Source organism: Rahnella sp. RcJ3, assembly GCF_009498575.1.
Classification (GTDB): domain Bacteria; phylum Pseudomonadota; class Gammaproteobacteria; order Enterobacterales; family Enterobacteriaceae; genus Rahnella; species Rahnella aceris.
The window spans coordinates 288,106-345,776 of sequence record NZ_QSNX01000001.1 but is presented as its reverse complement, the minus strand read 5'-3'; the positions used below and the strand labels follow the sequence as shown (position 1 = coordinate 345,776).

Annotated in this window: 51 protein-coding genes (2 of these 51 only partly in view); 14 read left to right on the top strand and 37 right to left on the bottom strand. The window is 52.8% G+C overall.

What is annotated here, in order from left to right; all coding sequences use genetic code 11:
- The 19 genes from cpoB to sdhC all read right to left on the bottom strand — a co-directional run.
- On the bottom strand, window positions 1-282 hold the beginning of the coding sequence (gene cpoB / locus DXU84_RS01595; RefSeq protein WP_013576425.1) for a cell division protein CpoB. 510 nt of this gene lie to the left of the window's left edge; only the first 282 of its 792 coding nucleotides appear in the window; it begins with the start codon at window positions 280-282; the stop codon falls past the left edge of the window.
- Window positions 283-291: 9 nt separating this feature from the next.
- Window positions 292-804: a peptidoglycan-associated lipoprotein Pal gene (gene pal, locus DXU84_RS01590; RefSeq protein WP_013576426.1), complete on the bottom strand. Its 513-nt coding sequence runs from the start codon at window positions 802-804 to the stop codon at window positions 292-294.
- 48 nt (window positions 805-852) lie between these two features.
- Window positions 853-2,145, bottom strand: a complete 1,293-nt coding sequence (gene tolB, locus DXU84_RS01585; protein ID WP_013576427.1) for a Tol-Pal system beta propeller repeat protein TolB — start codon at window positions 2,143-2,145, stop codon at window positions 853-855.
- A gap of 129 nt (window positions 2,146-2,274) precedes the next feature.
- On the bottom strand, window positions 2,275-3,486 hold the full coding sequence (tolA, locus tag DXU84_RS01580; protein WP_013576428.1) for a cell envelope integrity protein TolA: 1,212 nt from the start codon (window positions 3,484-3,486) through the stop codon (window positions 2,275-2,277).
- A gap of 113 nt (window positions 3,487-3,599) precedes the next feature.
- Window positions 3,600-4,031 carry a colicin uptake protein TolR gene (tolR, locus tag DXU84_RS01575; RefSeq protein ID WP_013576429.1) on the bottom strand — a complete coding sequence of 144 codons (432 nt, stop codon included), beginning with the start codon at window positions 4,029-4,031 and terminating at the stop codon, window positions 3,600-3,602.
- Window positions 4,032-4,042: 11 nt separating this feature from the next.
- A complete protein-coding gene (gene tolQ / locus DXU84_RS01570) occupies window positions 4,043-4,732 on the bottom strand; it encodes a Tol-Pal system protein TolQ (RefSeq protein WP_013576430.1) in 690 nt (229 codons plus the stop codon).
- Window positions 4,729-5,133, bottom strand: a complete 405-nt coding sequence (gene ybgC, locus DXU84_RS01565) for a tol-pal system-associated acyl-CoA thioesterase (RefSeq protein ID WP_013576431.1) — start codon at window positions 5,131-5,133, stop codon at window positions 4,729-4,731. The genes tolQ and ybgC overlap by 4 nt, the downstream gene beginning before the upstream one ends.
- Before the next feature lie 149 nt (window positions 5,134-5,282).
- Window positions 5,283-5,576 (bottom strand): cyd operon protein YbgE, encoded by a 294-nt coding sequence (gene ybgE, locus DXU84_RS01560; protein WP_013576432.1) that lies wholly within the window; start codon window positions 5,574-5,576, stop codon window positions 5,283-5,285.
- A 2-nt stretch (window positions 5,577-5,578) separates the two neighbouring features.
- The gene (gene cydX / locus DXU84_RS01555) at window positions 5,579-5,692 is read right to left on the bottom strand and encodes a cytochrome bd-I oxidase subunit CydX (protein WP_013576433.1); all 114 of its coding nucleotides are present in this window, start codon (window positions 5,690-5,692) and stop codon (window positions 5,579-5,581) included.
- A 10-nt stretch (window positions 5,693-5,702) separates the two neighbouring features.
- Window positions 5,703-6,842, bottom strand: coding sequence for a cytochrome d ubiquinol oxidase subunit II (gene cydB, locus DXU84_RS01550; protein WP_013576434.1), 1,140 nt, complete (start codon window positions 6,840-6,842; stop codon window positions 5,703-5,705).
- Between the two features lie 14 nt (window positions 6,843-6,856).
- Window positions 6,857-8,425 carry a cytochrome ubiquinol oxidase subunit I gene (gene cydA / locus DXU84_RS01545; protein ID WP_013576435.1) on the bottom strand — a complete coding sequence of 523 codons (1,569 nt, stop codon included), beginning with the start codon at window positions 8,423-8,425 and terminating at the stop codon, window positions 6,857-6,859.
- 723 nt (window positions 8,426-9,148) lie between these two features.
- Window positions 9,149-10,021, bottom strand: coding sequence for a succinate--CoA ligase subunit alpha (gene sucD, locus DXU84_RS01540; protein ID WP_013576436.1), 873 nt, complete (start codon window positions 10,019-10,021; stop codon window positions 9,149-9,151).
- Window positions 10,021-11,187 carry an ADP-forming succinate--CoA ligase subunit beta gene (gene sucC, locus DXU84_RS01535; RefSeq protein ID WP_013576437.1) on the bottom strand — a complete coding sequence of 389 codons (1,167 nt, stop codon included), beginning with the start codon at window positions 11,185-11,187 and terminating at the stop codon, window positions 10,021-10,023. The genes sucD and sucC overlap by 1 nt, the downstream gene beginning before the upstream one ends.
- Before the next feature lie 92 nt (window positions 11,188-11,279).
- Window positions 11,280-12,509 carry a 2-oxoglutarate dehydrogenase complex dihydrolipoyllysine-residue succinyltransferase gene (gene odhB, locus DXU84_RS01530; RefSeq protein WP_013576438.1) on the bottom strand — a complete coding sequence of 410 codons (1,230 nt, stop codon included), beginning with the start codon at window positions 12,507-12,509 and terminating at the stop codon, window positions 11,280-11,282.
- 46 nt (window positions 12,510-12,555) lie between these two features.
- Window positions 12,556-15,363: a 2-oxoglutarate dehydrogenase E1 component gene (gene sucA / locus DXU84_RS01525; RefSeq protein ID WP_013576439.1), complete on the bottom strand. Its 2,808-nt coding sequence runs from the start codon at window positions 15,361-15,363 to the stop codon at window positions 12,556-12,558.
- Window positions 15,364-15,763: 400 nt separating this feature from the next.
- Window positions 15,764-16,480, bottom strand: a complete 717-nt coding sequence (locus DXU84_RS01520) for a succinate dehydrogenase iron-sulfur subunit (protein WP_013576440.1) — start codon at window positions 16,478-16,480, stop codon at window positions 15,764-15,766.
- A gap of 19 nt (window positions 16,481-16,499) precedes the next feature.
- Window positions 16,500-18,266 (bottom strand): succinate dehydrogenase flavoprotein subunit, encoded by a 1,767-nt coding sequence (gene sdhA, locus DXU84_RS01515; protein WP_013576441.1) that lies wholly within the window; start codon window positions 18,264-18,266, stop codon window positions 16,500-16,502.
- Between the two features lie 3 nt (window positions 18,267-18,269).
- Window positions 18,270-18,617: a succinate dehydrogenase membrane anchor subunit gene (sdhD, locus tag DXU84_RS01510; RefSeq protein WP_013576442.1), complete on the bottom strand. Its 348-nt coding sequence runs from the start codon at window positions 18,615-18,617 to the stop codon at window positions 18,270-18,272.
- Window positions 18,611-19,000: a succinate dehydrogenase cytochrome b556 subunit gene (gene sdhC, locus DXU84_RS01505; RefSeq protein WP_013576443.1), complete on the bottom strand. Its 390-nt coding sequence runs from the start codon at window positions 18,998-19,000 to the stop codon at window positions 18,611-18,613. The genes sdhD and sdhC overlap by 7 nt, the downstream gene beginning before the upstream one ends.
- 827 nt (window positions 19,001-19,827) lie before the next feature.
- Here sdhC and DXU84_RS01500 point away from each other — a divergent pair.
- Window positions 19,828-21,111: a citrate synthase gene (locus DXU84_RS01500; RefSeq protein ID WP_013576444.1), complete on the top strand. Its 1,284-nt coding sequence runs from the start codon at window positions 19,828-19,830 to the stop codon at window positions 21,109-21,111.
- 420 nt (window positions 21,112-21,531) lie between these two features.
- Window positions 21,532-24,300 carry an autotransporter outer membrane beta-barrel domain-containing protein gene (locus tag DXU84_RS01495; RefSeq protein ID WP_228388926.1) on the top strand — a complete coding sequence of 923 codons (2,769 nt, stop codon included), beginning with the start codon at window positions 21,532-21,534 and terminating at the stop codon, window positions 24,298-24,300.
- Window positions 24,301-24,351: 51 nt separating this feature from the next.
- On the opposite strand, the gene nei is transcribed toward DXU84_RS01495, so the two are convergent.
- The 5 genes from nei to pxpB are packed head-to-tail and all read right to left on the bottom strand — an operon-like array spanning window position 24,352 to window position 28,139.
- Complete coding sequence (gene nei / locus DXU84_RS01490; RefSeq protein WP_153374627.1) at window positions 24,352-25,146, bottom strand: endonuclease VIII; 795 nt, start codon at window positions 25,144-25,146, stop codon at window positions 24,352-24,354.
- Window positions 25,146-25,796, bottom strand: coding sequence for a pyroglutamyl-peptidase I (gene pcp, locus DXU84_RS01485; protein WP_121019802.1), 651 nt, complete (start codon window positions 25,794-25,796; stop codon window positions 25,146-25,148). Before pcp ends, nei begins: the two co-directional genes overlap by 1 nt.
- Window positions 25,797-25,823: 27 nt before the next feature.
- Window positions 25,824-26,561 carry a 5-oxoprolinase subunit PxpA gene (pxpA, locus tag DXU84_RS01480; RefSeq protein WP_112198160.1) on the bottom strand — a complete coding sequence of 246 codons (738 nt, stop codon included), beginning with the start codon at window positions 26,559-26,561 and terminating at the stop codon, window positions 25,824-25,826.
- Window positions 26,551-27,480 (bottom strand): 5-oxoprolinase subunit PxpC, encoded by a 930-nt coding sequence (pxpC, locus tag DXU84_RS01475; RefSeq protein WP_112198161.1) that lies wholly within the window; start codon window positions 27,478-27,480, stop codon window positions 26,551-26,553. Before pxpC ends, pxpA begins: the two co-directional genes overlap by 11 nt.
- Window positions 27,474-28,139, bottom strand: coding sequence for a 5-oxoprolinase subunit PxpB (gene pxpB / locus DXU84_RS01470; RefSeq protein ID WP_013576450.1), 666 nt, complete (start codon window positions 28,137-28,139; stop codon window positions 27,474-27,476). The genes pxpC and pxpB overlap by 7 nt, the downstream gene beginning before the upstream one ends.
- A gap of 275 nt (window positions 28,140-28,414) precedes the next feature.
- On the opposite strand from pxpB, the gene DXU84_RS01465 reads away from it, so the two are divergent.
- Window positions 28,415-29,797 (top strand): MFS transporter, encoded by a 1,383-nt coding sequence (locus tag DXU84_RS01465; protein WP_153374733.1) that lies wholly within the window; start codon window positions 28,415-28,417, stop codon window positions 29,795-29,797.
- On the opposite strand, the gene DXU84_RS01460 is transcribed toward DXU84_RS01465, so the two are convergent.
- The 5 genes from DXU84_RS01460 to DXU84_RS01440 form a co-directional block, all read right to left on the bottom strand.
- Window positions 29,794-30,537: a type 2 GTP cyclohydrolase I gene (locus DXU84_RS01460; protein WP_013576452.1), complete on the bottom strand. Its 744-nt coding sequence runs from the start codon at window positions 30,535-30,537 to the stop codon at window positions 29,794-29,796. The two genes, DXU84_RS01465 and DXU84_RS01460, sit on opposite strands and share 4 nt — an antisense overlap.
- 26 nt (window positions 30,538-30,563) lie before the next feature.
- On the bottom strand, window positions 30,564-31,547 hold the full coding sequence (locus DXU84_RS01455) for an MBL fold metallo-hydrolase (protein ID WP_153374625.1): 984 nt from the start codon (window positions 31,545-31,547) through the stop codon (window positions 30,564-30,566).
- Between the two features lie 33 nt (window positions 31,548-31,580).
- Window positions 31,581-33,011: a deoxyribodipyrimidine photo-lyase gene (phrB, locus tag DXU84_RS01450; RefSeq protein WP_153374623.1), complete on the bottom strand. Its 1,431-nt coding sequence runs from the start codon at window positions 33,009-33,011 to the stop codon at window positions 31,581-31,583.
- Window positions 33,012-33,032: 21 nt separating this feature from the next.
- Window positions 33,033-33,986 carry a DUF523 and DUF1722 domain-containing protein gene (locus DXU84_RS01445; protein WP_112151674.1) on the bottom strand — a complete coding sequence of 318 codons (954 nt, stop codon included), beginning with the start codon at window positions 33,984-33,986 and terminating at the stop codon, window positions 33,033-33,035.
- Window positions 33,987-34,169: 183 nt separating this feature from the next.
- Window positions 34,170-34,376, bottom strand: coding sequence for a YbfA family protein (locus DXU84_RS01440; RefSeq protein WP_013576456.1), 207 nt, complete (start codon window positions 34,374-34,376; stop codon window positions 34,170-34,172).
- A 409-nt stretch (window positions 34,377-34,785) separates the two neighbouring features.
- Here DXU84_RS01440 and DXU84_RS01435 point away from each other — a divergent pair, with 409 nt between their 5' ends.
- From DXU84_RS01435 to kdpE, 6 genes are read left to right on the top strand one after another with little or no spacing between them, the layout of a single operon-like run.
- A complete protein-coding gene (locus tag DXU84_RS01435) occupies window positions 34,786-34,875 on the top strand; it encodes a K(+)-transporting ATPase subunit F (RefSeq protein WP_071823630.1) in 90 nt (29 codons plus the stop codon).
- Window positions 34,876-36,564 carry a potassium-transporting ATPase subunit KdpA gene (gene kdpA / locus DXU84_RS01430; RefSeq protein WP_134705804.1) on the top strand — a complete coding sequence of 563 codons (1,689 nt, stop codon included), beginning with the start codon at window positions 34,876-34,878 and terminating at the stop codon, window positions 36,562-36,564. It abuts the gene before it with no gap.
- Window positions 36,565-36,607: 43 nt separating this feature from the next.
- Window positions 36,608-38,674: a potassium-transporting ATPase subunit KdpB gene (gene kdpB, locus DXU84_RS01425; protein WP_013576458.1), complete on the top strand. Its 2,067-nt coding sequence runs from the start codon at window positions 36,608-36,610 to the stop codon at window positions 38,672-38,674.
- A gap of 33 nt (window positions 38,675-38,707) precedes the next feature.
- Window positions 38,708-39,286, top strand: a complete 579-nt coding sequence (kdpC, locus tag DXU84_RS01420; protein WP_173362110.1) for a potassium-transporting ATPase subunit KdpC — start codon at window positions 38,708-38,710, stop codon at window positions 39,284-39,286.
- 18 nt (window positions 39,287-39,304) lie between these two features.
- Complete coding sequence (gene kdpD, locus DXU84_RS01415; protein ID WP_037037073.1) at window positions 39,305-42,001, top strand: two-component system sensor histidine kinase KdpD; 2,697 nt, start codon at window positions 39,305-39,307, stop codon at window positions 41,999-42,001.
- Window positions 41,998-42,687: a two-component system response regulator KdpE gene (kdpE, locus tag DXU84_RS01410; protein WP_013576461.1), complete on the top strand. Its 690-nt coding sequence runs from the start codon at window positions 41,998-42,000 to the stop codon at window positions 42,685-42,687. Before kdpD ends, kdpE begins: the two co-directional genes overlap by 4 nt.
- Here kdpE and DXU84_RS01405 read toward each other — a convergent pair.
- The 3 genes from DXU84_RS01405 to seqA all read right to left on the bottom strand — a co-directional run bounded on the left by DXU84_RS01405 (window position 42,677) and on the right by seqA (window position 45,796).
- The gene (locus tag DXU84_RS01405) at window positions 42,677-43,393 is read right to left on the bottom strand and encodes a PadR family transcriptional regulator (protein ID WP_013576462.1); all 717 of its coding nucleotides are present in this window, start codon (window positions 43,391-43,393) and stop codon (window positions 42,677-42,679) included. The two genes, kdpE and DXU84_RS01405, sit on opposite strands and share 11 nt — an antisense overlap.
- A gap of 183 nt (window positions 43,394-43,576) precedes the next feature.
- A complete protein-coding gene (gene pgm / locus DXU84_RS01400; RefSeq protein ID WP_013576463.1) occupies window positions 43,577-45,220 on the bottom strand; it encodes a phosphoglucomutase (alpha-D-glucose-1,6-bisphosphate-dependent) in 1,644 nt (547 codons plus the stop codon).
- 24 nt (window positions 45,221-45,244) lie between these two features.
- Entirely contained in the window at window positions 45,245-45,796 is a 552-nt protein-coding gene (gene seqA / locus DXU84_RS01395; RefSeq protein WP_013576464.1) for a replication initiation negative regulator SeqA, read from the bottom strand.
- 241 nt (window positions 45,797-46,037) lie between these two features.
- Between seqA and ybfF the strand changes: the two genes are divergently transcribed.
- A complete protein-coding gene (gene ybfF / locus DXU84_RS01390) occupies window positions 46,038-46,820 on the top strand; it encodes an esterase (RefSeq protein ID WP_126125305.1) in 783 nt (260 codons plus the stop codon).
- 261 nt (window positions 46,821-47,081) lie between these two features.
- A complete protein-coding gene (ybfE, locus tag DXU84_RS01385) occupies window positions 47,082-47,363 on the top strand; it encodes a LexA regulated protein (RefSeq protein ID WP_015690259.1) in 282 nt (93 codons plus the stop codon).
- A 76-nt stretch (window positions 47,364-47,439) separates the two neighbouring features.
- Here the strand turns inward: ybfE and DXU84_RS01380 are convergent, their stop codons facing one another.
- Window positions 47,440-49,104, bottom strand: a complete 1,665-nt coding sequence (locus DXU84_RS01380) for a methyl-accepting chemotaxis protein (RefSeq protein WP_015690260.1) — start codon at window positions 49,102-49,104, stop codon at window positions 47,440-47,442.
- Between the two features lie 421 nt (window positions 49,105-49,525).
- Here DXU84_RS01380 and fldA point away from each other — a divergent pair, with 421 nt between their 5' ends.
- A complete protein-coding gene (gene fldA, locus DXU84_RS01375; RefSeq protein WP_013576468.1) occupies window positions 49,526-50,053 on the top strand; it encodes a flavodoxin FldA in 528 nt (175 codons plus the stop codon).
- Between the two features lie 312 nt (window positions 50,054-50,365).
- Window positions 50,366-50,821: a ferric iron uptake transcriptional regulator gene (gene fur, locus DXU84_RS01370; RefSeq protein ID WP_013576469.1), complete on the top strand. Its 456-nt coding sequence runs from the start codon at window positions 50,366-50,368 to the stop codon at window positions 50,819-50,821.
- A gap of 128 nt (window positions 50,822-50,949) precedes the next feature.
- On the opposite strand, the gene chiQ is transcribed toward fur, so the two are convergent.
- The 4 genes from chiQ to nagE form a co-directional block, all read right to left on the bottom strand.
- Window positions 50,950-51,285 carry a ChiQ/YbfN family lipoprotein gene (gene chiQ, locus DXU84_RS01365; protein ID WP_015690261.1) on the bottom strand — a complete coding sequence of 112 codons (336 nt, stop codon included), beginning with the start codon at window positions 51,283-51,285 and terminating at the stop codon, window positions 50,950-50,952.
- Window positions 51,286-51,298: 13 nt separating this feature from the next.
- Window positions 51,299-52,669 carry an OprD family outer membrane porin gene (locus tag DXU84_RS01360; protein WP_223509244.1) on the bottom strand — a complete coding sequence of 457 codons (1,371 nt, stop codon included), beginning with the start codon at window positions 52,667-52,669 and terminating at the stop codon, window positions 51,299-51,301.
- Between the two features lie 478 nt (window positions 52,670-53,147).
- Window positions 53,148-54,818 (bottom strand): glutamine--tRNA ligase, encoded by a 1,671-nt coding sequence (gene glnS, locus DXU84_RS01355; protein ID WP_015690263.1) that lies wholly within the window; start codon window positions 54,816-54,818, stop codon window positions 53,148-53,150.
- Between the two features lie 192 nt (window positions 54,819-55,010).
- Window positions 55,011-57,047, bottom strand: a complete 2,037-nt coding sequence (gene nagE / locus DXU84_RS01350) for an N-acetylglucosamine-specific PTS transporter subunit IIBC (RefSeq protein WP_015690264.1) — start codon at window positions 57,045-57,047, stop codon at window positions 55,011-55,013.
- A gap of 385 nt (window positions 57,048-57,432) precedes the next feature.
- Here nagE and nagB point away from each other — a divergent pair, with 385 nt between their 5' ends.
- A protein-coding gene (gene nagB / locus DXU84_RS01345; protein WP_013576474.1) for a glucosamine-6-phosphate deaminase crosses the window boundary here: on the top strand, window positions 57,433-57,671 show its 5' portion. It continues 562 nt past the right edge of the window; the window shows 239 of its 801 coding nt (coding positions 1-239); it begins with the start codon at window positions 57,433-57,435; the stop codon falls past the right edge of the window.

Here is a 57,671-nt window from a genome sequence, read left to right as displayed (position 1 = left end):
AATCTGCTTCTGGCGATCACCAAGCTGACTCAACTGATATTGGTTCTCCTGGATTTGACCACGAAGAGTATCCATATCACGTTGGGTATCAGAAAGTTGTTGCTGGAGTTGAGTTAATAGCTGGCTGTGAGCGTTAGAAATACGCTCCAGAGAGGTGACCCGATCTTCAATCGAGCCTGAGCCGACATTACTGATTGGCGCTTGGGCAGTAGCGGCCCATGGGACCGCTACGCCAACCAGTAACGACAGACTCAACAAGTGAGTTCTGAAGTTACTGCTCATACTACTCTCTTAGTATACCAGTACGGCACGACGGTTTTTAGCGTATGCCGCTTCGTCATGGCCCAGTACAGCTGGTTTTTCTTTACCGTAAGAAACGATAGAGATTTGGTCAGCAGAAACGCCTTTGCCTTGCAGGTACATTTTAACAGCAGTAGCACGACGTTCGCCCAGGGCGATGTTGTACTCTGGAGTACCACGTTCGTCAGCATGACCTTCTACAGTCACTTTGTAAGACGGGTTGCTACGCAGGAAAGCAGCGTGCGCGTCCAACATCTGAGCGAATTCAGAAGACACATCGTATTTGTCCAGGCCAAAGTAAACGATGTTGTTTTTCTGCAGTTCTTGCATCTGCAGACGAGCTTGCTCTTCTGAAGACATGTTTGCGTTTTCAGTGCCTGCGCCAGAGTTCAGACCCATACCGTTGGATTGGTCGTTGTCTGCGTTCTTGTGAGAACTACAAGCAGCTACTGCCAGTACAGGCAACGCCAGCATCAGCCCTTTCAGCACTTTATTCAGTTGCATCTATTCGATCCTTTTATAATTTTTTGCCATACATAGTTTTTCTATGCATTACAGATACGGCGACCAGGCAGGAAATTTGACCTGTCCATCAGTTGCCGGAAGACGCGCTTTGAAGCGCCCATCAGTCGATACCAACTGCAATACGGAACCCAGTCCTTGAGAGGAACTGTAAATTACCATGGTGCCATTTGGTGCGAGGCTAGGCGTTTCATCCAGGAACGTGTCCGTCAATGTTTGAACGGCTCCCGTTGCCAGATCTAGTTTAGCGATGTGCTGTGTACCGCTGGCGCTGCTCACCATAACCAGGAACTTGCCATCTGTACTTACATCAGAGTCCTGATTCTGCGAGCCTTCCCAGGTCAGACGCTGAGGCGCACCGCCATTAATGTTGACTTTATAAACCTGCGGACGACCGCCCTGATCCGACGTGAATGCCAGATTCTGGCTGTCCGGGAACCAGGTTGGTTCCGTATTGTTGCTACGTCCGTTAGTCACCTGACTAATCTGGCCAGAAGACAGATTCATCACATACAGGTTCAGGCTACCGTCTTTAGACAGTGCGAAAGCCAGTTTGCTGCCATCCGGAGAGAAAGCAGGTGCACCGTTGTGACGAGGGAATGAAGCAATCTGCTTGATTGCACCGTTTGCCAGCGTCTGAACCACCAATGCTGAACGACCGCTCTCAAAGGTGACGTAAGCCAGTTTGCTGCCGTCCGGAGACCAGGCCGGAGACATCAGAGGCTCAGGTGAACGGTGAACGACAAACTGATTGTATCCATCGTAATCCGCTACACGCAGTTCATACGGGAATTTCCCGCCGTTAGTCTGCACGATATAAGCGATACGGGTACGGAATGCGCCTTTAATACCGGTCAGCTTTTCAAACACTTCATCGCTGGCGGTATGGGCGGAATAACGCAACCATTGTTTGGTCACTTTGTACTGGTTTTGCGCCAGCACGGTACCTGGTGCGCCAGAGGTATCCACCAGTTGGTAAGACACCACATAGCTGCCATCGGCTGCAGGCTGAACCTGACCGATAACAACAGCATCAATACCCAGCGCGGTCCAGGCTGCAGGGGTCACTTCTGCGGCGGAGGTTGGCTGCTGAGGCATACGTGATGCATCAATAGGATTGAATTTGCCACTGTTACGTAAGTCAGCAGCAACGATACCACCCACATCTTCAGGTGGTGTACCCGGGCCAGCCCATTTGAATGGCACAACGCCAATCGGACGAGCTGTATCTACCCCTTGGGTAATTTCAATGCGAACTTCTGCATGAACCACAGATGCCCACATCATCAAAAGGCCGAACGCTACTCGAAATGCCTGCTTCATTGTATCTCCCTTATCTGGACGTATCTGCCCGCGATAATTTAGCAGAATTTTAACAAACCAACGCACACAAAACTAGAATTACACCCTGCAAACCATCGTAAAAATCTGAAAAGTTATCATTTTCATCTTTTATTGAGGTTTGAAATCTATCGGAGCATTTTTAAATACTTCATAGACGGCTTCAGAAGGCGGTTTCGGGAACTTCGCCTGTCGGGCTGCGGCAAGCGCCGCCTGACACAGTGCAGGATCCCCACCTTCTGCCGACACACTGATTAATGAGCCATCAGGGTTCATTTTAACGCGCAACGCACAGGTTTTGCCTGTATAAGATGACGCGTCATAGAATCTGCTCTCGATGGCAGCCTTAATCTGGCTACCATAGTTCGCAATATCAGCCCCGGATGCCCCCGCCTTTTTCTGAGTCCCCTTCCCTGAAGGAGCAGAAGCGCCGCCACCTGTTGCGCCTTTCGGTGCATTTTTGGAGTCGGCAAGGCCATCAAATAAGTTATTCGCATCAGCGGCTTCTTTGGCTGCTGCGGCGGCGGCAGCTTTTTTATCCGCTGCAGCTTTCTTGGCAGCAGCGGCAGCTTCCGCTTTTTTCTCTGCGGCAGCGGCAGCTTTTGCATCGGCGGCGGCTTTGGCATCGGCGTCAGCTTGTGCCTTCGCATCAGCCGCGGCCTGAGCTTTTGCCTCAGCAGCAGCCTGTTTTTTGGCTTCTGCGGCCGCTTCTTTCTTAGCGTCCGCTTCGGCTTGTTTCTTCGCTGCGGCAGCGGCGGCGGCAGCTTCAGCCTCTGCTTGTTTTTTAGCATCAGCTTGTGCTTTAGCCGCTTCTTTCGCAGCATCTGCTTTCGCCTGAGCGGCCGCTTTGGCCGCTTCAGCCTTCGCTTGTGCGGCAGCAGCTTCTGCCTGTTTCTGCTGTTCTTTCGCCTGCTCAGCGGCTTGTTCAGCCTGCTTCTGCTGCTGAGCCTGTTCCTGAGCCTGCTGCTTGGCATTTTCCTGCGCTTGCAGACGCTCTTTCTCAAGTTCTTTCAGGCGTTGCTGTTCTGCGGCCTGTTTCTGTTGCAGCTCTTCAGCCTGTTGTTCTGATTTTTTCTGACGCGCTGCGGCAGCACGTTGGGAATCAGCCTGTTGCTGCTGCTGACGGTTGTACTGATCGACCACGGCACTTGGATCAACCATTACGGCAGAGATATCGCTACCGCCACCGCCGCCACTCATGCTGGTATCTTCGTCCAGCGATCCCCAAATCAACAGGGCTATAATGATGATATGCAGAACGACCGAAACAATAACGGCGCGTTTGAGCTTATCGTTTTGTTCAGTTGCAGTTGCCTTTACCAAAATAGATTTCCCAAGACAGGATTACTAAAAACCCGGTTTCCTGTATTGCCTGTCATACTTTTAACAAGCCAGAGAATGCCGGGTTTCAAATAAGTGTTACAAATTACCTATCCTCAGATAGGTTGTGTCATCAATCCGACAGACTTCACGCCAGCCTGATGCAGCATGTTCAGCGCCTTAATAATTTCATCATAAGGCACATCTTTCGCACCACCGATCAGAAATACCGTCTTCGGATTGGCCTGAATACGGCTGGTCGCTTCCGCGATCACCTGCTGTTCAGGCAATTGTTCCATACGCTGATGGTCAACCACGATGGTGTATTGACCCACGCCAGACACTTCAACAATCACTGGCGGATTATCATCGCTGGACACCGTTTTAGAATCCGTTGCGTCAGGCAAATCAACTTCCACACTCTGGGTAATGATGGGCGCTGTTGCCATAAAAATCAGTAACAGAACCAGCAGTACGTCCAGCAGCGGAACGATATTGATCTCCGACTTACCTTCGCGACGGTTACGACGACCTCGTGAACGAGCCATACTCTCCCCCTTTAGTTACTGCTGGTTTCGCGAGAGAAAGCCTGACGGTGCAGGATAGCCGTGAATTCTTCCATGAAGTTATCGTAGTTTTGCTCAAGCTTGTTCACACGCTGGTTCAGGCGGTTATACGCCATAACAGCAGGAATGGCGGCAAACAGACCAATCGCGGTGGCGATCAGTGCTTCTGCGATACCCGGAGCAACCATTTGCAACGTTGCCTGTTTCACAGAACCTAAACCGATAAAGGCGTGCATGATCCCCCAGACTGTACCGAACAGACCGATATAAGGGCTGATAGAACCGACAGTACCAAGGAACGGAATGTGAGTTTCAAGTGATTCGAGTTCACGGTTAAAAGAAATACGCATCGCACGTGAAGAACCTTCAATCACGGCTTCTGGCGCGTGGCTGTTGGCACGATGAAGACGGGCGAACTCTTTAAAACCGGAATGGAAGATCTGCTCTGCCCCGCTCAGGGTTTCGCGGCGGCCCTGACTTTCCTGATACAGACGGGAAAGTTCGATACCGGACCAGAATTTATCTTCGAACGCTTCTGCCTCGCGGGTGGCGGCATTCAGCACTTTGGTGCGTTGAATGATGATCGCCCAGGACGCGATAGAGAAGCACACCAGGACAAGCATAATCAGCTTGACCAGGATGCTGGCCTTCAAAAATAAATCAAGAATGTTCATGTCAGTCACTGCTTAAACTCCGCGACAATAGACTTAGGAAGCGCTCGGGGCTTCATTTGGTTTGGATCAATGCATGCGATCAACACTTCTGCAGAACTCAGAAGGTTTCCATGCGAATCAAGAATTCGTTGTGCAAAAGTAAGAGAAGCTCCGCGAATGGACGTAATCTCACTCTGAACATCCAGCAGGTCATCTAAGCGAGCTGGTGCAAAGTATTCGACCGTCATGCGGCGGACAGCAAAAGCGACGTGTTCACTCAGCAACTGCTGCTGGTGAAAATTGCGTTGGCGCAACATCTCTGTGCGAGCCCTTTCATAAAAGGCGACGTATCGGGCATGGTAGACCACACCTCCCGCGTCTGTGTCCTCAAAATAGACACGAACCGGCCATCGGAACAACGAATTACTCACTGTACATCCCGTAATGCAATTTGACGGCACTACTATACGCAAGAGAATTGGGGTTGGGAATGGGTAGGATTGCTGGAATGAAAATAATTATGGGCCAGCACGGCCCATAAGAAAATTACTGTAAATTTGTCTTTTTTTTATGCAAAAAATCAGCTGAAAAAGTAATAAAGTCCTGCAGCTAGCGCAATCATCGCCAGCAATGGCGAGAAGAAAGCCTTCCAGACTGATTTATTCGGGCGAAAACCCAGGCCGTGGATCACGCCACTGCACACAGCCCATATCAAAATGAGCCCATGCCAGACTTCAAGCTGACTGGTCGACGAGGCAAACATGCCCGGTTTCCAGAAAACGCAACCGGCCAGTGCCAGTGACATCACAAGCGAAAGGGCCCGCAAGGGGCCCTTGTCTGTGATGGCGTAGAGTTTATCCACGATCACACTCATTATTACTTCTCTTCTTTAGCCGCTTTATTGGCTTCGCTGTGTTCAAACGCCAGCGCGGTAATGATACCGAATGAGCAAGCCAGTAAGGTGCCGAGGATCCAGGCAAAATACCACATGGTGTTCTCCTTAATACAACGAATGCTTGTTGTTCTCGATGTAGTGTTTATCGAGGCGCCCGAACATCTTGTAATACGCCCATGAGGTGTAAATCAGGATGATTGGCACAAAGATACAAGCGACAACGGTCATCACTCTCAGCGTCAACAGCGTAGATGTTGCATCCCACATTGTCAGGCTGGCATTCGGTTCAGTGATAGAAGGCATCACGAACGGGAACATAGTGATACCGGCAGTCAGGATCACACAGGCGATAGTCAGTGAGTTACTGATGAACGCCAGCGCGGCTTTATTCATGCGCGAGAACAAAATGGTCAGCAGCGGCAAAATCACACCTAACGCAGGAATTGCCCACAGGCCCGGCGTCTTGTTGAAGTTCGCCAGCCATGCACCCGCTTCATGAGACACAGTTTTGCGCAGCGGGTTAGACGGACCAGCGTGATCCATAACGGATGTCACGGTGAAGCCATCAATCCCTTTCACTAACCAGATACCCGCCAGCAGGAAGCACACCATCATCACCAGCGCAGAAATCTGCGACGCGGTACGGGTACGCAGGTGCAGTTCACCCACAGTACGCATTTGCAGGTAGGTAGCGCCCTGGGTGATCAGCATAGTCAGGCTCACCAGACCGGCCAGAATGCCGTACGGGTTCAGCAAGCCCAGCAGATTACCGGTGTAGAACAGACGCAGGTCGCTGTCGATATGGAACGGCACCCCTAACAGAAGGTTACCGAAGGCCACACCGAACACCAGAGCGGGCACGAAGCTGCCGATAAAGATGCCCCAGTCCCACATGCCACGCCAGCGAGCGCTCTCGAGTTTTGAACGGTAATCAAAGCCCAGCGGACGGAAGAACAAGGCGCACAACACCAGCACCATCGCGGCATAGAAGCCGGAGAAAGCCGCTGCGTAGACCATCGGCCAGGCAGCGAACAATGCGCCACCGGCCGTAATCAGCCAGACCTGGTTGCCGTCCCAGTGCGGGGCGATGGCGTTAATCATCACGCGGCGGTCAGTATCGGTTTTACCGATAATGCGCACCAGGATGCCTACGCCCATATCAAATCCATCGGTGACGGCGAAGCCGATAAACAGCACGCCAATCAGCACCCACCAGATGAACCGTAAAACTTCATAATCAAACATAAGTGGACTCCCTATTACCGAGCTTGCTCAAGTGGCGCTGAAGTTTGTTCATAATGATAACGGCCAGTTTTCAGGCTGCTTGGGCCCAGGCGCGCATATTTGAACATCAGGAACATTTCAGCGACCAGGAACAGGGTGTACAGACCGCAGATGAGGATCATCGAGGACAGTACATCACCCACAGTCAGTGAAGAGTGTGCAACCGCAGTCGGTAACACTTCACCAATCGCCCAAGGCTGACGGCCATATTCAGCCACGAACCAGCCCGCTTCGACAGCAATCCACGGTAATGGCAGGCCGATGAATACCGCGCGGTGTAACCAGCGTTTCTGACCAATCTTGCCGCGCAGGACAGTATAGAAGGACAGCGCAATCAGGACGAACATCAGGATGCCGCAGGCAACCATGATACGGAATGCGAAGTACAGAGGCAGAACGCGTGGAATAGAATCTTTGGTCGCTTTCTGAATCTGTGCGTCAGTCGCTCCCGCCGGGTTGTCGGTATAGCGTTTGAGCAACATACCGTAGCCCAGATCCTGCTTAGCATTTTCGAAATCGCTGCGGACTTTCGGGTCAGTATTGCCCGAACGCAGTTCTTCCAGCAGGGTGTACGCTTTCATACCGTTGCGGATACGCACTTCATGTTGCGCCATCAGGTCTTTCAGACCAGTAACCGGCGTATCCACGGAACGCGTAGCAATCAGGCCGAGCAGGTAAGGAATTTGAATGGAATATTCATTTTCCATTTTGTCCTGATTAGGCATGCCGAACAGCGTGAAACTTGCCGGTGCAGGTTGGGTATCCCACTCTGCTTCGATAGCCGCCAGTTTGGTTTTCTGTACGTCACCCATTTCATAACCGGATTCATCACCCAGTACGATAACGGAGAGCACTGCGGCCAGACCGAAGCTTGCAGCGATAGCAAATGAACGCTTCGCAAAACCTACGTCGCGGCCTTTTAACAGGTAGTAAGAGCTGATAGCCAGAATGAACATCGCGCCAGTCACATAACCAGACGCTACGGTATGAACGAATTTAACCTGTGCGACCGGGTTCAGAACCAGCTCAGAGAAGCTGACCATTTCCATACGCATGGTTTCGTAGTTGAAGGTCGATGCAATCGGGTTTTGCATCCAGCCGTTCGCCACCAGGATCCACAGTGCTGACAAGTTTGAGCCAAGGGCAACAAACCAGGTCACTGTCATATGCTGAACTTTAGAAAGACGGTCCCATCCGAAGAAGAACAGGCCCACTAAAGTGGATTCCAGGAAGAACGCCATTAAACCTTCAATCGCCAGAGGCGCACCGAAGATATCACCGACGTAATGTGAGAAATATGACCAGTTAGTCCCGAACTGGAATTCCATGGTTAAACCGGTTGCAACGCCCAATGCAAAGTTAATTGCAAAAAGTTTGCCCCAGAATTTGGTCATATCTTTATAGATTTGTTTGCCGGAAAGCACATAAACCGTTTCCATAATTGCCAGTAAAAACGCCATACCCAGCGTTAATGGGACAAATAGGAAATGGTACATGGCTGTTAAAGCAAACTGTAAACGCGACAGTTCAACGATATCAAACATCTTGACCCCTTGCTCCTCGGAGGAAGACCCCAAATTGCGATCTCTGACGAACCGGTTGCCGGAACGCCTCATGACTACCAGTATTCAAATGTGTGCAGAACAGAGAGCCAGCATTCAGTGCGAGTAACGCTGTCAGCGGGACACTCTGAACCCGGAAAAAGCGCGATCAGCGGGCCTGTAACAGGCTGATGAACGGGCAAAATCACGGGAAAAATAATCATACAAAAAACGGATGGTTACAGGAGCATTATGTTACGCCAGTAATCCCACACATTAAATAGGTTTTTTAGTGACCCAAAGCGGATTTCCGTGTACAGGTCAATTTAAGAACAAAACAGTGATAATCGCTGTAATTGATCTGACGCAATTTAAGCCTATCTCATTGTTTATTTCTATAATGTCTTCATCAATTTCGAAAAAAATATTTCAGGATGTTAACTGTTGGTTTCATTGAGCTTTAAGGGTGGCTTTTATGTTAATTAATTGTGTTTATATGGTTATCGTTAATATTTATTTTGCTACCTATTTAAACCTAATTATTAACCTTTTATTTCCAATGAACCTATCGTGCTGTGTTAATAAATATAGCTCAATTCAGCGAATGTTAACTATTTCGCTTAAAATAAAAAAGGCCACCCTAAGGTGGCCAACATGTCGAATCTTTTTCTTAAATAAAATGGCTTCACCCGCACCGTAATTTCACCGGTGCGGGTGGGGTAATACTTATTGCGGAAGCAATGATTTCACGGCTTCGCCGATATCGGCCAGGCTGCGAACGGTTTTCACGCCTGCCGCTTCCAGCGCTGCAAATTTCTCATCAGCAGTGCCTTTACCACCGGCAATGATGGCGCCTGCATGGCCCATACGTTTGCCTTTAGGCGCAGTCACACCCGCGATATAGCCCACAACCGGTTTAGTCACGTGTGCTTTGATGTACGCGGCAGCTTCTTCTTCCGCGTTACCACCGATTTCACCGATCATCACGATCACTTCAGTCTGTGGATCTTCCTGGAACAGCTTCAGGATATCGATGAAGTTAGAGCCCGGGATCGGGTCACCGCCGATACCGACGCAGGTAGACTGGCCGTAACCGTAATCAGTTGTCTGTTTAACGGCTTCATACGTCAGCGTACCGGAACGGGAAACGATGCCCACTTTGCCTGGCAGATGAATGTGGCCCGGCATGATGCCGATTTTGCATTCGCCCGGCGTGATAACACCCGGACAGTTTGGCCCGATCATCACTGCATCGCTCTGATCCAGTTTCACTTTAACCACCAACATATCCAGCGTCGGAATGCCTTCAGTGATACAGATGATCAGTTTAATACCTGCATCCAGCGCTTCCAGAATAGAGTCTTTACAGAACGGTGCCGGCACATAAATCACAGACGCCGTTGCACCGGTAGTTTCTACCGCTTCACGCACGGTATTGAACACTGGCAAGCCCAGATGCTCGGTGCCGCCTTTGCCTGGCGTAACGCCGCCAACCATTTTGGTGCCGTAAGCGATGGCTTGTTCGGAGTGGAAAGTCCCCTGGCTACCGGTGAAACCCTGGCAGATAACTTTGGTGTTCTTGTTGATTAAAATCGACATTATTTCCCCTCCACTGCCGCGACAACTTGTTGAGCCGCATTCGTCAGGCTGGTCGCTGCAATGATGTTCAAACCGCTGTCTGCCAGTTTTTTGGCACCCAGCTCGGCATTGTTACCTTCAAGACGCACCACAACCGGTACGCTGACGCCCACTTCTTCCACCGCGCCGATGATACCGTCGGCGATCAGGTCGCAACGAACGATACCGCCGAAGATGTTAACGAAGACAGCTTTGACTTTTTCATCGGACAGGATGATTTTGAAGGCTTCGGTCACGCGTTCTTTGGTTGCGCCACCGCCAACATCCAGGAAGTTAGCCGGTTCGCCACCGTGCAGTTTCACGATATCCATGGTACCCATTGCCAGACCGGCACCGTTCACCATGCAACCGATGTTGCCGTCGAGTGCAACGTAGTTCAGTTCCCACTGCGCTGCCTGAGATTCACGGGCATCTTCCTGGCTGTAATCGCGCATTTCGCGCAATTCTGGCTGACGGAACAAGGCGTTGCCGTCTGCACCCAGTTTGCCGTCGAGGCAGATCAGGTCGCCAGCGGTAGTCACCACCAGCGGGTTGATTTCGATCAGCGCCAGATCGCGCTCAAGGAAGATGTTCGCCAGACCCATGAAGATCTTGGTGAACTGCTGAACCTGCTTACCGGTCAGGCCCAGTTTGAAAGCCAGTTCGCGTCCCTGATAAGGCTGCGGACCTGCCAGCGGATCCAGTGCCACTTTATGGATCAGGTGTGGCGTCTCTTCTGCCACTTTCTCAATTTCCACGCCGCCTTCTGTAGATGCCATGAACACCACGCGACGGGAGCTGCGATCCACTACCGCACCGAGGTACAGTTCCTGATCGATATCCGTTGCCGCTTCAACCAGGATCTGGTTAACCGGCTGACCGCTGGCGTCTGTCTGGTAAGTGACCAGACGTTTACCCAGCCAGTGCTCAGCAAAAGCGCGGATCTCTTCTTTGCTTTTGACCACTTTCACGCCGCCCGCTTTACCGCGGCCACCGGCATGAACCTGACATTTCACCACCCACGGACCGGCACCGATTTTCGATGCAGCCTCTTCCGCTTCACGCGGGGTGGAACAGGCGAAGCCCGTCGGTGCTGGCAGGCCGTAGCGCAGGAACAGCTGTTTCGCCTGATACTCGTGTAAATTCATGATGTTCTATCCATTCTTAGTAGGAAGGCTTATCAGGGCACAGCGAACTGTGCCGCAGATTTTTCGATCTCTAATCTTTCGCAGTGCCGGGACTAGACGTCCAGCAGCAGACGAGCCGGATCTTCCAGCATCTCTTTAATGGTCACCAGGAAGCCGACCGATTCACGGCCATCAACCAGACGGTGATCGTAGGACAGCGCCAGATACATCATTGGCAAAATCACTACCTGACCATTGACCGCCATAGGACGATCTTTAATGGCATGCATGCCGAGGATCGCACTCTGTGGTGGGTTGATGATTGGCGTGGACATCAGGGAGCCGAAGACGCCGCCGTTGGTCACAGTAAAGTTACCGCCGGTCAGTTCTTCCACTTTCAGTTTGCCGTCACGACCTTTGATCGCCAGCTCTTTGATTTGCTTCTCGATATCTGCCATGCCCAGCGTATCGACATCACGCAGAACCGGGGTCACCAGGCCGCGTGGCGTGGATACCGCGATGCTGACATCGAAATAGTTGTGGTAAACCACATCCTCGCCGTCAATAGAGGCATTCACTTCCGGGTAGCGTTTCAGTGCTTCAACCACGGCTTTCAGATAGAAAGACATGAAGCCCAGACGCACGCCGTGACGTTTTTCGAAACCATCACCGTACTGCTTACGCAGATCCATGATTGGCTTCATGTTGATTTCGTTGAAGGTCGTCAGCATCGCAGTGCTGTTCTTCGCTTCAAGCAGACGCTCAGCAACACGCTTACGCAGACGGGTCATAGGCACACGTTTTTCGCTACGTGAACCCAGAGCCGGAGCGGCGCTGGTCGCTGCCGGAGCGGCGGCTGGCGCGGCTGCCGGTTTCGCGTCTTTGGCTTTCGCCAGATGCTGTTCGATATCTTCACGGGTCAGACGACCACCAACACCGCTGCCTTTAATCGCGCTGGCATCCAGAGAATGTTCTGCAATCAGGCGGCGGATAGCCGGGCTGAGTGCGTCGTTGTTCTCTTCTTCCAGTGCTGCTGTGTGGCGTGCCGCAGGAGTCGCTTCTTTATCGGAGCTTTTCTCAGTGCTTGGCTTACCGCTGCTGTTACCCGGACGAATACGCGCCAGGATCTGACGGGAAATGACCGTCGCACCTTCGTCTTCGATAATGCTGTCCAGGATACCGGCTTCACTCGCCGGGACTTCCAGAACCACTTTGTCGGTTTCAATTTCTACCAGTACATCGTCACGCTCAACACTGTCGCCCGGCTTTTTGTGCCAGGTGGCAACCGTCGCATCCGCAACGGATTCAGGAAGGTCAGGGACCAGAATATCTACGCTACTCATTATCAATCCTTCTTATGTTCCATATAGTTAACTGACACCGACGCGGTTATTTAACGTTCAGCGCATCGTTAACCAGATCTTGCTGTTGCTTCTGGTGAACGGACATGTAGCCCACTGCCGGAGAGGCAGAGGCCGGGCGTCCTGCGTAACGTAAAGAAGCCCCGAAAGGAATCACTTCACGGAAATTGTGCTGGCTGCAATACCACGCGCCCTGGTTCAGTGGCTCTTCCTGACACCAGACGAAATCATGAACGTGTGAGAATTTCTCAAGCACTTCCTGAATTGCCTTGTGCGGGAACGGGTAAAGCTGTTCGATGCGGACAATCGCCACATCGGTTTGCTCGTTTTTGCGACGTTGTTCCAGCAGGTCGTAATAAACCTTACCGGAGCACATCACCACGCGCTTAACCTGTTTCGGATCCAGTTCGTCGACTTCACCAATCGCTGGCAGGAAGCTGCCGTCAGCCAACTCCTCAAGCGTAGAAACCGCCAGAGGATGACGCAACAGAGACTTCGGTGACATCACGATCAGCGGACGGCGCATACCGCGCAGTGCCTGACGGCGGATCATGTGGTAAACCTGCGCCGGGGTAGACGGGATACACACCTGCATATTTTGCTCAGCGCAAAGTTGCAGATAACGTTCCAGACGCGCGGAGGAGTGCTCCGGCCCCTGCCCTTCGTAGCCGTGCGGCAGCAGCATCACCAGACCACACATGCGGCCCCATTTCTGTTCGCCGGAACTGATGAACTGGTCGATAACCACCTGTGCACCGTTGGCGAAGTCACCGAACTGCGCTTCCCAGATGGTCAGGGTGCGCGGTTCAGCGGTCGCGTAACCGTATTCAAAGGCCAGCACCGCTTCTTCGGAAAGCACGGAATCCCAGACATTGAATTCGCCCTGGCTGTTATGAATATTGGCCAGCGGCACGTACACGGAACCGTTTTTCTGGTTATGGATCACCGCATGACGATGGAAGAAGGTGCCGCGGCCGGTATCTTCACCGGACAGACGAATCGGAATACCTTCATCTACCAGCGTCGCGTAGGCCAGATTTTCCGCGCCACCCCAGTCGAACTTCTTATTGCCTTCGGCCATCTCGTTACGGTCGCCGTAAATCTTGGCAACGCGGGATTGCATTTCGATCGCATCAGGCACATGGCTGACACGGCGCGCCAGTTCCTGCAGGCGTTTCAGCTCGACCTTGTTCGGATAAGCCTCATCCCACTCATGATTCAGATACGGTGACCAGGTGAAAGTGTGCATGTCATTCTGACGCCACTCTTCCACCACGCATTCACCGGCATCCAGCGCATCGCGGTACAGGTTGACCATTTCCGTGGCATCTTCGAGGCTGGCTACGTTTTGCTCAGTCAGGACATCAGCGTAAATCTTGCGTGGCGTCGGGTGTTTCTTGATCTTGTTGTACATCAGCGGCTGGGTTGCGCTAGGTTCGTCGGCCTCGTTATGGCCGTGGCGACGGTAGCAAACCAGGTCGATCATGACGTCACGTTTAAAGGTGTTACGGAAATCCAATGCCAGGCGGGTCACGAAAGCCACCGCTTCAGGGTCATCGGCATTGACGTGGAAAATCGGTGCCTGCACCATTTTCGCGATATCGGTACAGTAATCGGTAGAACGCGCATCTTTCGGATTCGAGGTGGTGAAGCCCACCTGGTTATTGATGACGATACGCACGGTACCGCCCACTTCATAACCGCGTGCCAGCGACATGTTCAGGGTTTCCTGAACCACACCCTGACCGGTAATGGCCGCGTCACCGTGAATGGTGATTGGCAGAACCATGTTGCTGCGCGCTTCGTCCAGACGATCACGACGGGCACGAACAGAACCGATGACGACCGGGCTGACGATTTCCAGGTGCGACGGGTTAAACGCCAGCGCCAGGTGAACCATACCGCCTTCGGTTTCCACATCAGACGAATAACCCATGTGGTATTTCACATCACCGGTGCCCAGGTGTTCTTTATGCTTACCGGAGAATTCGTCGAACAGGTCCTGAGGTTTTTTGCCCAGCACGTTGATCAGTACGTTCAGACGACCGCGGTGCGCCATACCCAGCACGACTTCGCGGGTTCCGTTTTTGCCGGCATGACGGATCATTTCTTTCAGCATCGGAACCAGCGCATCGCCACCTTCGAGTGAGAAGCGTTTTGCACCCGGGAATTTCGCCCCCAGATAACGCTCCAGACCTTCTGCTGCGGTCAGCTCTTTAAGAAACGTTTTCTTCTCATCATTGGTGAAACTCGCACGACCTGCCACGGATTCGATTCGCTGTTGGATCCAGCGTTTCTCTTCAGTGTTGGTAATGTGCATGTATTCCGCACCAATGGAACCGCAATAGGTTTGCTTCAGGGCTTTATACAGCTCGCCGAGCTGCATGGTTTCCTTGCCAATGGCAAATGAACCGACGTTGAAGGTTTCCTGGAAATCAGCTTCAGTCAGATGGTGGAACGCCGGGTCCAGATCAGGCACGGCGTCCAGCTTCCACAGGCCGAGGGGATCAAGGTTTGCATTCTGATGACCACGGAAGCGGAAGGCGTTGATTAACTGCAGCACCTTGACTTGCTTGGCATCCGTTTCCGGATCGCTGATGGAGGAGTTATAACGTGACGCGTCTTTCGCCAGGCGGCGGAAGTAGTCCCGAGTTTGAGAATGGAGTTGCTCTGGTTTCACACCCACTGTTGGTAGCTGTTTAAAAATCGAACGCCAGCTATCGTCAACGGAACCAGGATCGGTTAAGTAGTCTTCATAGAGTTGCTCTATGTAAGACTGGTTTGCACCCGCCAGATAGGAGGAATCCAGCCAGGCCTTCATTGCGCCGTTCTGCATCGTGATCCCTTAAGCTTTGAAGCTTTAGTTTTCGCCGTGGTTAATAATAATGACCGTGATACACCGCGGTAAAACGGTTTTCCATACTAAAACAGTTCGTTGGTTGAGCGGTTGGCTCTTCAAGGAACCTTCAGAAATCCGCCATGCGCGTGACTGATTTTTGAAGTTACCCTGCTTATTTCTGCTGCCTTTCGGGGGATTTTTATCTCCCGGTTTTTGACCCGGCTATCTTACTCCAGTCAGGCGCAACTTTGTTGCACTTGTTGCTACTTTGTTATTAAAAAATTAATTATTTGCTATCCCCACCTCAGTTACCACATTTGTAACTAAAGAAAGCGAAAAACCGGTGGTAACTAAATAACAGCGGGAACCTGAGTTCCCGCTGTGCGTGGCTTATCAATCAGGCACCGCGTTGTAGCAGCATCGATTTAATATGGCCGATAGCCTTGGTCGGGTTCAGCCCCTTTGGACATACACTCACACAGTTCATGATGCTGTGGCAGCGGAATACGCTGAAAGCATCATTCAGATCGTCAAGGCGCGATTGAGTCTCGGTATCGCGGCTGTCGATCAGGAAACGGTAAGCGGCCAGAAGGCCTGCCGGACCGACAAACTTGTCGGGATTCCACCAGAAAGACGGGCAGGACGTTGAACAGCAGGCGCAGAGAATACATTCGTACAATCCGTCCAGCTTTTCGCGGTCATCCGGCATTTGCAAATGTTCACGCGCCGGAGGATTTTTCCCATCATTCAACAAGTAAGGCTTAATCTTCTCATACTGCTTATAGAATTGTCCCATGTCTACTACAAGGTCACGGACAACCGGTAACCCCGGCAACGGACGGATTACAATTTTCTTGCTGCCGTTACGCAACGTCGAGACGGGTGTGATACACGCCAGGCCGTTTTTGCCGTTCATGTTGACGCCATCTGACCCGCAAACACCTTCACGGCATGAGCGGCGGAAAGCCAGCGTCGGATCCTGTTCTTTCAGCAAAATCAGCGCGTCGAGCAACATCATATCGCGCCCTTCTTTAGCTTCCAGCACGTAATCTTTCATGTACGGCACGTCATCAACGTCCGGGTTGTAGCGATAAATCGAAAATTCAATTTTCATAATCTGTCTCCGCTCCGCCCTAGTAAGTACGCGCTTTCGGCGGGAACGCCGCGCGAAGCTTAGGCTGCATGTTCACCTCACGGCGGGTCATGCTTTCTGTTTCTGGCTGATACAACGTGTGGCACAACCAGTTCGCATCATCACGCTCAGGGAAGTCGAAACGGCTGTGAGCACCACGGCTTTCAGTGCGGTAGTTTGCAGAGACAGCGGTGGAGAACGCAGTTTCCATCAGATTATCCAGTTCCAGACACTCAACGCGCTGGGTATTGAACTCTGAGGACGTATCATCCAGACGGGCAGATTTCAGACGCTCGCGGATCACTTTCAGTTCTTCCAGACCTTTCGCCATCGCATCACCTTCACGGAATACCGAGAAGTTGTTCTGCATGCACGATTGCAGGTCTTTACGGATAGCCACCGGATCTTCACCTGAACGGGTGTTGTTCCAGCGGTTCAGACGCTCCAGAGATACATCAATGTCGTCCTGAGAAGCATCACGGCTTTCGCCCTGCTCAGTGATAGATTCCTGCAGATGCATACCCGCTGCACGACCAAACACCACCAGATCCAGCAGTGAGTTACCACCAAGGCGGTTAGCGCCGTGAACCGATACGCAGGCGATTTCGCCGACCGCGAACAGCCCAGGGATCACTTCATCCTGACCCTGCGCGTTCACACGCAGCGCCTGACCGGTCACTTTGGTCGGAATACCGCCCATCATGTAGTGGCAGGTTGGGATAACAGGGATCGGTTCTTTCACCGGATCGACGTGTGCGAAGGTACGCGACAGTTCAAGGATGCCCGGCAGGCGGGATTCCAGAACGTCTTTACCCAGATGATCGAGTTTCAGTTTAGCGTGCGGGCCCCACGGACCTTCGCAGCCACGGCCTTCACGGATTTCGATCATGATGGAACGCGCCACCACGTCACGACCCGCCAGGTCTTTGGCATTCGGCGCATAACGTTCCATGAAACGTTCGCCGTCTTTATTGAGCAGATAACCGCCTTCACCACGGCAGCCTTCTGTCACCAGAACGCCTGCGCCGGCGATACCGGTCGGGTGGAACTGCCACATTTCCATGTCCTGCACCGGAACACCTGCACGTAACGCCATGCCAACACCGTCGCCGGTATTAATGTGGGCGTTGGTGGTGGACTGGTAAATACGGCCTGCGCCGCCGGTCGCCAGTACGGTGGCTTTGGCTTTGAAATACACCACTTCGCCGGTTTCAATGCAGATTGCGGTACAGCCGACGATCGCGCCGTCCTGGTTTTTCACTAAATCCAGTGAATACCATTCAGAGAAAATCGTGGTGCCTTTTTTCAGGTTTTGCTGATACAGCGTGTGCAGCAAGGCGTGACCGGTACGGTCAGCGGCGGCCGCAGTACGTGCCGCCTGCTCGCCACCGAAGTTTTTCGACTGGCCGCCAAACGGACGCTGATAAATGCGGCCGTCTTCAAGACGGGAGAAAGGCAGCCCCATGTGTTCGAGTTCCAGAATCGCTTCCGGCCCGGTTTTACACATATATTCAATGGCGTCCTGGTCACCAATATAGTCGGAACCTTTTACGGTGTCGTACATGTGCCATTCCCAGTCATCCTCATGGGTGTTACCCAGCGCGACGGTGATACCGCCCTGCGCGGACACCGTATGGGAGCGGGTCGGGAAGACTTTTGAAATCAGGGCGCAAGACAGCCCCATTTGTGAAATCTGTAACGCGGCACGCATACCGGCGCCACCTGCACCGATGACGACAGCATCAAACTCTCTGACTGGCAGATTCATTTACTACGCTCCCCAAACAACAATTGTTCCGTAAAGTAGGTAAACCACTAACACCACGACGATAGCCAGTTGCAGCATCAGCCGGACAGCCAGCGGTTTCACATAGTCCGTTAACACCTGCCACATGCCGATCCACGCGTGTATCAGAATTGAGAGCAGCGCCAGCAGTGTGAATACTTTGGTGATGGAGGAAGAGAAGAAGCCATGCCAGACATCAAATGTCAGTTCCTGAGCCAGAACCACGAAGCCCAGAATATAGAGGATATACAGGGTGAGGATAATTGCGGAAGCACGCAGTAACAGCCAGTCGTGCACACCATTACGCCCTAACGCAGAAACGTTGCTTACCATACGAGAACTCCAGCCAGAATTGACAGCACGACGGTCAGCCCGATTGCCACCTGGGCAGAACGGGTACCGGCAGCCAAACTCTCTTCGATATAGCCAAAATCCATCAGCAAATGGCGTACGCCACCGCAAACGTGATAGGCCAGCGCAGTGAGTATTCCCCAAAAGATGAATTTGACGAAGAAGCTATTCATGATGGCGGCAGCATGCGCAAACCCTTCAGGAGAAGAGAGAGACAGGCCTAACAGCCAGAGGAGGATACCGACGGCGACGAAGGTAATTACGCCAGAGACTCGGTGTAAGATGGACGCTATCGCAGTAACAGGAAACCGGATCGTTTGCAGATCCAGATTGACAGGTCTTTGTTTTTTCACGGTTTTGCCCACACAGCTCTTATTATTTTTCCTCCGGTCCGGAGCAGTATGTCAGACAGCACCCTTTCCTTCGTTCTTGTCGTTGTGGATGCGTTGACTTACCGCCTCCCCACAGAACCAATAACGTTGGAAAGCTGAGCTAAAAGCCCAACATTTCACGCGCTCAAACAACGACATCCGATGTGCTTAAACGGCGCAGAAATGTGTTTTCCTTTAAGTCCATTTTCATAAAATCTGAGACAAAAAAGAGAGTGCTGGGTGCTCCTACTTCGGATTGCCCGGAGACCTTGTAGGAGTATAGGTTGATCACATTCCTATTACAATTGCCCTACAAATGCTTTATTCACATTTCTCCGAAACAGTGAGTTAGCTCCCATTTTTCACAAAAGACACGAAATAAATTATCCAGTTTGACATTTGATCAACATTTCCATTACAAATGAACTATCCCTATAGGACTGTGATTCTGCGCACATACCGGCTTCGCCTTCACGCACCAAAATGGTGAAAGTTTCTGAAGAATCAGTGGATCACACAATCGCAATGCAGGGTCTTCCCTGACGGCTCAAGTTATGCAAAAGTGGTGATTGTGTAAATCCTCATACTCTTCACAGGTACTGAGCGACAGAACAGTAATGATTTACCGAATCGTTAACAACGATGAAACGCCGCTTGTTTGTCACAGAGCAGTCTGAGACTGCACTTCGACTCAGCTCTACGTTCCCTTCCCATTCGATCGCAGAGCTAAGGCTGACAATAATAATGACCTTACAAGGCGTCGCTTCCAGGCATTTCTGTTGTTACTGATTTTTAAAAATAAGGCGCTAAGGAGACTGTAAATGGCTGATAAGAAAGCGACACTTACCCTACAAGGTCACGACCCGATTGAACTAAACGTGCTGTCCGGCACACTGGGCCAGGATGAAGTGGATATCCGCACCCTCGGTTCTAAAGGTCTTTTCACTTATGACCCCGGTTTCACCTCTACTGCATCCTGCGAGTCCAAAATCACCTATATCGACGGTGACGAAGGCGTTCTGCTGCACCGTGGTTTCCCGATTGACCAGCTGGCACAGGAGTCCACTTTCCTTGAAGTGAGCTATTTGCTGCTGAACGGCGAAGTGCCGACTCAGAAACAGTACGATGAATTCAAAACCAATGTCACCCGTCACACCATGGTGCATGAGCAAATCACCCGTCTGTTCCACGGCTTCCGTCGCGACTCTCACCCGATGGCGGTCCTGTGTGGCGTCACCGGCGCGCTGGCCGCGTTTTATCACGACTCCATCGACGTAGAAAACGAACGTCACCGTGAAATCGCGGCTTACCGTCTGCTGTCTAAAATGCCGACCGTCGCTGCCATGTGTTACAAATATTCTATCGGCCAGCCGTTTGTATATCCGCGCAACGACCTGTCTTATGCCGGTAACTTCCTGCACATGATGTTCGCCACCCCATGTGAAGAATACAAAGTGAATCCGATTCTGGAACGCGCGATGGATCGTATTCTGATCCTGCACGCTGACCATGAGCAAAACGCCTCCACGTCCACCGTGCGTACCGCCGGTTCTTCTGGCGCTAACCCGTTCGCCTGTATTGCTGCAGGTATCGCGTCCTTGTGGGGACCGGCTCACGGCGGCGCGAACGAAGCTGCACTGAAAATGCTGGAAGAAATCAGCAGCGTTGATCACATCCCTGAATTTGTGAAACGTGCAAAAGACAAGAATGATTCTTTCCGCCTGATGGGCTTTGGTCACCGTGTTTACAAAAACTACGACCCGCGCGCAACCGTGATGCGTGAAACCTGTCATGAAGTGCTGAAAGAGTTGGATCTGAAAGACAACCTGCTGGAAGTAGCGATGGAGCTTGAACATATCGCGCTGAACGACCCGTACTTCATCGAGAAGAAACTGTACCCGAACGTCGATTTCTACTCCGGCATCATCCTGAAAGCCATGGGTATTCCCTCTTCCATGTTCACCGTGATCTTCGCGATGGCGCGTACTGTTGGCTGGATTGCTCACTGGAGCGAAATGCATCAGGAAGGTATCAAAATTGCCCGTCCTCGCCAGCTTTATACCGGCTATGACAAACGCGATTTCCATTCTCAGCTGAAAAAATAATTCCCTCCTGTCCTAATATACAAGGCCGATGAATAATTCATTGGCCTTTTTATTTATTCAACCCAAAGAGACCTTAATTATATATTAAGCATAAATTAACTATTCAATATATCAGTACCAATATTTGACGCTTATCCTTCCGTGATATACCATCCCCCGAAATTCATCTGACAATAAACTCATAGTCATCAACAATATGATTCATTGCAATCCGCTAATTAAAAAAGCGTATTAATGAAACATGTAAGATAAACACGCCATTATTAAAACAAAGGACACTTTGACATGGAAGAATATCGGGAACACCCGCATTCATTTAAAAAAACATTATTATCGAGCGCCATCTTTAGTCTTTTATTACCGTCATCTATTGCACTTGCAACAACCACATTTTCAACGGGCATAACCCCTGCTGATGCCTTGAGTTTCGCTACGACGGGTACGGGCGATCACGCTTACACCATCACCGGCGCGGGTACAGAAGTTATTGTTGATGGTGAAATCACTATTCCCGGAATACCTTCGCCAGTGCCCGTTCAATCCGTGGTTTCCACGACCGGCAGCGAAGCTTATGCATTCAATATTATTAGCGGAGGTAAGTTAATCCTTAATTATGCTGATGTCAGCACAACAGATTCCAGCAAAACATTTAACATTATTACTGGCGCATCAGCCGAAATTAATAATACCGACATCCGTACGGGTAAAGATGACAGCAGTGCTATTTATGTCTCAGATGTCGGTTCAACATTAACAGGTAATGATATACGTATCACCAGTGATGCCGCTCAGGCACAGGGAATTAATATCCAGTCGGGTGCATCGGTGAACCTGAGTAATGTAAACATAGAATTAACTAACGCAAAACATGCGCTCACCGTTTCTGACGCCTCATTGAGCATTGAAAATCTCACGGTTAAACAAAACTCTGCAGGTTCCCAAAATGTCATTTATGCGTCAGGTTCCAGCGATGCCAAAAGAACTACCGTTGACATAATAAACGGCAACGTCGAAATGACCGGCACTGACGATATCATGGTGAATAGCAACGCCTATAGCGATGTGACGTTGACAGGCGGGACCTACACCACGACAGGCAATAATAACATCGGTTTTTTTGCCAGTCAGGGCGCAACGCTAACGGCCAAAAATATAGTGCTCAAGACCGAAGGTACCCGTTCAGCCGCTGCTTTAGCCACAGGCTCCGGGGCTATGGCACTTGATACCGCTGAGATCACCACAACCGGTACGGGAAGTAATCTGCTGGTTGCGATGAATGATTCTACCCTTGATGCCAATGCGGTTACGGGGATTTCTACCGGCGAAGGGGCTTCCGCTGTCCGTTCCTACGCCAACAGCCAGATGACCATCAGCAACAGCGAGTTATCGGCCTCCGGTGCATTCGCAAATGGCATCTATACGCAGGGTTTTGATGCAGATCATCAGGCTATCGTGACGCTGGATAACAGCCTTGTCAGCAGCGCCACCAGCGAGGGAATACTGGCTGCAGGTGCCAATACCCGGATTAACGTGAACAACCGGTCAACCGTGCAAAGCGGAAACGGCATTCTGCTGAGAGCCGGAAGTTTCACAGATACTGATACGGGTGTTACCGCGCAAAGTCAGGTGAATTTATCTGCCAGTAACTCGTATATGGAAGGCGACATCATTGCCGATACCGGCAGTGTTGTGGATGTCTATCTTAACAGCGGCTCTGAATGGCAAGGCATCACCGCCAGTACCAACAGCATTAATATCGACGATTCCAGCCGGTGGACGCTGACCGGTGATTCCACGATTTCGCAGATGAACTCCGGTGGCACCACGTTCTTCACACATAACGGTAATGAATACTCTGAACTTACCGTGAACAGCAATATGACCGGCGACGGCACATACCGTATCAATACCTATCTGGATGACAGCAACTCGCCGACAGACAAGATCCACGTAACGGGCGACATTACCGGTCAAAATACCTTGTTTGTCACCAGCACAGGCGGCAACGGTAACTATACACAGGGCAACGGGATTGAAGTGGTTACCGTGGATGGAACCAATACACAGGGAACCAATGCCTTCACGCTGGGGAATTCTGTCTCAGCGGGTGCGTTCAACTACGGGCTGCGTAAAGGTGATATCACCACCGGTGAGGGTGAAAACTGGTATCTGAGCACCTGCGCTAATTATGATTGTTCAACGCCGATCCCTGCCCCTGCGCCTGACGCCAATCCGGATGTGAACCCAACTCCGACGCCATCCGACGACATCCAGCCGTGGCGTGAGGAAGTGCCGGGATATATCGCGGCACCGGCGCTGAATATGCAGTATGGCTTTGATGCGATTGGCACTTATCACCAGCGTACCGGCGGTGATGTGCTGCATAAAGACGGCGCATGGGGTCGGATTGTCGGTACTCACACCGAGAATGACGCAGGCCGTTACAGCTATGATACCGATACCTGGTATGCGCAGTTAGGGATGGATCTGATGTGGGATAAAAACGAAGAAAACACCGAACGCAGTGCCGGTATTCTCGTGACACTCGGACGTCAGAATACCGACGCGGAAGACAGCCTTCGCAGCAATAACCCGATATATTCCGTACAAGCTGGCAGTGTAGACAGCGACATCTACAGCCTCGGCGGTTACTACACGCTAAAAGCGCAGGATGGCGGCTACATTGACGCGGTGGGTATGGGCAGCTGGTATAAAAACAGCTATGACAGCACGCATGATGCCGATCAGGACGGTTATGGCGTCGCGTTATCAGTGGAAGCCGGCAAACCCTTTACACTGCATGAAAATCTGAAAATTGAACCTCAGGCGCAGGTGATTTATCAGTATCTGAATCTGGAAGATTTCAACGATGGCATCAGCAATGTCTCCGGCATATCAACCAGTAATGCGCAGGCACGCGGCGGTGTGCGGTTGTTCATGGATAATCCAACCTGGACGCCTTATCTGACGCTGGATGCCGTCACGACTATTGGCGATGAACCCGAAGTACAATTCGCGACTCAACGGCTTAAAGCGGAATTCAGCGACAGCTGGTGGCAGACTGGAGCAGGGCTGGCGGGCAAACTCAGTGAAAATACCACGATTTATACAGACGTCCGCTACCAGAAAGGATTCGATTCAGATCTGGAAGGTTACAGCGGTAATCTGGGTATCAAAGTGAATTTCTGATTCTGAAAACACTGAGCAAGGGCACTCCGGTGCCCTTTTCTTTTTTATCTTTCAGACCTGGCACACCGGACACCAGAAGAATGGTCGCGATGACACACTGGTTTTCATGATCGGATCGCCGCAACGTTCACATGGCTGGCCTGTGCGGCCAAATACCTTAAAACGGAACAGCGCGCCGTGATGCACATTTTCATCCATCGTACCTCGCGTGGCGTACGACAACCGCGCAACAGACAAACAGGCATCGGCCAGCACATCCCGTTCCGTGTCATTCAGCTCTTTCGGTTTATGATCCGGCAGCAGTTTCGCCAGCCAGAGAATTTCCGCCCGCAGATAATTCCCCAACCCGGCCAGAAAAGCCTGATCCAGCAACATTCCGCCTAACTGCCGGTTGCAGAATTTAGGTGAAAGTAACCGTTCACGTACCTGTGCGACCGTCAGTCGCTCATCCAGCACATCCGGGCCGATACGTTGCAGGAACGGATGCTTTTCGATTTCCGCCGTATCGTAAATACTGATTTCGGACGCGCTGTAGAGCAAAATCGCCGCTTCGGTGGTTTCCAGCTTTACCCGCAGCGAGCGTTTGGTTTCTTTCGCCACTTCACCGGCATTGACCACCCGCCAGACGCCGTAAAGCTGATTGTGGCTGTACAACGTCAGTCCGTTGGAAAAGTGCGTCAGCAGGGCTTTCCCCCGCGTTTCAATCGACGTGATTCTGGTTCCACGCAGCGCTGACTGATAAGGTTTCAGGGCCGGAAACGCAAACCAGACATCCGTCAGAGGCTTATTCACTACCGCCGTAGCCAGCACATCGGCCGCACGGCGAATTTCAGGACCTTCAGGCATCAGTGAGTCGCACCCCCGGCAATTTTCAAATCTTGTTCCGTGTGCAGCGCGATGGCGATCGTCAGCTCAAGGGCGTTCAGAACAGTATGTACTGACATACTTGGCGCCCCCGGATGATGCGCGGCCTGTTCAGGCAGGTAAGGAATATGGATAAAACCGCCCTTCACCACCTTACAGGCAGGCTGCGCCAGACGATGCATCAGGCCGTACATCACGTGGTTACAGACATAGGTACCGGCGGTTTGCGACACCGATGCAGGGATCCCCGACTCGCGTAATCCGTTGACAATTGTCTTGAGCGGCAGAGTAGAAAAATACGCCGCCGGGCCGTCGCTGACAATCACCTCATCCACCGGCTGATTGCCGTCGTTATCGGCAATACGCGCGTCATCGACGTTGATCGCCACGCGTTCGATGCTGAAATCATTGCGGCCACCGGCCTGTCCGACGCAGATCACCATTTCCGGCAGCACTTCATCGATCGCCGCATTCAGCGCATCAATGGCTTTGCCGAACACGCACGGCAACTGACGAACCACAATCTGCGCGCCCGACAATTCCAGGTCGCCCAGTTGCTTTACTACTTCCCATGATGGATTAACGCGCTCGCCGCCAAAAGGCTCAAAACCGGTGACTAAAACTTTACGCATAGAGGTACTCCTCAGATTCTGCAAAAATCAGCCTGCGCTGATCTGAATATCCTGTTCAGCAAACGCGTGCCTCAACCGGCGGGCAAACGTCAGCGCGTGCTCACCATCACCATGCAGACAGACAGTTTCCGCATTAACGGGCACCCAGACACCTTCGCGGCTGAGCACTTTTTGTTGCTGTATCATCGACAATGTCTGATCCAACGCCAGTTCGTCGCTTTCGATCATCGCATCCGGCTGAGTGCGCGGCACCAGTGATCCGTTGTTCTGATAACGCCGGTCAGCGAACACTTCCTGACGGGTTTGCAGGCCAAGGCGTTCGCCAGCACGAATTAATTCGCTGCCCGCCAGCCCGACCAGACGCAATGCCGGATCCACCGCATGTACCGCTCGGGCGATGGCATCCGCCAGCACGGCGTCGGTTGCTGCCTGGTTGTACAACATGCCGTGCGGCTTTACATGCACCATGTGTCCGCCTTCCGCACGGGTGATGGCAGCCAGCGCACCCAGCTGATACACCACCTGCGCATACACGGTTTCGGCAGGGAGTTGCATGGCGGTGCGGCCAAAATTTTCCCGATCAGGGAAACTCGGGTGCGCGCCAATCGCCACACCGTATTTCAGCGCCCGGCGCACGGATTGCTGCATGGTCTGCGCGTCACCGGCATGAAATCCGCAGGCGATATTGGCTGAACTGACGAGCTGCAACAGCGCCTCGTCATTCCCACAGCCTTCGCCTAAATCGGCGTTAAGATCAATAACCATGCAGCCCCCGTTTAATCTGTTCGATAAAGAGTGATTGCTCACGTAAGGCCTTCTGCGCGTCTTCCGGTGTGCATTTGACGAAATGAATCGGTTCGCCCAGGCGGATTTGCGCCAGATTATACAAATCCGCCTCAATAACACAGGCAATACGCGGATAGCCGCCAGTGGTCTGAGCATCGGCCATCAGAACAATCGGCTGGCCACCATGTGGCACCTGCACCACGCCCGGCAATAAGCCGTGCGACAGCATTTCACGGTCAGTTTCGCGTTTCAGGGTATGCCCGTGCAGACGGTATCCCATACGGTTACTTTGCGGGCTGAGCTGCCAGGCGGCGCGCCAGAATTCATCGCGCGACTTCTCGCTGAATTCCTGATACTCCGGCCCCGGCAATGCACGAATGCGGTTGCCAAACAGCAGTTGTTTAATGCCACCGGTTTTTTGCGGTTGCCGGAACGAATCACCGATGGGCAACATATCGCCATCCTGCAACGGACGCCCGTGGAAACCGCCGAATTTGGCTTTCAGATCGGTACTGCGTGATCCCATAACTTCCGGCACATCGATGCCGCCGGAAACTGCCAGATAGCTGCGCATGCCGCGGGTGGGCATTTTCAGAGTCAGCACCTGCCCCGGTTTCACTTCGTAACACCAGCCGGTCCACACCTCTTTACCATCAAGTTGTGCGTGACAACCGGCGCCGGTCAGCGCGATCCAGCCTTCGCGGTGAAACCCGGCACTGAACTGACCGAGGGTAATTTCCAGCGCAGCCGCATTTTCGTCATTGCCAACCAGCAGATTGGCAGACCGCAGCGCCGGGGCATCCAGCGCGCCGGACTGACTGACGCCCTGCTGGCGGTAACCATTGCGGCCTAAATCCTGCACCGTGGACAACATCCCGGCGCGTAAAACCTTCAGCATACGCCCTCCTTCTGTGGCACAAAACGCACGCTGTCGCCCGGCAGCAATAATGTCGGCTGTTCCCGCAGCGGATCAAACATCGCGATGAGCGACTGGCCGATCAGTTGCCAGCCCCCCGGGGTCTCAAGAGGATAAATACCTGTCTGACTGCCGCCAATGCCAACCGAACCCGCAGGCACTGACAGGCGCGGTTCGCCGTGACGTGGCGTGGCAAGTGTCGAAGGCATGCCGCCCAGATAAGGGAAACCGGGCTGGAAACCGAGAAAATAGACGATGTAATCAGCACCTGCGTGACATTCGACGACCTGACGCGGCGTCATGCCGGTATGACGCGCCACGTTGTCCAAATCCGGTCCCTGCGTACCCCCGTAAATCACCGGAATTTCAATCAGCCGCGATTCAGGCTCAATGGCTTCGCTTTCTTCCCACCAGTTTTGCAGACGCTCAATGGCATCCAGCGCCGAACTTTGCGCCTCGGAGAGTAATACCGTCAGATTATTCATGCCGGGAATGACTTCACGCACGCCCGGATACGCGGCGCGATCCTGTAAACGTTGCGTCAGCCCCCAGATCCGTTGCTGGCTTACCAGTGATACCGGGGGTTCAAGTTCCAGCACTACCGCGCGTTCGCCCAGCAGGTAACATCGTGCTCGTTGCACTCAGGCACTCCTTAAAGAAGGGTTGTGGATCATTGGGTTATTCATCGAATCAATAGCGTGAGATTTGTTATCAGTTATGCGTGAAACAGAGTGCTGATGTCAACTCATCTGCCTCTTTGCGCAGGCGACGGAGGTTTCGCCCGCCGCCTGCAACTGCTACTCTCAGAAACGTTGCTGTTTTTTAGCGTTTGGATAACGCCTTCGTTACACAATAGGGATGGCCTGTGAGAAAACCATTAGCACTCTTTTTTCCGCTCTACACCACGACATTACTGATGTTACTGGGTTCCGGCCTGCTGACGACTTACATTTCCCTGCGTCTTTCCGCGATTCATGTCAGCGGCGCGATGATCGGGGCGATCATCGCAGCCAACTACATCGGGCTGGTGATCGGCGGCAAAGTCGGCCATATCCTGATCGCCCGCGTCGGCCATATTCGTGCCTACGTTTCCTGCTCCGGCATTATCACCGCCGCCGTGCTGGGCCATGGCCTGACTGACATCATCCCGGTCTGGGTGGTGCTGCGCCTGATCATCGGCTTATGCATGATGGTGCAATATATGGTGCTGGAAAGCTGGCTCAACGATCAGGCCGAAGCCAGTCAGCGCGGCGTGGTATTCGGCTTTTATATGGTGGCGTCTTATCTCGGGATGGCGCTTGGTCAGGTCGTACTGATGCTCAACAGCGATTTAGGCGTCAGTACGCTTATCGTTATTGCCTTGTGTTTTGCCCTGTGCCTGGTGCCGATTGCGCTGACTACACGCACCAACGTCGGCCATATGTCGCCAGCGCCGATGGAACTGAAATTCTTTATCGGTGCTATCCCCAAAGTGCTGGCTATCACGTTGCTGATTGGCATGGTCGTCGGTTCGTTCTACGGGCTGGCGCCGATTTACACCAGCCAGCAATCGCTGAGCACACAACAAACCGGTCTGTTTATGGCGCTGGCGATTTTCGCCGGGCTGCTGGCACAGTTCCCGCTCAGCTGGCTTTCCGACCGCTATAACCGCAACATGCTGATGCGCATAAACGCCATCCTGCTGGCCGTTACCGCCCTGCCGCTGGCGTTGTTCAGCCACATCTCATTCCCGCTGTTGCTCGCCATTGGTTTTGTCGTCAGCCTGATGCAGTTCACGTTGTACCCGCTGATCGTCGCACTCGCCAATGACATGATCGAACCGGAGCGTCGCGTCTCGCTTTCAGCCTGTCTGCTGATGGCTTTTGGCGTCGGCGCCTGTATCGGCCCGCTGGCAGTAGGCGCGCTGATCGAACCGCTGGGTGGCAATATCCTGTATGCGTTTTTTGCCCTGTGCGGTGCCGGGATTGTGGCACTGAGCCGGACGTCGAAAAAGGAAGAAGAAACACAGATGGCGGTCGATGCACCGGTTCCGCACATCGCCATGCCGGACAGCCTGAGCAGTTCCCCGCTCTCGCCTGCGCTAAACCCGGCGTTTGACGAACAGATGATTCAGGAAACCATGCCCGCACCGGAAAACGTGGTGGAACCGCAGGTTGAGGAAAGCGAAGCCGCAGAGGAAGAAGAAGAAAGCAAGTATCCACCGCAGGGCGCAGACCCCGAAGTAGATACCGGATTACAGCGGGCGTTCACCCTGCTGGAAGACAACGTTTCTGAAGAGACGGTCGAAAAGAAAAATTAGGCAGGATTGTCGATGTCGATGAACATGACGTCTAACCCGTGTTCCGCTGCCAGCCATTCGCCCAGCGCTTTCACGCCATAACGTTCGGTGGCGTGATGGCCTGCGGCAAAGAAATGCAGGCCCATTTCACGGGCAATATGAATGGTTTGTTCAGACACTTCGCCACTGATAAAGGCATCGACGCCAAATTCTGCGGCTTTCTGAATGTAGCCCTGACCGCCACCGGAACACCATGCCACGCGACGGATTTCGGCAGGTGCATTCTGTGAACTGTGCAGCACGTTGCGATCCAGCGTCACTTCAATGCGCTGGCGGAATGCTTCACCGGTCAGTGGTTTTTCCAGCTCGCCCCACGGCAACAGCAGGGCAATTTCCCCCTGCACGTCGATACCGAACAGTTTCGCCAGTTGCGCGTTATTCCCCAGCTCCGGATGGCCGTCCAGCGGCAGATGGTAGGCGTACATATTGGTATCCGTTGCCAGCAACGTCTTAAGACGGTTACGCTTCATGCCGCGGATTTCAGCCGGTTCGTCTTTCCAGAAATAACCGTGATGCACCAGAACCGCATCAGCTTCGACAGCAATCGCGGCATCCAGCAGATCCTGCGACGCCGTCACGCCGGTCACCACGCGCTGCACTTCACGACGCCCTTCAACCTGCAATCCGTTCGGTGCGTAATCTTTGTAATTGCTGATATCCAGTTTCTGATTAATCAGCTTTTCAAGCTGGAGATTATTCATGGCGTTTCTCGTTATTAATGGATGGTCTACTTGATCTCTAATTTATCACCCTGCGCCATCCTGACAAAATTCACGCCCAGATTATTCCCTTTTTCCAGCTGCGCCATGATCGCCTGTTCAGGATCTGCCCCGGCTTTCAGGCTGGGTTTAACGTGGCTGATAATCACCGTCAGGCCTTTCAGCGAACCTTCGCCACCGGCGTATTGTTGCAGCGTTCCCAGCTCTTTCAGCAGCCAGTCCGGCGTCAGATGCCCAAACAGTTTGCTGTCGGGTACGCCATCGGGATACGACGTTTCGATAATCAGCCCTTTCAGCCGTTGTGCTTTCACTTCATCGCCCAGCACGCGCCACACGGTATCAAGATTTTTTGATTTCTCGACTTCATCCGGGCCGGTGTCGCCGAAGAAGGCAAAAGACTGTTTATTGCGGCTGACCAGGATCATGCTGGATGGCGTACCGCCGTGACTCAGAGGATAAATACTGCCGTCCAGACCGGTCAGTCCGAGAGAAAATCTCTGTGCCGGACGCTGCTGGTTGAGGCGATAGGTGCCGATACGTAAACCACTGCCGGAGTCGGTAAAGTTCGGCCAGACGCGACCATTGAAATAATGCTGACGCAGCGTGCCAATGGTATCGGCCATGCCGTAAATCGGTTTTTTGCTGTCTTCCGGCGAGCTGATAATCAACCCTGCAAGATGGTCGAGATGACCGTGACTGATAAAATATCCGCCAATCAGGTTGCGGAAAACCGCGCCCTGCCGGGTCAGCGGTGCAGCATTTTCGGCGGTGACCTGCGGAAAACTGCCTTTCTCCAGCGCCTTGCGGATGCCCGGTAAAACAGAACCGGCATCCAGTCCGAGATAGAGTTTTTGATCGTCACTTCTGATCAGATAGGAGGTGAGGTTACCTTCTTCGACACCGCCGTTCACGCCAAGCGCCACAACATCAAATCCCGCGTTGGCCTGGCCCGCCCAGCATGCCAGCATCATCGCCAGCAGGTATTTTTTCATCACATCGCTCCTTGTCGTGGTGAGAGAGTAAAGTCAGTCTGACCGGTTTTTTGCCGCCTCAAACGCCGCGAGCGTGTCTTTTCTCGCCTGCGCGTGATCAATAACCGGCAGCGGGTAGTCTAGCACGCGATGATGTTTTTCCGCCCAGCGATGCGGTTGATGAATGTCTCTTTCCGGCACATCCGCGAGTTCAGGCACCCAGGCTTTGATAAAGCGTCCGGCTTTATCAAAGCGTTCGCCCTGTGTCGTCGGATTGAAAATACGAAAATACGGCGCGGCGTCAGTCCCCGTCGAGGCACCCCACTGCCAGCCGCCGTTGTTGGCCGCCAGATCACCATCCAGAAGTTGCGACATGAAATAGCGTTCGCCTTCACGCCAGTTGATCAGTAAATCCTTCACCAGAAAACTGGCGACAATCATACGCAGACGGTTATGCATCCAGCCCGTCGCATTCAGCTGACGCATAGCCGCATCTACAATCGGATAACCGGTTTTCCCGTCTTTCCACGCCTGCAAATCATCGGGCGCATGACGCCAGCGCACGTTGTCAGTCCATGCAACGAACGGCTGATGTTTGCAAAGTTTCGGCCAGGCGACGATCAGATGGCGGTAAAACTCGCGCCACACCAGCTCATTCAGCCAGCCGAACGCGCCGCCGTCGGTTTTCTCCAGCACGTCCGGGCATTCGGCGCGCAGACGGTTCAGACACTGGCGCGGCGAAAGCACGCCAATGGCCAGATACGGCGAAAGCGAACTGGTGCCGTCGACCGCCGGTAAATCACGTTGTTCGAGATAATCCTGCACCTGTTCACGACAAAAACTGCGCAGCCGGTTACGCGCGGCTTCCTCGCCAATCGCAAAATGATCGCCGATATCCGCCAGCGGATAATCGAACGGCATCAGCCGGTGTGTCACCACTTTTTCAGCATTTTCTCGCGCCTGTGGCGCAGGCAGCGAACGGCTGTCAGATTCGGTCAGGCGGGATAAAAACGCGCGGCGAAAAGGCGTATAAACCTTGTACATTTCATTATTGCCGGTCATTACCGAACCCGGCGGCAGCAGCAGACTATCGTCAAAAGCGTGGCAGATTACCGATTCACTGACCGCGTTCTCCAGCGCCGCATCACGCTGACGCTCGTTGAACTCATACTGTTTATTGTAAAACAGCGCATCCACTTTTTCGGTTTTGCAGAAATCTTTCAGCCACGTCACGCTGTCGGCAAAATCATCACACTGGTGGTAATGCAGACCGATGCCACGCTCAGCCAGCGCATGCTGTAACGCCTGAAGATGTTGATAAATAAACATCGCCTGCCGCGGTGCCATTTCATGTCGTTTCCACTGTTCAGGCGTGGCAACAAATACGGCAATAACACGCGCCTGCGGGTCTTCACAGGCGGCATGCAACGCGCGATTGTCGGTTATCCGCAGGTCATTACGGAACCAGACTAAATGCGTGGTCATATTTTCCCTTTTATATCCGTATTAATGTCCGTATCGAAGTTTTAAAGCTTCCGGATAAGGCTCGAAATAACGCTGGTCAGCCAGATAGGCATCCGGGTATTCCGACATGTAATGTTTGAGCAAGGTGATCGGCGCCAGCAACGGCTGCATGCCCTGGCGATAGCGGTCGATCAGGCCCGCAAGTTCCTGACGCTGCGGCGAACTCAGCTGTTTGCGGAAATACCCCTGCACATGCATCAGCACGTTGGTGTGATTGCGGCGCGTGGCTTTGTGGAGCAACAGGTTCATCAGCCGTAACCGGTATTCAGTGAAGTAGTCCTCAAGGGAATCCCACTCTGCCATCGCAGCCACAAAGCGCCCCAGCTCACGATATTCCGGCTGAGAATGGGCCAGCAAAATGAGTTTATAACGGCTGTGAAATGCCATCAGTTTGCCGCGCGTCAGGCCACTTTCGCGAAGCTGGTTCAGTTCAAACAGCGCAAAAACGCGCTCAACAAAATTCTCCCGCAGCACCGGATCGTTTAACCGCCCATCTTCTTCCACCGGCAACCACGGATGCTGTTTCATCAGCTCGGCGGTATACATCCCGATACCGGCTTTTTTGGCATCTTTACCGTTAGCGCTGTACACCCGCACCCGCTCCATCCCGCAGCTCGGGGATTTTGCACAGACGATATAACCGCAAAGGCCGGTCAGCGGCGCTACGCGTTTTTCGGCGTAACTCTGCATCTTTTCGGTGACGTCGATGCTCTCGTCATTGCTGAAACGCATCACGATACTGTCATCCATTTTCACCAGACGCAGCGCCGGACGCGGCGTCGGTAAGCCTATCGCCATTTCCGGGCAGATCGGCTCGAACCGCACATAAGGCGCCAGTTGCTCTACGGCAAACGCCAGACGTTTATGCCCGCCATCAAAGCGGACATTTTCACCCAGCAGGCATGCACTGATACCAATCGGAATTGTTTTCGTCATTGTCGGCGCCTTGTGTCCCAGAAAGGAAAGTAAGAGGTGGTATTGATTCATCACCCTTATGTATAACTTTAGCACAAGTTATACATAAAAATAATATTGTACAGGTTTATCGACAGGCAATAAAAAACCCCGCGGGGAAACGGGGTTTCTGGCTCCTCCCCCTTCGCAGGGGAGGGAGCTAAATCAGTAAAAGTCTTGGGTCGCCATCTCGGCATGACTCAGCCATACCGGCTTATCGCTGGTTTTCATCCAGACACGGTGTAAATAGCTGTAAAAACGGGCGCGGTCAGCGCGGAACAGCATGACCGGCAGGGCCAGAACACCGGCAGCGATAACAAAAGCGCGGCGGGCCAGTATGCGGGTCATTGTGTATGGCGTGTAATCATTCATCGCGTTGCTCCTGTGCAATTTGGAAAGTTTTCGGAAACTGTAAGTTGTGAAAAATATACTGCAATTGATGAAATTTTACTACTCATCTGACCACTTTAAAGTGTAAATTTTCGCCAATTTTGGCCTGTTGCTGTAATTGAGTTACAAAATGGTTAAATAAATACGTAACCCAGGTTAACCACCAATTCCTAAGTCATTGGAGTAACAGCAAGGCAGCAGGCGAAAGCATCCCGATGAGCGGACTCAGGTCAGTGATTCGGGTTAGTGAGCGCAGGTAACGCCGCTGTGGCTTTAAGGACGAAGGAATTTTTATACTTTTTTTACACGCAGGAACGCTTTCTTTTCAGGATCTTTTCCCGCCTTTCCTTATTCTCGCCACAACATAAAAACACACCTGTGGAGGTGGATTGTGAGTGTTGGCGTAATCTGCGGCGCATTACTGGTTCTTCTGCTGCTCGGCTATCTGGTTTATGCCCTGCTGAATGCGGAGGATTTTTAAATGGCTGCAACCGGATTCTTACTGATTGCCAGTTTTATGCTGGTGCTTTTGCTGCTGGCAAAACCACTGGGTAACTTTATTGCTCAACTGATTGAAGGACAGCCCGGCGCATTTATTCAGCGCATAGAAAACGGTGTTTTACGCACGTCTGGCAGCAGCAATGCTGAAATGAACTGGTGGCAGTATGCACTGGCGATCATGGTATTTAACATTCTGGGCATTATCGTGCTGATGGCGCTGCTGATGGCGCAAGGCGTATTGCCGATGAACCCGCAGCATTTCGGCGGATTGTCATGGGATCTGGCCTTTAATACCGCAGTGAGTTTCGTGACCAACACCAACTGGCAGGCTTACAGCGGCGAAAGCACGCTGAGCTATCTCAGCCAGATGGTCGGGCTGACTGTGCAAAACTTCCTCTCCGCAGCGACCGGTATCGCCGTGGCGTTTGCCCTGATCCGCGCCTTTGCACGCCCTTCAGCACACACCATCGGCAATGCCTGGACGGATTTATGGCGCATCACACTGTATCTGCTGCTGCCGGTGTCTTTCCTGCTGGCACTGTTTTTCGTCAGTCAGGGGGTACTGCAAAACTTCGAAGCGTATCAGCACATCACCACACTGGAAGGCCTGCAACAGACCTTACCTATGGGGCCGGTGGCTTCGCAGGAAGCCATCAAAATGCTCGGCACCAACGGCGGTGGCTTCTTCGGTGCCAACTCTGCCCATCCGTTTGAGAACCCGACCGCACTGACCAACATGGTGCAGATGCTGGCGATTTTCATTATCCCTTGTGCCTTGTGCTTCGCTTTTGGCCGCGTGGTCGGCGATAACCGTCAGGGGCACGCGCTGGTCTGGGCGATGTCGGTGATTTTCGTGGTGTCGGTCGTGGTAGTGATGTACGCCGAGCTCAAAGGCAATCCGCACTTCATGGCACTTGGCGCCAGCAGCAATTTTAATATGGAAGGTAAGGAAAGCCGCTTCGGCATTCTGGCCTCCAGCCTGTACGCCGTCGTCACTACGGCGGCCTCGTGCGGTGCGGTCAACGCCATGCACGATTCCTTTACGGCACTCGGCGGTATGGTGCCGATGTGGCTGATGCAGATTGGCGAAGTGGTGTTCGGCGGCGTGGGTTCCGGTCTGTACGGCATGCTGCTGTTTGTACTGCTGACGGTGTTTATCGCCGGGCTGATGATTGGCCGTACACCGGAATATCTCGGTAAGAAAATCGACGTTTACGATATGAAGATGACCGCGCTGGCAATCCTGGTGACACCGACGCTGGTGCTGCTCGGCACGGCACTGGCGCTGGTCACCGACGCCGGTCGCGCAGGCATTTTAAACCCCGGCGCGCACGGATTCAGTGAAGTGCTGTATGCGGTGTCTTCCGCCGCCAATAACAACGGCAGTGCGTTTGCCGGGCTGAGCGTCAATACACCGTTCTACAACCTGTTGCTGGCAGCCTGTATGTTCTTCGGCCGCTTCGGCGTCATCATTCCGGTGCTGGCGATTGCCGGTTCTCTGGTGATGAAAAAACGCCAGCAGGCAGGCAACGGCACGTTGCCGACATCCGGCCCGCTGTTCATCGGTCTGCTGGTCGGTACCGTGTTGTTAGTCGGTGCACTGACCTTTATTCCGGCGCTGGCGCTGGGACCGGTGGCAGAACATTTGCAGGTCTGGTCAGCACAGTAATGCTGCGTAACTCGTTGAACTGATGAATATAGAGACTAAAAAGATGAGTCGTAAACAACGTGCGTTATTTGAACCCCGTCTGATCCGCACTGCCCTGCTGGATTCGGTGAAAAAACTGGATCCCCGTGTTCAGTGGCGCAATCCGGTGATGTTCGTGGTGTATCTGGGCAGCATTCTGACCACACTGATCTGGCTGGCAATTCTGCTGCACCGGACCGACGGCAGCGCGGCTTTTACCGGCAGCGTGTCGCTGTGGCTGTGGTTTACCGTGCTGTTCGCCAACTTCGCCGAAGCACTGGCGGAAGGCCGCAGCAAGGCGCAGGCGCAGAGCCTGAAAGGCGTGCAGAAAACCAGTTGGGCGAAAAAAATCTACGAACCACGCCCTGAATCGCCGGTGATTAAAGTCGCCGCCGATACCCTGCGCAAAGGCGATTACGTGCTGATCGAAGCAGGCGATACCGTGCCATGCGACGGTGAAGTGCTGATCGGCGGTGCATCGGTGGATGAAAGCGCCATTACCGGTGAATCTGCGCCGGTGATCCGCGAATCCGGCGGCGACTTCTCCTCGGTCACCGGCGGGACGCGCGTCTTGTCAGACTGGCTGGTGGTCGAATGTTCGGCGAACCCTGGAGATACCTTCCTCGACCGTATGATTGCGATGGTCGAAGGTGCGAAACGCCGCAAAACGCCAAACGAAGTGGCGCTGACGATTTTGCTGGTGGCGCTGACGCTGGTGTTCGTGCTGGCTACCGCCACGCTGTATCCGTTCTCGCTGTTCAGTGTTGACGCCAGTCACGCTGGTATTCCGGTGACTGTCACCGTGCTGGTCGCCCTGCTGGTGTGTCTGATCCCGACCACCATCGGCGGTTTGCTGTCGGCGATTGGCGTGGCGGGTATGAGCCGCATGCTGGAAGCGAACGTCATCGCCACCAGCGGCCGTGCGGTGGAAGCCGCCGGTGACGTGGATGTGCTGCTGCTGGATAAAACCGGCACCATCACGCTCGGTAACCGCCAGGCATCGCAGTTCCTGCCCGCGCCGCAGGTGACGGAACAGGAACTGGCCGATGCCGCGCAGTTATCCTCTCTGGCTGATGAAACGCCGGAAGGCCGCAGTATCGTGGTGCTGGCGAAGCAGCGTTTTAACCTGCGCGAACGCGATATTCATTCGCTGAATGCAACCTTCGTGCCCTTCTCCGCGCAAACCCGCATGAGCGGCGTCAACGTCGGTGACCGCAGCATCCGTAAAGGTGCGGTTGACGCTATCCGTCGCCATGTGGAATCCAACGGCGGTACCTTCCCGAAAGCCGTCGAGGGGCTGGTGGAAACCGTGGCGCGTAAAGGCGGCACGCCGCTGGTGGTAGCAGAAGGCGCTAAAGTACTGGGCGTGGTTGAGCTGAAAGATATTGTCAAAGGCGGTATCAAGGAACGCTTTGCCGAGCTGCGCAAAATGGGCATTAAAACGGTGATGATCACCGGGGATAACCGCCTGACCGCCGCCGCGATTGCCGCCGAAGCGGGCGTGGATGATTTTCTGGCGGAAGCCACACCGGAAGCCAAACTGGCATTGATTCGTCAGTATCAGTCAGAAGGTCGTCTGGTGGCGATGACCGGCGATGGTACCAACGATGCGCCGGCGCTGGCACAGGCCGATGTCGCGGTGGCGATGAACTCCGGGACGCAGGCAGCGAAGGAAGCCGGGAACATGGTCGATCTCGACTCCAACCCGACCAAGCTGATTGAAGTGGTGCATATCGGTAAACAAATGCTGATGACACGCGGCTCGCTGACCACCTTCAGTATTGCCAACGACGTGGCGAAGTATTTCGCCATTATCCCGGCGGCGTTCGCGGCAACCTATCCGCAACTCAATGCGCTGAACGTGATGCACCTGACGTCGCCGTCTTCGGCCATTATGTCGGCGGTCATTTTCAACGCCCTGGTGATTGTGTTCCTGATCCCGCTGGCGCTGAAAGGGGTGAGCTATAAAGCCATGAGTGCCGCCGCCCTGTTGCGCCGTAACCTGTGGATTTATGGTGCGGGCGGGCTGCTGGTGCCGTTTGTGGGTATCAAGCTGATAGACGTGATCCTGACCGTTTTACATCTGAGCTGATTTTTAAGGAAGACCATTATGTCCGTTACAAGAATGTCCTATGTGCGTCCGGCTCTGGTGATGACAGTTCTGCTGACGCTGGCAACTGGCGTCGTTTATCCGCTGCTGACCACCGGCGTTTCAGAGCTGGTATTTCGCCCGCAGGCGATGGGTTCGCTGATTAAAGACAGCGGCAATAAAGTGATTGGCTCAGAACTGATCGGGCAGAATTTTACCCGCAATGATTACTTCTGGGGCCGGCCGTCCGTCACCTCCGATTCGCCGTATAACCCGATGGCGTCGGCAGGGAGTAATCTGGCGGCCAGTAACCCGGCGCTGGATCAGGCAGTGAAAGACCGCGTGGCAGCGCTGCGCAAAGCCAATCCGCAAAGCCCGGCAACGGTGCCGGTGGATCTGGTGACCAGCAGCGGCAGCGGACTGGATCCGCAGATTTCAGTGGAAGCGGCACAATGGCAGGCTCCGCGCATTGCTGCCGCACGCGGGCTGCCACTGGCGCAAGTGAATAAATTGATTGATGATAATACATCATCACCGCTGATTGGTTACCTTGGCCCCGACGTCGTTAATGTGCTCGGCCTGAATCAGGCGCTGGATGAACTGAAAACCCATTAACCAACCTCACAGGATAATATGACAGAAGATCGCCCCGATCCCGACAGCCTGCTGGCGCTCGCCAACGAGAAGCCACGCGGGCAACTGAAAGTCTTTTTCGGTGCCTGCGCGGGCGTCGGTAAAACTTTTGCCATGTTGCAGGAGGCGCAGCGCCTGCGCGCCACCGGCCTCGACGTGCTGGTTGGCGTGGTGGAAACCCACGGCAGGCAGGAAACACAGGCGCTGTTGCCGGGGCTTTCTCTGTTACCGCCGAAACGCATTCAACACCGCGGACGTCAGGTGCAGGAGTTTGACCTCGATGCTGCGCTGGCCCGCCGCCCTGCCCTGATCCTGATGGACGAACTGGCGCACAGTAATGCTGCCGGTTCGCGCCATCCGAAACGCTGGCAGGATGTCGAAGAGTTACTCGATGCCGGTATCGACGTATTTACCACCGTGAACGTTCAGCATCTGGAAAGCCTGAACGATGTGGTCAGCGGCGTCACCGGCATCATTATTCGTGAAACGGTTCCCGACCGTCTGTTTGATGGCGCCAGCGAAGTCGTGCTGGTGGATTTACCCCCCGATTCCCTGCGTCAGCGCCTGAAAGAAGGCAAAGTTTATATTCCCGGTCAGGCCGAACGCGCCATCGAACACTTCTTCCGCAAAGGCAATCTGATTGCCCTGCGCGAGCTGTCCCTGCGTCGTACCGCCGACCGGGTGGACGACCAGATGCGCGAATACCGCGATGATCAGGGCATCAGCCGTGTCTGGCATACCCGCGATGCGCTGTTGCTGTGTATCGGTCACGGTGGCGGCAATGAGAAATTAGTCCGCGTCGCCTCGCGCCTTGCAGCGCGCCTCGGTTGCGTCTGGCACGCGGTGTATGTCGAAACCCCGCGTCTGCACCGTTTACCTGAAGGTCAGCGTCGCGCCATTTTGCGTTCCCTGAAACTGGCGCAGGAACTGGGGGCAGAAACTGCCACGCTCTCCGATCCGCAGGAGGAACAGGCGATTTTGCGTTACGCCCGCGAACATCGTTTGGGCAAAATCATGACCGGCAGACGCCGTGAAAAGCGCTGGAAATTCAGCGCCAGTTTTGCTGATAAGCTGGCGGAAATCGCGCCCGATCTCGATTTAATCGTCGTCGGGCTGGAAGATGCACCGGTCACGCCCCTGCGCAAAGAGCAGGACTCGCGCACGTTTGCTGATCGCTTCAGTCGCCAGTTGTGGGGCTGTGCACTGGCCGTGGCGCTGTGCGCGGTGATCACCGTGATGTCGCAATGGCTGGTGCCGACGTTCGATCAGGCCAATCTGGTGATGGTGTATCTGCTCGGCGTGGTGATTGTCGCGCTGTTTTATGGCCGCTGGCCGTCGGTGCTGGCGGCGGTGATTAACGTCATCAGCTTTGATCTGTTTTTCGTGCAACCCCGTGGCTCGCTGGCGGTGACTGACGCGCAATATCTGGTGACTTTCGGCGTGATGCTGACTGTCGGCATACTGATCGGGAACCTGACAGCAGGGGTGCGTTATCAGGCGCGTATCGCCCGTCACCGTGAAAAGCGTGCGCAGCATCTGTATGAAATGTCCAAAGGGCTGAGCCAGTCGCTGACGCCGGAAGCCATCGCGCAGACCAGCCGCCACTTTATTTCTTCCAGTCTGAATGCCAAAACCGCCATTTTGCTGCCGCAGGAGAACGGTGAACTGGCGCAGCCTGCGGGTGAAATCACCTCGATTGTGGTGGATGACGCTATCGCCCGCTGGAGTTTCGACAAAAAACTGCCAGCCGGTGCGGGCACGGATACCCTGCCTGGCGTGCCGTACCAGCTTCTGCCGCTGATTGCATCCGGCGAATCACGCGGCCTGCTGGCGGTCGAACCGCCGAATATCCGTCAGTTGTTAGTGCCTGAACAGCAGCGTCTGTTGCAGACCTTTACCGTGCTGATTGCCAATGCGCTTGAACGTCTGCATCTGGCTGCCCGCGCGGAAACGGCACGGCTGGAAACCGAACGCGAACAATTGCGCAACTCGCTGCTTTCAGCGCTTTCCCACGATTTACGTACCCCACTGACGGTGCTTTTCGGGCAGGCGGAAATCCTTACGCTGGATCTGGCGTCGGAGGGCTCGAAGCACGCACCGCAGGCCAGCCAGATCCGCCAGCAGGTGCTGAGCACCACGCGGCTGGTGAATAATCTGCTGGATATGGCGCGCATTCAGTCCGGCGGATTTAATTTGCGCAAAGAGTGGCAGTCAGTGGAAGAAATCACCGGCAGCGCATTGCGGATGCTCGAACCCGTACTGGCGCACGACAACATCGAAATTGATTTGCCGAAGGAAATGGTGTTGGTTAACTGCGATGCCAGCCTGATTGAACGGGTGCTGATCAATTTGCTGGAAAATGCCCATAAATATGCCGGAACCGGTGCGACAATTGGCATTAAAGCCACGCCGCTGGATGAATGGCTGGAGATGGAAGTCTGGGATAACGGCCCTGGTATTCCGGCTGGCGCCGAGCACACCATTTTCGAAAAATTCGCCCGCGGTAATAAAGAATCCGCCATTCCGGGTGTGGGGTTGGGATTAGCGATTTGTCGTGCCATTATTGAGGTGCACGACGGACGGATCTGGGCGGAAAATGGCCCGAACGGCGGTGCGCGTTTTCGTTTCAGGCTGCCGCTCGAGGCATCGCCGGAGATGGAAAGTGACATGGAATCAGACATCGACGAGGTATCGTGAGCGCATCCCCGATAAATATTTTAATTGTTGAAGACGAAAAAGAGATCCGCCGCTTTGTGCGTACGGCACTGGAGGCGGAAGGCCTGCGGGTGTTTGAAAGTGAAACGCTGCAACGCGGGCTGATTGAGGCCGGCACGCGTAAACCGGATCTGGTTATTCTCGACCTCGGATTACCAGACGGTGACGGCCTGACCTATATTCGTGATTTGCGCCACTGGAGCGCCATCCCGATTATTGTGCTGTCGGCACGCACCCGTGAGGAAGACAAAATTGCCGCGCTGGATGCCGGTGCCGATGATTTTCTCACCAAGCCGTTTGGCGTCGGTGAACTGCTGGCGCGGGTTCGTGTGGCCCTGCGCCGCCATACGGGCAGCGCGCAGGAAAGCCCGCTGGTGACGTTTTCTGATGTGACGGTAGATTTGATCAACCGGCGCGTACAGCGTAACGGTGATGATTGTCATCTGACGCCGATTGAGTTTCGTCTGCTGGCCGAACTGCTGGCGAACAGCGGCAAAGTCATTACTCAGCGTCAGTTACTGAGCCACGTATGGGGCCCGAATTACGTCGAACACAGCCATTATCTGCGCATCTACATGGGGCATTTGCGCCAGAAACTGGAAGCCGACGCCACCCGGCCACGTCATTTACTGACCGAAACCGGCGTGGGCTATCGCTTTATGCCTTAGGTTCGTCAGTCTGCGGTTTGGTTTCGGCAAATTCGGCTTCCAGACTTTCTGCAGCCTGCTGCAAAATCGCACTCACCCGCACCACCTGTTCCGGCGTTAAATCCGCACGCATCATGTTACCGCGCAGTGCATGCCTCAGGCGGTGCATCGACTCATGAATGCCCTCTGCCAGGTTGTTTTCACGCGGACGCTGCGCGCCAGCCAGACGGGCAAAAATCACATCAACCACCGCCTGATGTTGCGCCAGTTCCACTTTACCGGCTTCGGTGATCTGATAACTTTTCCGGCCATTACCTGTGGCGACAGGCTCGAGGAAATCCTGCTCTTCCAGCAGCGTCAGCGTCGGATAAATCACGCCAGGGCTTGGTACGTAAAGACCTGACGATGCCTCTTCAATCGCTTTGATCAACTCATAACCATGGCTCGGTTTTTTCGCCACCAGCGCCAGCAGGACGCGGCGTAAATCACCGTGTTCGAACAGACGATGTACACCGCGCTCGCCACGACCACCCCGACGACCATCGCCACGCCCGCGATGTTCACGCCCTTCCTCACCCCTGTCTTCCCCACGATGACGACCATCACGGCGTAACATATGACGCTCGCTGTGATCACTGCGTTCTGATTCATGACGGCAATGACCGCGATGCCCTTCTTCCCGGCTACCGTGACCGCGATGGCGGCCTTCAAACATTTTGCTAAACATAATTTATGTCCCATTTAGATATATCGAATCATTTCGATATATCTAAACTAGATCGGTTTTCAGAAACTGGCAAGCCGAAAAATGCATTTAGATAACTCTTTTTGATGTCTGAACTTCCGGCAAAAAATGGACAAAAAAAAAGCGCTGAATAATCAGCGCCTTTGATGAGAAGCAGAGAACGGCTTATTTAGCGTCGGCAAGCACTTTGCTGACGATTTCTACCGCTTCTTTCTCGATTTGCTCACGGTGTTCAGCACCGAGGAAGCTTTCACAATAAATCTTGTAAGCTTCTTCTGTACCGGACGGACGGGCCGCGAACCAGCCGTTTTTGGTCATCACTTTCAGGCCGCCGATGGACGCGCCGTTGCCCGGTGCGTTGGTCAGACGGGCGGTGATCGGGTCACCGGCCAGCGTGTCGGCTTTCACCTGTTCAGGAGAAAGTTTAGACAACGCGGCTTTCTGCGCATGAGTCGCAGGTGCCTGAATACGGTTGTAGCTTGGTGCGCCAAAGCGGGCAGCCAGCTCATTGTAATGTTCCTGCGGGTTCTTACCGGTAACGGCAGTAATTTCCGCCGCCAGCAGGCACATGATGATGCCGTCTTTGTCGGTAGACCACGGCGTGCCGTCGAAACGCAGGAAAGAAGCCCCTGCACTTTCTTCGCCACCAAAACCGAAGCTGCCGTCAAACAAACCATCAACGAACCATTTGAAACCAACCGGCACTTCCACCAGTTTACGGCCCAAATCTTCCACCACGCGGTCGATCATCGCACTTGAGACCAGCGTTTTACCGACGGCAACGTCTTTGCCCCACTGCGGACGGTGCTGGAACAGATACTGAATCGCCACCGCCAGATAATGGTTCGGGTTCATCAGACCCGCAGGCGTCACGATACCGTGACGGTCATAGTCAGGATCATTAGCAAAGGCCAGATCGAATTTATCGCGCAGCGCCAGCAGACCCGCCATTGCGGATTCGGACGAGCAGTCCATACGGATCACGCCGTCGTGGTCGAGATGCATGAAACGGAAAGTCTGATCGACTTCATCGTTCACCAGCGTCAGATCCAGTTTGTAATGCTCCGCGATGCGTTTCCAGTATTCGATACCGGAACCGCCGAGGGGATCCACCCCCAGTTTCAGACCCGCTTTCTGAATCGCAGCCATATCAACGATGTCGGTCAGCCCTTCGATAAACGGCTGAACCAAATCTTTCGCTGTCAGATGACCACTTTTCCACGCCAGATCCAGAGACTGACGTTTCACACCTGTCAGTTTCGCGGCCAGCAATGCGTTAGCACGTTTCTCAATCACGGAGGTCAGGTTGGTATCCGCCGGACCGCCGTTGGTCGGGTTATATTTGATGCCGCCATCTTCCGGTGGGTTGTGCGAAGGCGTGATGACGATGCCATCCGCCAGCGCGCCGCCGTTACGGTTATGCGTCAGAATGGCGTGAGACACAGCCGGTGTCGGCGTAAACCCGTTGTTTTCCTGAACAATGACATCAACGCCATTGGCGGTCAGCACTTCCAGCACGGAAATAAACGCCGGTTCAGACAACGCGTGCGTGTCTTTACCCACGTAGCATGGCCCGGTGGTGCCCTGCTCTTTACGCACTTCGGCAATCGCCTGAGCAATCGCCAGAATATGCGCTTCATTAAAGCTGTGACGCAACGCGCTACCGCGATGGCCGGACGTGCCGAATTTCACAGCATGCGCCGTGTTTGCCGGATCCGGTTGCAGAACGTAGTACTGTGACGTTAACTGCGCCACATTGATCAAATCGCTTTGCTGAGCAGGTTGCCCTGCACGGGGGTGATTAGCCACTGGCGCTTCTCCCTTACGCTGAAATTAAAGGGTGCCGCAAACTTTGTCAGTCAGTTCCGTCGGGAACTGCATGAGCTGCATGATGTGTTCAATCATGCTGCGTTTGCGACCTGTGTTGGTATTCGTAATAACCCAATACGGCGTTCCGGGAACGTGTTTAGGCTTGGTATGAATGCCGTTTTGCAGCAAGGTTTGCTGGTCACCGGCAAAGTAAGTCCGCGTGCGCCCGGTCAGAGAGTCGGTCGCCGTCGCAAATTCTTTAGGGTTCAGGGTATACAAGGTCGAGAGGATCAGCATAAAACGGTTAACCGCTTTAGTCTGTTCTGCGTATTCGTCGGACAGCAACAGTTCACGAACGGCGCGGACTTTATCACGCGACGTCGGTGCGGCGGCGGCAGGTTTTTCCTGCGCGACAGTTCCGGCGATAACAGAAGTGGTCACTGGTACGGCAGGAGCGGTCTGACCGGCAGTAAACTTCAACATACGGCGTAAAATATCAGACGCACTTTCACCGATTGCTTGCGTGTGGCTGGCAATGTAGCGGTAGAGTTCTTCGTCAACCTCAATAGTTTTCATCTTTATCCAGTACTGTTTTTCTACTTAATTCATTCGAAAGGATTATACAAATTTCTACGCAGTAACAAACAGAGGAATTGCGCCGCGAAGTAAAATCCAGACAACTTCCCGATTTTGCTGCATGCAGGCTCCGGCCCGTTCTGCTCCTGGTAGTCAAATCCCGCTCAGGCATCTGGCAGAAACTTTCTGTTTTAAAAAATTATCCGCAAGTCATGATAACCTAATGAGATTGTTTATCTGTATGAACTTCTCTATGAAATTACATTATCGCCTGCAAGAATCTGAAGTCGCTGACAGCACTGCACTGCCGGTTTTGCTCATCCACGGATTGTTCGGCACCCTTGATAATCTGGGCATTCTGGCCCGGGACCTGAGACAACAGCATAACGTGTTACAGGTGGATTTGCGTAATCACGGCCAGTCAGGACGTTCTGATGAAATGTCTTACGCCGCCATGGCGCAGGATTTAGTGGAAACGCTGGATGCTGTTGGTTTCCAAAAAGTCATTGTGATCGGCCATTCAATGGGTGGGAAAGCGGCGATGGCGTTGACGGCACTGATCCCCGACCGTATCGAAAAGTTGATCGCCATTGATGTCGCGCCGGTGGATTATCACGTGCGTCGCCATGATGAGATTTTTGCGGCGATTAATGCCGTGACCGAGGCAGGACTCCGCGACCGTACCTCCGCTACCGAATGCATGCGTACGTATATAAAGGAAGACGGCGTGATCCAGTTCCTGCTCAAATCATTCCAGCAGGGAGAATGGCGCTTTAACGTGCCGGTGCTGCTCAGTGAATACGAAACTATTACCGGCTGGGAAGACGTGCCTCCGTGGGATCACCCGGCGCTGTTTATCCGTGGCGGGCTATCGCCGTATGTGCAGGATGAATATCGCGACGCGATTGCCCGACAATTTCCGCAGGCCAAAGCGCATGTGGTGGCGGGAGCCGGTCATTGGGTGCACGCGGAAAAACCCGATGCAGTACTGCGCGCGGTGCACCGTTTCATCGATGCGGCCTGAGGTTTAACATCCTGGGGATAAATTGTGCAAAAAGTCTGCACAACTTAAGAAGTTATCATGAAATCAGGGTAATCAGGCGTTGTGAACCCCTGGTGCGCCAGTGTATGATTGCGCGCTATAATTTTGCCGCCCCGTTTACTCACAGTGAGTCGCGGGAGGTGAATTGGGTCAGGGTTTCTTAGCCCGAAATGTGTGAAACGCTCGTCAGGAACCGGCTTGCGGTTTTCCGATGTAAAAACTTCCCTGGTTGTACCGCTACCTATGGCAAAAGAACAACTGGATCGCACGACGATTGATCTGTTCGCAGATGACCGTCGTCCGGGGCGTCCAAAAACAAATCCGCTATCCCGTGATGAACAGCTCAGGATCAATAAGCGCAACCAGTTACGCCGCGATAAAGCGAGCGGCCTGCGTCGTGTGGAGCTGAAAATGAATGCCGATGCTGTTGATATGCTCAATAAGCTGGCAGAAGAACGCAATATCAGTCGTAGCGAATTGATTGAAGAGATGCTGCTGTCGCATCTTAACGGTCATGAAGGCTGATTGAAAAGCGGGTAACCCTCTCAGGCTACCCGTTTGTTTTTTCTTACTTATTCCATATTAATTCACGTCTTCCTGCTCAGAACGTTTCCCAGTTTTCAGCACTTTTCGCCGAAAGCATGCTGGTATCCGGACGCAATAACGGTGCGGAAATTGACTTCCCCGGACGTGAACCGACGCTCGTCACGCTATCTTTAAGTTTGAACGTAGCAACGGCATTGTTCAGCAATGAAGCCTGCTCTTCCAGTGATACTGCAGCCTGCGACGCCTGTTCTACCAGCGCGGCGTTCTGCTGTGTGACGCTGTCCATTTCTGTGACGGCAACCGCCACCTGACTGATTCCTTTGCTTTGCTCATCGGATGCAGAGGCGATTTCCGCCATGATGTCAGTGACATGCGTAATTGAGCGCACCACTTCATTCATCGTCTGACCGGCGTTTTCAACCAATTTCGAACCGCTGTCGACGCGGGAAACCGATTCGCTGATGAGCTGCTCGATTTCTTTCGCCGCCTGCGCACTGCGTTGTGCAAGATTGCGCACTTCGCTGGCAACCACTGCAAAACCGCGCCCCTGCTCGCCCGCACGTGCCGCTTCGACGGCAGCATTCAGCGCCAGAATGTTGGTCTGGAAAGCGATGCTGTTAATCACAGAAGTGATTTCAGCAATTTTCTTCGAGCTGCCGGAGATATCTTTCATGGTGCTGACCACGTCTGCCACGATGTTGCCGCCCTTCTGCGCGGTGGTGGAAGCCTCCATCACCAGCTGGCTGGCGTGATGCGCGTTATCGGCATTGTGTTTAACGGTAGCCGTCAGTTCTTCCATGCTGGCAGCGGTTTCTTCCAGCGCCGACGCCTGTTCTTCCGTACGGGAAGACAAATCGTTGTTCCCGGCTGAAATTTCTGACGCGCCCTGATAGATGTGATTGGTGCAGTTGCGGATGGTCTGAACGGTATTGACCAGGCTCAACTGCATCTCGTTCAGCAACGGAATCAGCTTACCGGCGCAGTTTTTACCGAATTCTTCCAGATAAAACGTCAGATCGCCGCTGGCGATCACCGCGAAGTGACCGCGGATTTTATCCAGCGGCTTCACCAGCGCCATCACCAGATAACGGTCAGTCAGCAATAAAATCACCAGCCCGATACCAAATGCCGTCAGCAGAATCACTTTGCTAAATGACGTCAGATGGGTGGATTGCCGTTGTGCCGCATCAAAATCGACAGCGATCTGACCGCTGACTTTTTCCATTGATGAGCCAAAGCTGCGGCTCAGTGCAGGCACGGTGGAATTGGCTAGCTGGTTATAGGACTCCGTATTTTTGCTGCGGGCTGCGTCGAACAATGGCGTGACGCCCTGCGTGATCAGATTTTCCCAACTGGTGATTAATTCCTGCACGGAGGAATCTTCCAGCCCCGGATGCGGTGCCGCTTTAAAACTGGCCAGAGCCTGCGTCAGCCCGCTGAGTGATTGTTTGGCGGTATCAAAAATTTCCGGACCTTTTGACGGATCGGCCTGAAGCTGTGCCACGGCGCGGCTCAGGCGCGTCACGGTACGAAAATACTGATCATTTCCTTTATTGATCAGCGCCATATTGTTGACCAGCTCGGTACTATTTTTGGTATTTTGGGTCAGTGTGTCCAGTGAGGTGACGGTGTAAAGGGAAACACCTGCCCACATGACGCAAAAGATGCCAAGAATGGTTAATAAAGCGGCCCTGATGGTGATATTTTTTAAAAACTGCACGATATGCCTCTCTCGAAACATGTCTGTTTCTGGCCTGAGGATTGACGGGGATGCGGAGAATCAAGACAGGTAACCAGCAGGCAAGTGCCCCAGGACATGTTTGAACACCTCTCCGGGCATCGATTTCTTTATTATGTTGAGATTGCTCCCGAATCATCTATCGGCGGAATGTTCTCGAAATTTAGTATTGTGACGACTTATTTCTCAAACTTGCTTTTGACCTTATTAAGCCTGAGGTTAATTCGCCGCAGGTGAAAGCACACAAAGGCGATAACACATAAAAATATTGCCCGATAAACTTATTTCCCAGTTAAGAAGGCGAGCAGAAGCATATTCTCCGCCGCACGAGTTTGCTATCATCTGCATTATTATTGCCTGCGTTGCAGAGCACTTCATTGAGAACAAGAGGTTAGGTAATCTTATGGCCGTTGTAGGTATCTTCTTTGGATCCGATACAGGTAACACCGAAAACATCGCAAAAATGATCCAGAAGCAATTGGGTAAAGATGTTGCAGAGGTGCATGACATTGCGAAGAGCAGCAAAGAGGATCTGGAAAAATTCGATATTTTGCTTATCGGCATTCCAACCTGGTATTACGGTGAAGCGCAGTGTGACTGGGACGACTTTTTCCCAACGCTGGAAGAGATAGATTTCGAAGGTAAGCTGGTGGCACTGTTTGGTTGCGGTGACCAGGAAGACTACGCCGAATATTTCTGCGATGCGCTGGGCACCGTGCGCGATATCATTGAGCCACGCGGCGCAGTGATTGTCGGACATTGGCCTACCGAAGGTTACCACTTTGAAGCATCTAAAGGCCTGGCGGATGATAAGCACTTCATAGGACTGGCAATTGACGAAGATCGTCAGCCCGAACTGACCAGCGAACGTGTTGATGCCTGGGTGAAACAGATCACAGAAGAACTTAGCCTTTCTGAAATTATTGGCTAAAAACCCTGTTGGCCCTGAGGATTTATTCTACAATTGAAGGGCCAAACTATTACTGAAATTAACAATTTAACTGCTACAAAATTGTAACTTTCGGTCGTATCAAGGTACACTGAGTTCCTCTGTTTTTTCTATTGATCAAGTCGTTGCATTCCAAATGTGACCGGCAATTTGTGATCTTTATTAACAGGCTGTCGTTGACGAGAATTGGCACATTGCGTTAAACGAAGAGACTAAACGAATAATTTTGTGCCGCCGATGCCACAGGCTGCATGCCTCAACTTGATTAGCACATAGTAACAGGACTGAATCCGCATGACTGACAACAACACCGCACTGAAGAAAGCCGGCTTAAAAGTCACGCTTCCGCGCCTCAAAATCCTGGAAGTGCTGCAAGCGCCGGAAGGTCATCACGTTAGTGCGGAAGATCTTTACAAGCAACTGATTGATATGGGTGAAGAAATTGGCCTGGCGACGGTTTACCGCGTTCTGAACCAGTTTGACGACGCCGGTATTGTCACCCGTCATAACTTCGAAGGCGGCAAGTCCGTATTCGAACTGACCCAGCAACATCACCACGACCACCTGATCTGTCTGGATTGCGGTCGTGTGATCGAATTCCGTGACGAATATATTGAAGGTCGTCAGCGTGAGATTGCTAAGAAACACGGTATCAAGCTCACCAACCACAGCCTGTATCTGTACGGCCACTGTGAAGCAGGCGATTGCCGCGAAGATGACTCTTTGCACAACGATAAACCTGCGCAGTAATCTGCACAGGCTTTGACTAAATTAACCGCTGAAAAGCGGTTTTTTTATGTCTGATATCGACGCAGATTGAGCCCGGATAGCAGGCATAAAAAACCCCGGCAAGCCGGGGTATGTTTCGCTGCTGAGATTCACGGCTTAGGTGAATTGTTCGTTTTTATTTCCTGCCAGATTTTCCCGCAATCAGCAGCATATGCCTGACCGTCGCCAGTTTTACGCGCCGTCAGACATCGCTGATAATCCACCACGCGCACCGTCTCCTGTTCTGCAAATTGCTGGTGGGCTTTTTCCTGTTTCAGTTTATTCAGTAACACCTCGCAGGATGCCAGTTTGTCCGGATTGCCTTCTGACGTATTGATACAGGCACGGTAATCTTCCCGCGTTTGGGATATTTGTGCCTGATCGGCGGTGGGTGCACAACCGGCCAGCAAAACAGCCGAAACCATGATCATCAGTAATTTATTCATCGACATAGCGACCTCAGAAAATAGTAAATGGAGCGATAACGATGAATTTCACGTCTTTTTCATCCTGGAAAATGTTGCCGTAACCGCCGCCCCAGCTCGGTATGTCCGAATGGTTGTCGTACTGGGTGTAATGCAGTTTGAACAACGTCCCTTTGGCGCGCCCTTCCTGAATGGTGTACAGCGCATCCAGGCTCCATGCGCTTTCTTTCAGACGCTGGCTCTGGTCATAAGCGGCGTTGGTGCTCGGTTTGGCATCCCAGGCATAGACGTACGAACCACCGACCGCGAAGCCCGGTAAATCCCATTTCGCCAGATCATACAATACGCCTGCATATACTGCTTTTTCACCGTTGGCGTTGAAGTCCGAGCGGTTGTCCCACCACACATCAAGACGGCCGTTTGAGGAAGAATAAGTCGGGGTCATGCGCTGCAGGAAGTAGCCCTGATTCCCTTCCGCTTTCACCATCGTCCCTTCCAGACGCCAGTTAAACTGCCCGGTGGTATAGCCAAAGGTCAGTGCCTGCAACCATGCCAGACCGTCATACAGACTGTTCGGATCATTCTTGTCACTGATGCGGTCTTCTGCACCATAGAACTGATAGCTGGTGGTCAGCGGATTGCCCAGCAGATCCATTTTGTACGAGGCCTTAGCAAAGTACTGATCGACATAACTTTCAGCCTGGCCAAATGCGCCTTCCAGTACGAAGTCATTTTTAAAATCATATTTCGCACCGAGCGAATGAATATAAGAAACGCCGGTTTTCTTGTCATTCTGGCGGAAATCATCCATTTCCAGATGCCACGGCGATTTATATTCATCAGCCCACATATAGGAGAAACTCAGTTCACCCGGGTCACCGAAATCGTGTTTATAACCGGCTTCCGCACCGCGATACGTACCCGGCATAAAGCTCCAGTGCGGTGCGATCAGCGTCTGTCCGGTAGGCTGAATATACCCTGCGTGCCCCCAGAATCCGCCATATTTGAATTTACCGGCTGCCTTATAAAGACTGACCCCACTTTTATCCCCGGAGTAATCTTCGTCGTAGGCGCGGTTGCTGTTAGAAAAGGCGATTTCGTTGGGATGGCCGCTCTCGCTGCTCTCGGCCATTTCAATCGCCGTAAAGGCTGCGATATCAATACCAAACATGTCCCAGGCATAGCCGGAAGAAAAATCGAGGTTCAGGTTAGCGGTAGAATGCGAAAGGTTGGTTGTATAGTCTTTGTAGTGGTCACTCGCCGGATCCATGTCCTTGCGGTCACGTTCACGCTGCCAGTAGTACACACCGCCGGTCAGTGTGGAATCATCAATAAAACCGGCTGCTTTGGTCTCTTGTGAAAACATCATTCCGCCACCCAGTAAGGTGCCGGCGAGAGAATACATGGCAGGTTTCAGGTAAGCCGATCCCCTGCCCCTGTTACGGTGCTTGTGCATAGAGATTCCTCATGTTGACTAAAAAAACGAGCAAAACCCAAACGGGTATAAAAAGCGGTCGCCAGAGGCGTAACCGGTTAAATCAACATCAAGAGTATTTTTCGCGACGCGAATTATCAATGAGTAATTAATCATTAATTATCGAAATATGACAAAGTGCACATAAAGATGAAAAAGCATTACAGAGGTATGCAGGAAAGGATTAAAGCAATGGACTATAATAATATATAATTAAAACATACGATTAAACAAAATCATCTTACAGTTTAAACGTTTCAGCAATATGAACGGCTGTGGCACAACGTTTTAAAAGTAAGCATAGGAAATACATTAATTCGCGACGAAAAACAAAAGGCATCTCTGACAAGAATAACAGGCGAAAAAAAACGCAGCCTGAACTGCGTTTTTATTACCTCATACTGAGGGCTTACGCGACGGGTTTGCTTTCCCAGGTATCACGCAGGCCAACGGTACGGTTAAACACCAGATGTTCAGCACTTGAGTAGCGATTGTCGGCACAGAAGTAACCTTCACGCTCAAACTGCAGGCTGATTTCAGCCTGTGCAGCCACCAGTGATGGCTCCACGAAACCGTGGGAAATCACCAGGGAATCCGGGTTGATGGTGGTCAGGAAGTCTTCCGCCTGGCCCGGGTTTGCGACGCTGAACAGACGGTCATACAGGCGGAACTCAGCCGGTTTGCCTTCAGACGCGGACACCCAGTGGATCACGCCTTTCACCTTGCGGCCATCGGCAGGATCTTTGCTCAGCGTGTCGATATCGTAAGAACAGAAGATAGTGGTGATATTCCCTTCCTCGTCTTTCTCGATACGTTCTGCTTTGATCACATACGCATTACGCAGGCGCACTTCTTTGCCCAACACCAGACGCTTGTACTGCTTGTTGGCTTCTTCGCGGAAATCAGCCTGATCGATGTAAATCTCACGGGTAAACGGCACTTCGCGGGTGCCCATTTCCGGTTTGCCCGGATGATTCGGCATCTTCACCATCTGCACATCATCACCGGTAAAGTTTTCAATGATCACTTTAACCGGATTGATAACCGCCATGGCGCGCGGTGCGTTCTCGTTGAGATCGTCACGGATGCAAGATTCCAGCGCCATCATTTCAACGTTGTTATCCTGCTTGGTAACGCCGATACGACGGCAGAATTCACGGATAGATGCCGCGGTATAGCCCCGGCGACGCAGACCTGAAACGGTCGGCATGCGCGGGTCATCCCAGCCTTCAACAATCTTCTCGGTCACCAGCAGGTTCAGCTTGCGCTTGGACATGATGGAGTATTCGAGATTCAGACGGGAGAATTCGTACTGACGCGGGTGGCATGGAATAGAAATATTATCCAGAACCCAGTCGTACAGACGACGGTTATCCTGGAATTCCAGCGTACACAGCGAATGGGTGATCCCTTCCAGCGCATCGGAAATGCAGTGGGTGAAATCGTACATCGGATAGATGCACCATTTTTTACCGGTCTGGTGATGTTCTGCGAATTTAATACGGTACAGAACCGGATCACGCATCACAAAGAATGGCGAGGCCATATCGATTTTTGCACGCAGACACGCAGCGCCTTCGGCGAACTCACCGTTACGCATTTTTTCAAATAACGCAATGTTCTCTTCCACGGTGCGATCGCGGTACGGGCTGTTTTTACCCGGCGACGTCAGGGAGCCGCGATATTCACGGATCTGGTCAGGAGACAGTTCATCAACATACGCCAGACCTTTGTTGATCAGTTCAAGCGCATAAGCATGCAGTTGATCAAAATAGTCCGAGGAGTAATGAATATCGCCGCTCCAGTCGAAACCTAACCACTGGACGTCGCGTTTGATTGACTCAACGAATTCGATGTCTTCTTTTGCCGGGTTGGTATCGTCAAAACGCAGATTACACTGGCCCTGATAGTCTTGCGCGATGCCGAAATTCAGGCAGATAGATTTCGCATGACCGATGTGCAGATAACCATTAGGCTCAGGTGGGAAACGGGTGTGAACGGTATTGTGTTTCCCGGTCGCCAGATCTTCATCAATAATCTGACGGATAAAATTTGTTGGGCGGGCTTCAGCCTCACTCATTGTGCAATTCCTCTACGCAACATTGACTCTACGGATAACCGCTTATGTTCCAACAAGCCACGCCGGGAAACAACCGTTAGTTGCATTAAATCGTGGTTATCTCTGCTGCCTCTGTCCTCAGACAATAAAAAGCGGGAAGAGATCGCTCTCTTCCCGCTGTCACTACGTCGACCTGTTACGTCATCCGCAGGGTTATTTGCCCTGGATATCGAACAGTTTCGTTTGACCGGCAACCACTGAACCGCTGGCCAGTGACGTCACACCGGTATAATCATCAATATTGCTGACGACTACCGGGCTGATCATTGAGCGCGCATTGGCATTCAGATAATCCAGATCCAGTTCCAGTACAGGCTGACCGGCAGTGACTGTTGTCCCTTCTTCAACCAGGCGGGTAAAGCCCTGGCCGTTCAGTGCAACAGTATCAATCCCCATATGCACCACGATTTCAGCACCGGAAGTCGTTTCCAGGCAGAACGCATGATTGGTATTGAAGATTTTCACCACCGTGCCCGCAGCCGGCGACACAACGATTTTATCGGTAGGACGGATGGCAACACCATCACCCACCGCTTTGCTGGCAAAGGCTTCATCAGGCACCTGATCCAGCGCCACAATGTCACCGGTAACCGGAGACACTAAAGTTTCCACTACCGTTTTCACGCTGTTTGGCACTGCCTGAGGTTTGATTTCAGACACTGGCGCAGCCGGAGTCACGGTAGCCGCAGCAATCGGGCCTGCATTCAGTGCGGTACGCATCGCACCGGCAATGATTTCGGCACGGGTACCGACAATCACCTGCACGCTTTGTTTATTCAGACGGATAACTCCTGAAGCGCCCAGACGTTTCGCCAGTCCGTCGTTGACCAGTGCGGAGTCTTTCACGTTCAGGCGCAGACGGGTGATACAGGCATCAATGCCGGTCAGGTTTTCTGAACCGCCGATGGCACTGATATAACGACGTGCCAGAGCAACGGTTTCATCACCTTTGTTGCCAGCAGATTCCACATCAACGTCGTAACCGTCCGCTTCGTCACCGGCCACTGCCAGTTCACGTCCCGGGGTCAGCAGGTTGAATTTCTGGATGGTGAAACGGAACACCACATAGTAAATCACGAAGAACACCAGACCCTGAGGGATCAGCATGTACCAGTGAGTCGCCAGCGGGTTACGGGAAGACAGCACCATATCCACCAAACCTGCGCTGAAGCCGAAACCGGCAATCCAGTGCATGCTTGCTGCGATGAAGACCGAAATCCCGGTCAGTACGGCGTGAATCACATACAACACCGGCGCAACGAACATGAAGGAGAATTCCAGCGGTTCCGTGATACCGGTAAAGAAGGAAGCGAAAGCAGCAGCCAGCATGATACCAGCAACTTTTGCTTTGTTTTCAGGACGTGCGCAGTGGTAAATCGCCAGTGCCGCGCCCGGAAGACCAAACATCATGATCGGGAAGAAACCTGCCTGATAACGACCGGTGATACCCACCACCGCTTTACCTGACTGGATAGATTCCTGACCACCGAGGAAGTTAGGGATATCGTTAATACCTGCAACATCAAACCAGAACACGGAGTTCAGTGCATGATGCAGACCGACCGGGATCAGTAAACGGTTGAAGAAGGCATAGATACCGGCACCGGCAGAACCCAGTTGCTGGATATGCTCACCGAAGGTCACCAGACCGTTGAAAATCAGAGGCCATACATACATCAGGATGAAGGCAACGATGATCATCAGGAAAGAAGTCAGGATAGGAACCAGACGACGACCACTGAAGAATGACAGCGCTTTCGGCAACTCGACGTGGCTGAAACGGTTGTACAACTCAGCAGAAATGATACCGACTAAGATACCGACAAACTGGTTATTGATTTTACCAAATGCCGCCGGCACCTGGTCTAACGGGATCTTCTGAATCATGGACACGGCTGCAGGCGAACACAGCGTGGTCAGCACCAGGAAACCGACAAAACCCGTCAGTGCAGCTGCACCGTCTTTGTCTTTGGACATGCCATACGCCACACCGATCGCAAACAGTACGGACATGTTTTCAATAATGGCGGAGCCAGATTTAATGAAAAATGCCGCCAGCGCATTGTCTCCCCCCCAACCCACAGGGTCGATCCAGTAACCGACGCCCATGAGGATTGCGGCGGCTGGCAACGTAGCAACGGGCACCATTAATGCCCGGCCAATCTTTTGTAAATAACTCAGTATATTCAACATTCCCCCTACTCGCCCGTAAGCGAATCACCAAAGTAGTTTAATTAGTATGTTTACTACCTTTTACATTTACCGTTCCGATTTAACCAACTGCAATTGCGAGTGTAAAAATATTATTTCGTATCGCAAATTAAAACCTCTCTTTTTGTGAGATTTGTCACCAAAAAGAGGTCATAACATGCCATTTCACTGGTCAATACACCAAACTTATTTTATCATTAAAAAAATCCAGACGGTATTGTGCCAGTCATAAACCGTTGCGGTGGTTTACGCTTAACAAGACCGCCCTGAACCCAAAACTGCTTTCTGACTTATTGTCCCGCGCTAACACTTCAGCGGAGGACAGACACATTATATTCAATATTCTGAAACTAAGAGGTATCTGATGAGACTTATTCCATTAAACACCCCCACTGAAGTTGGCAAATGGGCTGCACGTCATATTGTTGAACGCATCAACGCATTTAAACCCACTGCTGACCGCCCTTTTGTTCTGGGCTTACCAACCGGTGGTACGCCGCTCGAAGCTTACAAACATTTAATCGCCATGCATAAAGCAGGCCAGGTTAGCTTTAAGAACGTAGTGACCTTCAACATGGACGAATATGTCGGTCTGCCGCAGGA

Coding starts and splice junctions, on each gene's coding strand:
- pal (WP_013576426.1), bottom strand. CDS start 804: ATGCAACTGAATAAAGTGCTGAAAGGGCTGATGCTGGCGTTGCCTGTA.
- tolB (WP_013576427.1), bottom strand. CDS start 2,145: ATGAAGCAGGCATTTCGAGTAGCGTTCGGCCTTTTGATGATGTGGGCA.
- tolR (WP_013576429.1), bottom strand. CDS start 4,031: ATGGCTCGTTCACGAGGTCGTCGTAACCGTCGCGAAGGTAAGTCGGAG.
- ybgE (WP_013576432.1), bottom strand. CDS start 5,576: ATGAGTGTGATCGTGGATAAACTCTACGCCATCACAGACAAGGGCCCC.
- cydX (WP_013576433.1), bottom strand. CDS start 5,692: ATGTGGTATTTTGCCTGGATCCTCGGCACCTTACTGGCTTGCTCATTC.
- cydB (WP_013576434.1), bottom strand. CDS start 6,842: ATGTTTGATTATGAAGTTTTACGGTTCATCTGGTGGGTGCTGATTGGC.
- cydA (WP_013576435.1), bottom strand. CDS start 8,425: ATGTTTGATATCGTTGAACTGTCGCGTTTACAGTTTGCTTTAACAGCC.
- sucD (WP_013576436.1), bottom strand. CDS start 10,021: ATGTCGATTTTAATCAACAAGAACACCAAAGTTATCTGCCAGGGTTTC.
- sucC (WP_013576437.1), bottom strand. CDS start 11,187: ATGAATTTACACGAGTATCAGGCGAAACAGCTGTTCCTGCGCTACGGC.
- odhB (WP_013576438.1), bottom strand. CDS start 12,509: ATGAGTAGCGTAGATATTCTGGTCCCTGACCTTCCTGAATCCGTTGCG.
- sucA (WP_013576439.1), bottom strand. CDS start 15,363: ATGCAGAACGGCGCAATGAAGGCCTGGCTGGATTCCTCCTATCTGGCG.
- DXU84_RS01520 (WP_013576440.1), bottom strand. CDS start 16,480: ATGAAAATTGAATTTTCGATTTATCGCTACAACCCGGACGTTGATGAC.
- sdhA (WP_013576441.1), bottom strand. CDS start 18,266: ATGAATCTGCCAGTCAGAGAGTTTGATGCTGTCGTCATCGGTGCAGGT.
- sdhD (WP_013576442.1), bottom strand. CDS start 18,617: ATGGTAAGCAACGTTTCTGCGTTAGGGCGTAATGGTGTGCACGACTGG.
- DXU84_RS01500 (WP_013576444.1), top strand. CDS start 19,828: ATGGCTGATAAGAAAGCGACACTTACCCTACAAGGTCACGACCCGATT.
- nei (WP_153374627.1), bottom strand. CDS start 25,146: ATGCCTGAAGGTCCTGAAATTCGCCGTGCGGCCGATGTGCTGGCTACG.
- pcp (WP_121019802.1), bottom strand. CDS start 25,796: ATGCGTAAAGTTTTAGTCACCGGTTTTGAGCCTTTTGGCGGCGAGCGC.
- pxpA (WP_112198160.1), bottom strand. CDS start 26,561: ATGGTTATTGATCTTAACGCCGATTTAGGCGAAGGCTGTGGGAATGAC.
- pxpC (WP_112198161.1), bottom strand. CDS start 27,480: ATGCTGAAGGTTTTACGCGCCGGGATGTTGTCCACGGTGCAGGATTTA.
- DXU84_RS01465 (WP_153374733.1), top strand. CDS start 28,415: ATGTTACTGGGTTCCGGCCTGCTGACGACTTACATTTCCCTGCGTCTT.
- DXU84_RS01460 (WP_013576452.1), bottom strand. CDS start 30,537: ATGAATAATCTCCAGCTTGAAAAGCTGATTAATCAGAAACTGGATATC.
- DXU84_RS01455 (WP_153374625.1), bottom strand. CDS start 31,547: ATGAAAAAATACCTGCTGGCGATGATGCTGGCATGCTGGGCGGGCCAG.
- phrB (WP_153374623.1), bottom strand. CDS start 33,011: ATGACCACGCATTTAGTCTGGTTCCGTAATGACCTGCGGATAACCGAC.
- DXU84_RS01445 (WP_112151674.1), bottom strand. CDS start 33,986: ATGACGAAAACAATTCCGATTGGTATCAGTGCATGCCTGCTGGGTGAA.
- DXU84_RS01440 (WP_013576456.1), bottom strand. CDS start 34,376: ATGAATGATTACACGCCATACACAATGACCCGCATACTGGCCCGCCGC.
- kdpA (WP_134705804.1), top strand. CDS start 34,876: ATGGCTGCAACCGGATTCTTACTGATTGCCAGTTTTATGCTGGTGCTT.
- kdpB (WP_013576458.1), top strand. CDS start 36,608: ATGAGTCGTAAACAACGTGCGTTATTTGAACCCCGTCTGATCCGCACT.
- kdpC (WP_173362110.1), top strand. CDS start 38,708: ATGTCCTATGTGCGTCCGGCTCTGGTGATGACAGTTCTGCTGACGCTG.
- kdpD (WP_037037073.1), top strand. CDS start 39,305: ATGACAGAAGATCGCCCCGATCCCGACAGCCTGCTGGCGCTCGCCAAC.
- DXU84_RS01405 (WP_013576462.1), bottom strand. CDS start 43,393: ATGTTTAGCAAAATGTTTGAAGGCCGCCATCGCGGTCACGGTAGCCGG.
- seqA (WP_013576464.1), bottom strand. CDS start 45,796: ATGAAAACTATTGAGGTTGACGAAGAACTCTACCGCTACATTGCCAGC.
- ybfF (WP_126125305.1), top strand. CDS start 46,038: ATGAACTTCTCTATGAAATTACATTATCGCCTGCAAGAATCTGAAGTC.
- ybfE (WP_015690259.1), top strand. CDS start 47,082: ATGGCAAAAGAACAACTGGATCGCACGACGATTGATCTGTTCGCAGAT.
- fldA (WP_013576468.1), top strand. CDS start 49,526: ATGGCCGTTGTAGGTATCTTCTTTGGATCCGATACAGGTAACACCGAA.
- fur (WP_013576469.1), top strand. CDS start 50,366: ATGACTGACAACAACACCGCACTGAAGAAAGCCGGCTTAAAAGTCACG.
- chiQ (WP_015690261.1), bottom strand. CDS start 51,285: ATGAATAAATTACTGATGATCATGGTTTCGGCTGTTTTGCTGGCCGGT.
- DXU84_RS01360 (WP_223509244.1), bottom strand. CDS start 52,669: ATGTATTCTCTCGCCGGCACCTTACTGGGTGGCGGAATGATGTTTTCA.
- glnS (WP_015690263.1), bottom strand. CDS start 54,818: ATGAGTGAGGCTGAAGCCCGCCCAACAAATTTTATCCGTCAGATTATT.